Here is a 57306-nt window from a genome sequence, read left to right on the forward strand (position 1 = left end):
GCCGAGGCGCTACGCCAAGGCCGGTATCCCGCATTTCTGGCTGGTGGAGAACAACTCCGACGAGCCGGTGGTCTACGTCTACGAACTCGATCCGGTCGGCCACGCCTATGCTCTCACCGGCATCCATCACGGCCGCCTCAAGCTCACCGAGCCGTTCCCCGTCGACATCGACCTCACCGACCTGCCCGACTGAGGGGGAGGACACGCCCCGGCCACACGGTAGCGTCGGACGGTGTGGACCTTGACGCGTTCCGGCGGCTGCTGACTCCCCGTGGCCAGGAGGCCCTGAAGGCGGCGGCCGAGGTCGTGGGCGACGATCCGGTGGCCGCGGTGACGCGGCTCAGGAGGAGCCACGACGCCGGCCTGACCTCGGCGGCGCTCACCCAGGCCATGCTCAGGGCGCGCGCGGCCGGCAAGTTCGGCGCCGACGCCGAGCTGATGTACTTCACCCGGGCCGGTCTGGAACAGGCCACCCGCCGCGAGGTGGCCGACCACCGGGCCCGGCGCATGGCACCGGGCTCACTGGTCGCCGACGTCTGCTGCGGCGTCGGCGGGGACCTCCTCGCACTGGCCAGGGCCGGTTGCGCGGTGGAGGCGGTGGACGCCGACCCGCTCACCGCCGCGATCGCCCGCGCCAACGCCGACGCCCTGGGGCTGGGCGACCGGGTCTCGGTCCGCACGGCCGACGCCGCCACGGTCGACCCGTCGGCCTTCGACGTCCTGTTCGCCGACCCGGCCCGCCGCACCGCGCGGGGCAGGACCTTCGACCCGATGGCCTACTCGCCTCCCTGGCCCGAGGTGCTGGAGATGGTGGCCAGGTCCCGGGCCGCCTGCCTGAAGGTCGCCCCGGGCATCCCCCACGGGTTCGTCCCCGACGGCGCGGAGGCCGAGTGGGTCTCCTACCGGGGCGAGGTCAAGGAGGCGGTGATCTGGTGCGGCGGCCTGGCGGGCGGGGGCGGACACCGGGCCACGATGCTGCCGTCCGGCGCGACGCTGACGCCCGACCCCGCGCTCGGCCGGGCGGAGCACGGCCCCGTGGGCCGCTACGTCTACGAGCCGGACGGCGCGGCGATCCGGGCCCACCTGGTCGCGGAGGTCGCCGCGCTGGTCGGCGGACGGCTGATCGACCCGCAGGTCGCCTACATCACCGGGGACGTCGCGGCGCGGACCCCGTGGGCGTCCGGGTACGAGGTCCACGAGGTGCTGCCGTTCTCGCTCAAGCGGCTGCGGGCGGCGCTGCGAGAGCGCGGAGTGGGCAACGCGACGATTAAGAAGCGCGCCTCGGCGGTCGATGTGGATCGCCTCAGAAAGGACCTGAGGCTCTCCGGCGACCAATCGGCCACGGTCATTCTCACCCGGATCGGGGAAAAGCCGTTTGCCCTCATCTGCACCCCTTTCTGAGCTGGCAAAACAGTAGATCAGGGCAATTCACCGGCAATCATCGCCTTTCACCTTCGACGCAGAAAAACCTTGATCAAAAAGCTAAGGTGACCGCGCGGGAGTTTTCCCCGCCCGCGGTTCGACCGCGCCCGTCAGCATGCCGTACCGACCCCACCGCGCGGCCGATCGTCGGCGAGTGAAGGAGCTTTCTGTGGATCACTCCGACCACACCCTGCTCCAGGCAGGCGGTCAGACCGCCATCTCCGACCGGATGCGCGAACTCCTCGCCCGCGCCGCCCAGGACCACGTCTACGAGCAGCGGACCCAGGGCGCGGTGCTGGATGAGATCCGCCGGCGCCTGGAGGGCATGGAGTGGCTGCTGCGGGAGGTCAGGGAGCGCGAGCTCGGCGGCCTGAGCGGCACTCTGGAGTCCGTCCACGGCCGCCTGGCCGACATCTCCGCCCGGCCTCCCGAGTGGGCCGAGGGCCTCGCCCAGCACGTCGAGGCGGTCCGCGACCACGTGGACGCCGTCGGCGAGCGGGTCGGCGCCCTCGGCCGGAGCGTCGAGTCGGTGCGCGAGCGGGTCGTGCCCGTCGGCGAGCTGCCGAGCCTGTGGGCCGACGTCGGCGCCGTGGGGGAGAACGTGGACGAGGCGCTCGTCCAGCTGCGGTCGATCGCCGACGGCGCCCGGGGCGCCGATGACCGGCTGGACGAGCTCGCCCGGCTTCTCGGCCACGTCCAGACGAGCATGGAGGCCGCCGCCGTCCGGTTCACCCGCCTGGACAGGGCGCTGGGCGAGCTCGTCCAGCGCACCGGCCGCCTTGAGTCGGAGCTGCTCGGCCTGCCGGCGGGCGTCCGGGAGACCGTCGACGCCGCGACCGGCCGCCTGCTCACCGCCCTCGGCGAGCTCACCGTCCGCCACGAGAGCCGCTCTGAGGCGCTCGACGAGCGCCTCGACGACATCGAGGGCCGGGTCACCGGCAGGATCGACGCCGTCGACGCCCGCCTGTGCATGCTGGACGGCCACGCGGAGCGGGCCGCCGGGCGGCTGGAGAGTGTGGACGAGCGTGTCGAGGCCGTCGACCGGCGTCTCGGGCGGCTGTCGGCCACCCTCGACATCGGCGACGTCCACCCGAGCCTCGGCACGCTCCTCGGCACCCAGGCCGACGACCGGACCAAGCGCTTCGACTCCCTGGACGAGCGCATCGACCAGGCTCAGGCGGCGCTCGCCCCGCTGGCCGGCATGCTCCGCGCCCAGCCCGACCGCGAGCAGCTCGGCGCGGCCCTCACCCGGAGCATGGAGCCCGCCCGCGCCGACCTCAACCGCCGCCTGGGCGCGCTGGAGGAGACCATGCTGGCCCTCGCCGAGGCCCTCCTCCGCCCCACCCGAGGCGACGACGACAAGGACTGATCACACGCGGACGGTGGTGATCGGCATCGAGGAGTCCGCGGGGATGTCCAGCGGGGACGGCTCGGCACCGGCCGCCACCAGGTCGGAGCCGAGCGTGGCCACCATCGCCCCGTTGTCCGTGCACAGCCCCGGGCGGGGAACGCGCAGCCTCACCCCGGCGGCGTCGCACCGCTCCCTGGCCAGGGTCCGCAGGCGGGAGTTGGCCGCCACACCGCCGCCGATCAGCAGGTCCCGGACGCCGTGCTCCCGGCAGGCCCGCAGGGCCTTGCGGGTGAGCACGTCCACCACGGCCTCCTGGAACGAGGCCGCCACGTCCGGCACGTGGATCCGCTCGCCGGCCCGCTCCCTGGCCTCCACCCAGCGGGCCACTGCGGTCTTCAGCCCGGAGAAGGAGAAGTCCAGCGTCCCGTCGTCCTGCTTGCCGCGCGGGAAGGCGATGGCCGTGCCCGAGCCGTCGCGGGCCACCCGGTCGATGTGCGGGCCGCCGGGGAAGGGCAGGCCGAGCACCCGGGCCACCTTGTCGAACGCCTCACCGGCGGCGTCGTCCACGGTCGACCCCAGCGAGACGACCTCCTTGGCGACGTCCGGCACCAGCAGCAGGGAGGAGTGCCCGCCGGAGACCAGCATCGCGACGCACGGCTTGGGCAGGGCTCCGTGTTCGAGCTGGTCCACGGCCACATGGGCGGCCAGGTGGTTCACACCGTACAGCGGCACGCCGAGCCCCAGCGAGTACGCCTTGGCGGCGGCGACGCCGACGAGCAGGGCGCCCGCCAGCCCCGGGCCCGCGGTCACCGCGATCGCGTCGATGTCGGTGAAGCGCAGACCCGCCTGTGCGAGCGCCCGCTCGACGGTCGGGGTCATGGCCTCCAGATGCGCCCGTGAGGCCACCTCGGGCACCACCCCGCCGAAGCGGGCGTGCTGCTCGACGCTGGAGGCGATCGTGTTGGCCAGCAGGGTGTGCCCGGCGACGATGCCCACCCCTGTCTCGTCGCAGGAGGTCTCGATGCCCAGCACCAGGGGTTCGTCACGCATTGAGGTCCTTCTTCATCATGATCGCGTCGGTGCCGTCCTCGTAGTAGTGGCGGCGCACACCGATCCGCTCGAACCCGAACCGGTCGTAGACCGCCTGGGCGTCCGGGTTGTCGGCACGCACCTCAAGAAAGACCGACCGCGCCTTCCGCCGTACGGCCTCCGCCAGCAGCTCGGTCAGCATGGCGCCGCCGATCCCCGCCCGGCGACGGCCGGCCAGGACGGCGATGGTCTGCACGTCCGCCTGATCCCCCGCGGCGAGAAGCCCGGCGTAACCGACGATCTCGTCGTCCATCAGGGCCACCACGTAGTGCCGGGTCCTGGGCTGGTCGTCCAGCTCGCCGCGGAGCATGCCCTCGCTCCAGGCGTCGTGGGGGAAGGTCTCCCGCTCGACCCTCATCACCGCGGGCAGATCGTCCAGGGTCATCGGGCGCAGCACGAAGGTCATGTGGAGACCTTCTTGGGCGGCGAGGGCAGCCGGGCGTCGGGGCGGCGCAGGTAGATGGGGTGGGGCGGGCTCAGCACGGGGTGGGTGCCGCTCTCCACGACCTCGCGGACGTCCGGCCCGCCGAGCTGCTCGGCGGCCAGCGCGGCCAGCGCCCCCGCGAAGGGGTACTCCGGGGCGTCCGCCAGCCGGGACTCGCCCAGGACCTCGGCGTACATCCGCGCGCCCGAGCCCACGAGCGGGAGCTCCCCGGGCAGGTCCTGCGGCCTGTCCACCGACGGCCCGGACAGCCGGGTGCGCGGGTCGGCGTAGCCGCCCCAGAACACCTCCTTGCGCCGCGCGTCGGTGGCCACCAGGAACGGTCCGGTGAGCCCGCTGCCGTAGGCGACGGCGTCGAGGGTGCACACGCCGTAGGCCGGGACGTCCAGGGAGGCCGCCAGGGCCTGGGCGGTCATCAGCCCGACTCTCAGCCCGGTGTAGGGGCCGGGGCCGGCGCCCGCGACGACGGCGGTGACGTCGCCGAGTGAGGCACCCGCCTCCCGCAGGACCTTCTCGATCGTGGGCACGAGCAGTTCGCCGTGGCGACGGGCGTCGACCGTCGTCGACTCGGCGAGGACCCTCGAACCGTCGTGCAGCGCTGCGGTGACGGCGGGGGTAGCGGTATCAAAGGCCAGGACCAGCACGAACAGTTAGCCTAGTCCGTCGCGCGAGGCCCCCGGGTCCGTCCCCGCATGGCGGGCCGGGCGCGCGGGGGGTCGGGGCGCGACGGCGTGCCCTTGGCCGAGACCGGCACCGGCGAGCCCGGCGCGCGAGGGTCAGGTCTTGACGAGGGTGGCGTAGACGATGACGTTGTCGTGGTACTCGTGCCTGTTCCAGTCGAAGTCGCCGCCGCAGGTGATGAGCCGGAGACCGTCCTCAAGATAGACCTTGTCCGCCGGGAACCGGTCCTTGCTCACCTGCTCGATGGAGTCCACCCGGTACTGGGCGACCTTGCCGTCGCTCCGCGTGACCTTGATGGCCTGCCCCGCCCGCATCTGCTTGAGCCTGTAGAAGACCGCGGGGTCGGTCTTGGTGTCGACGTGCCCGAGGATCACCGCGGAACCGGGGTCGCCGGGGACCGCGCTCTCCTTGACCCACCCCGCCGTGTCCGGCTTCTCGAACGGCGGAAGCTCGATCTGGCCGTCTGTCACGCCGAGCTTCATCAGCGGCGCCTTGACGCCCAGCGAGGGGATGTCGAGGCGGCTGGGCACGACCTGCCTGCGGGCCGGCGCCGTGTCCACGCCGCCGCCCTTGTCGAGCGCGACCATGACGACGCCGGTGACGACTCCGGCCACGACGATTCGTGACCAGCGGGGGGACTCTGCCATCGGCCGGCTACGAGCGGCGGCGACGCGCGACCGCGACCCCCACGCCTCCGGCGAGGGCGACCCCCAGCAGGACCCCGGTCACCCCGAACGGCATGCCCGAGTCGCCGTGCGGGCCGTCGGCGGCGGTACCGCCGCCGCCCGTGCCTGGTCCGTGGGTGCTGATGACGGTGCGGGTCGCCTTGGGAGTGGAGCTCGGCCCGCCGGTCGGCTTCTCGCTCGGCTTCTCGCTCGGTCCGTCCGTCGGCCTGTCGCTCGGCTTGCCGTCGCCCACGACCCTGAGGCTGGCCTTGCCGGTGTCGTTGGTCCCCTCACATCTGGCGTTGACGTCGTAGACGCCGGCGTCGGTGCCGGGTGCGACGACGGCCTGGCCGCGGACCCAGGGCCGCGCCGCGGGCGTGGCCCCGGCGGGGGCCGAGGGGCTGGGCGTGGCCATGATGGGGTCGAGGGTGACCGGCGCGCGGAAGGCCAGTGAGGAGGAGGTGCCCCGATGCTCGGGACCACCCTCGGGAATCGGGCAGTTGGCCAGGACCCACACCTTCTGCCCCGCCTTGGCGCGGGCCGGCTGGAGCTGGACCTCGATGTTCTCCCTGCTGATCGCCGTCTGCCTGGCGACCGGCGAAACGGCCTCCCCCGGGCTGCCCGAGCTCGCCCCCGCCGCGCATCCGGCCACCCCGAACAGGGCGATGGCCCCTAGAACCGCGACACCTCTGACTCTTGGCACCGTCGCACTCCACTCCGCAGTCCGGTCGACGACCCTCGCCCGGCACAACTTCCCGCCTGTTTCCCATTAAACATGGGCATACCCGCAAGAATCGATCTTCGACCCCGATGATTGATATCAAGTGGGACGTAGTGCCAGCCTGCCAGGATTCCCACGCCTACGGGGGTGAATCAGGCAGCGAATCGGATGACCGGGGAGTCAGACGACGCCCTGCCAGCGGGCGCCGACCCCGCGCAGCCGTACCGTCCGGTCCTCACCGGACTCACCGCGCTCGATGAGGATCTCCAGGCGGTCGTCGGCGAGCCCCTCGACCAGGCCCTCGCCCCACTCCACGACCGTCACCGACTCCTCCAGCGAGGCGTCCAGGTCCAGATCGTCGACCTCCAGGTCCCCGCCGAGCCGGTAGGCGTCGACGTGGACCAGCGCGGGACCGCCCGACAGCGAGGGGTGCACCCGGGCGATGACGAAGGTCGGGGAGGTGATCGGCCCGCGCACCTTGAGCCCGTCGGCGATCCCCTGGACCAGGGTCGTCTTGCCCGCGCCGAGCGGCCCGGAGAGCACCGCCAGGTCTCCCGCGCGCAACAGCCCGGCCAACTCGGCGCCCAGCTCCCGCATGCTCTCCGCGGTCGGTACGGCCCTCACTGCCCACTCTCCTCCGCCGCCGGTCCAGCCGGTCCAGCCTGATCAGCCTGTTCAATCGGTCCAGTCTGCTCAGCCGGTCCAGCCGGCTTGGCCGGTCCCGGCAGCCCGGTCGGTCTCGGCGGCCCCGCGCCCTCGGTGGCCGCCCGCTTGAGCAGGTCGCGCAGCGCGTCGTTGACCACGGTCGGGCGCTCCAGCTGGACCAGGTGCGAGGTGCCGGAGACCTCGGTGAACCGGGCGCGCGGCAGCGCCGCCGCCATGGCCTTGCTGTGCTCCACCGGCGTCAGCCAGTCCTTGTCGCCGACCATGATGGAGGTCGGCACCGCGTCCAGCACGTCCAGGGCGCTCAGCTTGTCGTGCGACATCAGCGCCGGATAGAAGTCGGCGATCACCTCGAACGGGGTGGAGCGGATCATCGACTCGGCGAAGTCCACCACCGTGGGGCTGACGTTCCTGGAGTCGCCGAAGCCCAGGTGACGCAGGGCCAGGAAGGCCACGTCGCTGCCCACCTGGCGCCCCCTGTCCACCAGCGTGCCACCGCGGCTCAGGAAGGACACCGTGCCGGGCGTGGCCTTGTGCACCGCCTTGGCCAGCAGCGCGGGCAGCCCCAGGGAGATCTCGGCCAGCTTGCCCGCCGAGGTGGAGATCAGCGCCACGCCCTTGATCTTCTCGCCGAACAGCTCCGGGCGCCGGTCGGCCAGCGCCATGACCGTCATGCCGCCCATGGAGTGGCCGACCACCACGCACGGGCCCGGCACCAGCGCCTCGATCACCTCGGCCAGGTCGTCGCCGAGACGGTCGATCGTGGAGTCGTCGACGTCGGTGCGCGGCGAGCGCCCGTGCGAACGCTGATCCCACAGGACCAGCCGGTAGGAGTCGCGCAGGTCACTCCGCTGGTAGTGCCAGGAGTCCAGGTTGAGCGTGTAACCGTGACAGAACACCACGGTCAGCGGGGCCTCCTCGGGGCCGTCCACCTCGGCGTAGAGGCACACGCCGTCGGAGGTGGTGACCGCGGTGGGCCGGCCGCGCAACTCGCCCAGCGGCTCGCTCGCCTCCAGGTCGGGCCGGAGCCTGATGCGCCCGACGGCGTACCGTTTGGCGAGGGCCGCGGCGGCCACCCCGGCGGAGGCGGCGCCGACGACGACACCCGCGATACCGACCTTGCGCCGTGTGGTAGTGCTCATGCGCCCCCCTGACCTGACTCTCACCGGTAAACGCGCGGAACTCGCGAACCGATCCCGGTCACAATCTCATGCGTAATCGTGCCAAGGGAATCCGCCCACTCCTGCACAGTTGGCTCACCCTGCGAACCGTCACCGAACAGAACGACCTCGTCACCCTCGGTCAGCGACTCGTCCTCCATGTCGATCATGAACTGGTCCATGCAGACGCGGCCGACGATCGGCCGCCGCCCGCCGCCCACCAGCACCTCCGCCCGGCCGGTGGCGTGACGGGGGACACCGTCCGCGTACCCGAGGGGGACGAGGCCAAGCGTGGTCTCACGATCGGTGACGTACAGGTGCCCGTAGGACACGCCGGAGCCCGCCGGCACCCTCTTGGCCAGCGCGATCCGCGCCACCAGGGTCATCGCCGGGCGCAGCCCGAAGTCTCCCAGTTCGGGCACGGGGCTCAGGCCGAAGGCCGCCAGGCCCGGCCTGATCATGTCGTAGCGCGCCTGCGGCAGGGTCAGCGTCGCCGCCGAGTTGGCGATGTGCCGGATCACCTGGGATCCCCCGGCACCCGCCTTCTCGGCGAAGGCCACCGCCTCGTCGAACGCGGTCAGCTGGGCCTCGATGGACGGGTGCCCCGGGATGTCGGCGCAGGCGAAGTGCGACCAGAGCCCGACGATCTCGATCGTCCCCTCGGCCTGCCCGGCCAAGGCGCGGTCCACCAGCGCGGGCCAGGCGGCGAGCACCGCGCCACCCCGCGAGAGGCCGGTGTCCGCCTCCAGATGCAGCCGGGCGACCCGGCCGGTACGGCGCGCCGCCCCGGCGATCGCGTCCACCATGCCCACGGCCCCGGCCGACAGCTCCACGCCCTGGACGATCGCCTCCTCCAGCGGCTCACCCGGTGTGATGATCCACGACAGAACCGGCGCGGTGACCCCCGCGGCCCGCAGTTCGAGGGCCTCCCGGAGATAGGCGGTGCCGAGCCTGGTGGCGCCGCCCTCCAGGCAGGCCCCGGCGACGGCCACCAGGCCGTGCCCGTAGCCGTCGGCCTTGATCGCGACCATGATCTCGGCCCCCGGGGCGTGCTCGCCGAGCAGCGCGACGTTGGCCCGGATCGCGGAGAGGTCCACCCGCGCCTCGGCAGGGGTCATCGGGAAACTCATCTTTCCAGTCTGGCAGGTCAGGGGCCGTGTCCGTGCCGGTCGGCGACCGACCCGACGACCCCGGGAAGGGCTTTCAGGACGTCCCCGGCGGCGAGCGGGCCGTGCCGCCCGGCGAGTCCGTGCAGATAGGCGGCGCAGGACGCCGCGTCGTATCCGCCGAGCCCCGCGGCCAGCAGCGCGCCGACCAGCCCGGCCAGCACGTCCCCGGTGCCGGCGGTGGCCAGCCAGGGGCTACCGGTGAGATTGACCCTGACCGGCAGCCCCTCCTCGGCGACCAGCGTGGTCGAGCCCTTGAGCAGCACGGTCACGCCGAGGTCCTCGGCGGCCCGCCGTACGTGCTCAAGCCTGCCGGCCTCGATCCGCGCCCGGGGCACTCCCAGCAGACGGGACAGCTCTCCGGCGTGCGGGGTGATCAGCACCGGCGCGGTACGGCGGAGCAGCGCGCCGTCCCGGGCCGCCAGCGTCAGCGCGTCGGCGTCCACCAGCACCGGGACGTCGCTCGCCAGCACCGAACGGGCCAGGGCCAGCGCCTCGGGGCCGGTGCCGAGGCCGGGCCCGAGCACCCACGCCTGCACCCGGTCCACCCTGTCGACCCCCTCGCCGGGCTCCAGCTCCGTGATCACGGCCTCGGGCCAGCGGGCGCGCACCTGCGCCACCGGCTCGGCGACCCCGGCGTAGCGGACCATGCCGGCCCCCGCCCGGATCGCCCCGCCCACGGCCAGCACCGCGGCCCCGGTGTAGGACCGGCTGCCGGCCGCGACGCCGACCACCCCCCTGCTGTACTTGTCGGAGCCCGCGCCCGGCCTGGGCAGCAGCGCCGCCACATCGGCGCCGGTCGGCGCGGACACCCCGGGATCCGGCAGGTAGGGCCCGAGCCCGATGTCGACGAACTCCACCCGCCCCGCGTGCTCGGCGCCGGGATCGACGAGCAGCCCGACCTTGCGGGCGCCGAAGGTGACCGTGACGTCCGCGCGGACCGCGGCCCCCTCGACCCGCCCGCTGGAGGCGTCCACCCCGCTCGGCACGTCCACCGCGACCACCGCGCCGGGCGCTTCACCGGTCAGGCCGGCGAGGGTGGCGTACGGCTCGCGCAACGCCCCCGTCCCGCCGATGCCGACCAGCCCGTCCATCACCAGGTCCGCCCCCCGGACAAGATCGCGAACCGTCGCGGGCGCGGCGCCGCGAACGTCCGTCACCCGGCCCCCCGCCTCTCGCAGGGCCGCCAGTCCGGCCTCGTGGACCCGCGCCCCGGCGAGGACCGCGTCCACCCTGGCCCCCCTGGCCGCGAGCCGCGCTCCGGCGTAGAGGGCGTCGCCTCCGTTGTCGCCCGCGCCGACCAGGATCACCACGCGCGAGCCGTACACGTCGCCGAGCATCCCCGCGCAGGTCACGGCAAGCGCGAAGGCCGCCCGTCGCATGAGCGTGCCCTCGGGCAGCCTCGCCATGAGCGCCGCCTCGGCCGCCCTGATCTGATCGGAGGTGTACGCGGTCAGCATGGTTGCGACGCTATCGGGCGCCGATCACCGGCGCGTGCTCCGGCACGGCCGACGGGCGGGGCGGGTGACTCAGCCCTCGGCGATGACGTAGGCCACGGCCACGCCGCCGTCGTGGGTCAGCGACACGTGCCAGCGGATCACGCCGAGCGTGGCCGCGACCTCGGCGACCCGGCCGCTCACGTGCAGCTCCGGCCTGCCGTACGGGCCCCTGCGCACCTCGGCGTCCAGATGGGCCAGGCCGGGAGGCGCGCCGAGCGCCTTGGCGACCGCCTCCTTGGCCGCGAACCTGGCGGCCAGGGACCGCACGGCCAGCACCTGCTCCGCCTCGGTGAAGAGCCGCGCCCGCAACTCGGGCGTCCGGACGAGCGACGCCTCGAACCGCGCGACGTCCACGACGTCCACCCCGATGCCCACGATCACGCTTCCAGGCTAGCGAAGGCCCGCCCGATCAGGGCGAAGAGCCGACCAGATCCGGATTTCGCCCCCCCTTTCCCCGTTTTACTCACCGGCAATCCATAGCCGTTGTCCACAGCCTGTGGACAACGGCTCGCCACGGCGGCACCGACGGGGGCCGCGCCTACTCCACCGTGACGGACTTGGCCAGGTTGCGGGGCTGGTCCACGTCGTGCCCCTTGGCCGCGGCCAGCTCGCAGGCGAACACCTGGAGCGGCACGGTGGCCACCAGCGGCTGGAGCAGGGTCGGCACGGCGGGGATGTGGATCAGCGTGTCGGCGTAGGGCTCGACGGCGGTGTCGCCCTCCTCGGCGATGACAATGGTCTTGGCCCCCCTGGCCCGGATCTCCTGGATGTTGGAGACGATCTTCTCATGCGTCACGTGCTGACCCGTGGGGGACGGCACCACGACCACCACGGGGAGCCCCTCCTCGATCAACGCGATCGGCCCGTGCTTGAGCTCCCCCGCCGCGAAGCCCTCGGCGTGCATGTAGGCCAGCTCCTTGAGCTTGAGCGCCCCCTCCAGCGCGACCGGGAAGCCCACGTGGCGGCCGAGGAAGAGCACGCACCGCTCGTCGGCCAGCGACCTGGCCAGCTTGCGGACCTTCTCCGACGTCCCGAGCACCTCCTCCACCTTGGACGGCATCTCGGTCAGCCGCTCGATGATCTGGGTGATCTCGTCACCGAACTTGGTCCCCCGGACCTGGGCGAGGTAGAGCGCCACGAGATAGCAGGCCACCAGCTGGGTGAGGAACGCCTTGGTGGAGGCGACGGCGATCTCCGGGCCCGCGTGGGTGTAGAGGACGGCGTCGGACTCGCGCGAGATCGTGGAACCGTTCACGTTGCAGATGGCCAGCACCCGGGACCGCTGCTCGCGGGCGTGCCGTACGGCCATCAGCGTGTCCATGGTCTCGCCGGACTGGGTGATCACGATGATCAGCGTGTCGCGGTTGAGGATCGGGTCGCGGTAGCGGAACTCGCTGGCCAGCTCGACCTCGCACGGTATGCCCGCCCAGTGCTCGATGGCGTACTTCGCGATGAGCCCGGCGTGGTAGGAGGTGCCGCACGCGACCACAATGATCTTGTTGACGTCCCGCAGCTCCTGGTCCGACAGCCGCATCTCGTCCAGCACCAGCATGCCGTCGGGGCCGACCCTGCCGAGCAGCGTGTCCGCCACCGCCCGGGGCTGCTCGGCGATCTCCTTGAGCATGAAGTAGTCGTAGCCGCCCTTCTCGGCGGCCGAGGCGTCCCAGTCCACGTGATAGTCGCGCGTCTCGGCGGGGGCCCCGTGAAAGTCGGTGACCGTCACCCCCGACGCCCGCAACTCGACCACCTGGTCCTGGCCGAGCTCGACCGCCTCACGCGTGTAGGCGATGAACGCCGCCACGTCCGAGCCGAGGAAGTTCTCCCCCTCCCCCCGCCCGACGACCAGCGGCGAGTTCCGCCGCGCGCCCACCACCACGTCCGGCTCGTCCACCGAGACCGCCAGCAGCGTGAAGGCCCCCCGCAGCCGCCGGCACACCCGGCGCATCGCCTCGGCCAGCCCCTCCTCGGCGAACTCCTCCAGCAGGTGCGCCACCACCTCGGTGTCCGTCTCCGAGGCGAGCTTGTGCCCGTCGTTCTCCAGCTCGGCCCGGAGGTCGGCGAAGTTCTCGATGATGCCGTTGTGAATGACCGCGATCCGCTCGTCACAGTCGGTGTGCGGGTGGGCGTTGCGGTCGGTCGGCGCGCCGTGGGTGGCCCACCGGGTGTGCCCGATCCCGACCGTGGCCGGCGCCACGGGCCGCTCGGTCAGCACGGAGCGCAGGTTGACCAGCTTGCCCGCCCGCTTCTCCACGGTGAGCTGCCCGTCGGTCCCGACCAGGGCGATTCCCGATGAGTCGTACCCCCGGTACTCCAGCCGCCCCAGTCCCTCGACCACGACCTCAACGGCCTGGCGCTGACCGACATATCCCACAATTCCGCACATGGCGACCCCCTCTTCTCTCTGAAAGATCGACCATTGAGCCTATGGAGAACCCCCCCGGGAACCCAAGAATCCTGCCCGCCATCAGGCAAAGCCGTCCCCCCGGAGAGTCGTTTCCGACCGCTCAGTAGGCTTCGTGACTATGGCCAACGGGTGGGACGCGACGCCGTACGTGGAGCTGAGCCGGGCGCAGTGGGGCGAACTCCGCAAGAACACGCCTCTGACGCTCACCGAGGACGAACTGGAGGAACTGCGCGGCGTCGACGACCCGATCGACCTCGCGGAGGTCACCGACATCTACCTGCCGCTCACCCGGCTGCTCAACCTGCACTTCACCGGCGCCAGGCAGCGCAGCGCGGCGGTCAACACCTTCCTCGGCGCCGGCCAGGGACCCGCCCCCTACATCCTGGGCATCGCCGGCAGCGTCGCGGTCGGCAAGTCCACCACCGCCCGGCTGCTGCACACCCTGCTGGCCCGGTGGCCCGAGCACTCCCGGGTGGACCTCGTCACCACCGACAGCTTCCTCTACCCCAACAAGATCCTCACCGACCGGGACATCATGCACCGGAAGGGCTTCCCGGAGAGCTACGACCGGCGGGCCCTGGTCAGGTTCGTCGCCGACGTCAAGGCCGGCGTGCCCAAGGTGAGCGCCCCGGTCTACAGCCACCTCGAATACGACATCGTGCCCGGCGCGACACAGACGGTGCGCCGCCCCGACATCCTCATCGTCGAGGGCCTCAACGTCCTGCAGTCCGCCCCGCCCACCGCGCTCGCCGTCAACGACTACTTCGACTTCTCCATCTACGTGGACGCCAAGGCCGAACACATCCGCGACTGGTACGTCGACCGCTTCCACAAACTGCGCCGTACGGCCTTCGAGGACCCCAAGTCCTACTTCAAGCACCTCGCCGAGCTGTCGCACGAGGAGGCGACCACGTTCGCCGAGAACGTGTGGAGTGACATCAACGAACGCAACCTCCTGGAGAACATCGCCCCCACCCGGGGCCGGGCGGGCCTGGTCCTCCGCAAGGGCCCCGACCACTCAATCCGCCGCGTCCGTCTCCGCCGCATCTAACCCCCCACCGGGAAACCCCTTTCGAAGCCTCGTCACGCCCCCCGCAGGGGCGATGAGAACTCCAGAACCCCGACCCACGGTGCAGCACAATCGCTCTGCTGCGACCCCTCGTAGGGGAAATGAGGACGCGAACAGCGCATCCGGCCCCGCCGTCCACAACGGACAAAACCCTATCGCCGGAATGGGACATGAATACTACCCTTCCCGGTTGACCTATAAATGATCATGCGACCGCTGGATAATGGCGCCATGTCACGAGGGGCGCTTATGTGGGTGGGTGGCGTTGTCTCGGCCGGAACGGCGACGGGCCTGGCCGTCTACTTCGCTGTGGTTGGCCTCGAACAGGCCGAGAAGATTGCAACCGTGCTGGCATTATTCGTTGCCCTGGCCGGTCTGGCACTGGCCATTCCAGGGATTATTGAGATACGCCGGGCCAAGCGTTCCCCGCTCCCCCGTGAAAGCGACCGGCCCTCACCGCCCAGGTCGGCGCCCACGACGCCCCCGGATGGGCAGGGCGTAACCGAAAAGCGTTCGGTGAACCAATACGGAACGAACAACATCTACAGCGAGGGCTCGTCTCAGATTCATATCGGAAACAAGAACACCTAAGCCTGAAGCAGGATACGAGAAAGCTTGCGGTGAGGGCCGTGTCCAATAGCGACGACATCATTCTTGCCATCCTCCAAAAGATCGCCGGCGGAAGATATGACGATCGGGACATCGACTACCTGAAGAAGTCGATGCGCTCACACGACAGGAATGTCATCCAGTTCGCGGATACGAATGTGTACTTGGAGCAGGGCGGGGTGGTGTATGTAAACTCAACGGCAATCCACGGCGCGGACGCCGAAGCCATCCGTGGCGCGATGCAAGACCTACTGGACGAATATGACGGCGACATTCCTCGCGGCTCTTTGCGCAGCCTCGGCGGCTTCATCTACGGCATTGGTCTACTGGTCTGCATGGGGAGCGTTGCGCTGGGCATGATCAGCGGGGCTCTGGGGGGAAACGGCTCATCCCGGCACAGTTTTCCCAACATATTTGTCGGGTTCTTTATAGGAGCAATTCTCACCGTAATAGGTCAGTTCCTGAAAGAGCGACAGAAACAGCACGGCCATCCGACAGCCAGAGACATCACCGCCAAGATGCACTCGCGCACAAGCAGGACTTCGAGGTCGCTCGGGGGAGGATTGTCCAAGCTGGTGGAGATAGCGGGAATAGCGATCTCCTTCGTTGGCTTCTACATGTTCGCCTCCCCGGCCTTCCCTTTATCCAGAGGAGAGATGACCATAACCGAGTTGGCCGCGAAAGGATGGCCACCGCGTACGGCCATGGAGGGTTTCGCCCTTCTTGCCATAGGGATGGTGGTGATTGCCTTGGGCAAGGTCATCGGCGGCTGGAGCAAGAAATAACCGAAGCGGTCAGCTCAGTCGATCTCGCAAGCATGGCCATCGCCTAGGCGAGCCGGTTGAGTGCGCCTGCCCAGATGGATTCGGTCCCGTCCTGCCACAGCGCGCCTGGGATCTCGACGACGGCCGTGAGCCGCGCGGTCGTGGCCCAGGTGTTGATATCCGGCATGGACCGCCCAGCCCACTATCCCTCGGAGGGGCAGACGGCTCTCACCTTCGCCCCACTTACATCTCCCACTCGACGCGCTCGAAGATGTCGGCGTCCGTCTCCCGCTGCCACTCCGGCAGATCATCCCAATCGGCGACATAACCCGGCTTCGGGTCCGGGATGTGCTTATAGATCTGGGCGATCCAGCACACCGCCACGAACCGCCCCTTCTGCTCACGGCTAAGCCTGGCTGTATTACCGTCGCTCACCGCGACGAAGTCGCGCACCTGGCCGTACACGGCACTCGCGGCCCGCCGTTCCCAGTCCGGCGTCTCCTCCCAGGGCGTGACGTACCCCGGCTTCGGCTCCCCCGGATAATGCCTCCTGACCCCGGCGATCCACGCCTCACGAAAAACACGCCCCGACTCATCCGACACAGCTCAATTCCTCTCTCATTACACGAGACCACGGACAAGCATTGCGATACAGTCGCTCAGCTCGGAAATACGGCCGTCCATGAAAAACGGTGGCAGTTTTTTATGTAGCTCTTGAAGCCTACGACCAATATAACCGGATCCGGTTTGTCTGGCCAATTCCAGCGCATTATTGCCATACTCAAGCACTTGGTCAACATCTCGACGCTGGAAACCCAGCAGAGCAAGATCTGTCAGCACACCCCCCCTACGGCGGAGAGAAAGTTTTTGACTCAGTGCATGCGTGAGCGCCACATCAGCAAGATCCGGCCGCCCAAGTTCTACATAGCAGGTCCCTCGCTCTTCAGCGAGACGCGAACCGTCAAAGCGCAGCCAACCACCGTTATGCACATCTCCACTTAGGGCGCGCACTTCATCCGCCGAGTCCAACGCCCGCTTACAGCCCTCTACATCGCCGAGCCCAGCGAATGTTTGCGCCTGGACAGCGGCAGCCCAATACCGCGTCGAAAGTTGACTGTCTCCATGCTGCGCCACCCGTGAAGCAACAGAAAGCATTGGAATCGTCTCAGTAAAGTTTCGCTCACATATTCCAATAAAAGCATGCCGAATCAGCGCACAAGCCCAAAGATCATAAGCGTTGGCCTCTTTACTGGAACTGGCCGCAAGCATGTAGCAATAGGCGGCATCGGTATAGCGGTTACCGTCGAAATATATTTCTCCAGCGAGCTGAAAGAGGTCGCCGATCAAAATACATAGGCGCCGATGCTTCCCCGCCGAATGTGACTGCCCCAAACCAGCGGTAAGTAACCCTATTTGCTGGCGCACCAGCGGGTAAACCGCCTGCTTGGATTTGGATAACGAAAAAACCTGCCAGAGGTGAGCGTTCAGAAGTTCATACTCATCAAGATCAGCGGGGCCACTTAGACTCGGAAGATTACTGTCCATACCGGCGCCCGTAGACGGTAGGGCGATGTAGGTACCTGCTATGGACAGGGCACAGAGCAGCTCTCGACGGTTCATATCGTCCAACCCATCTGCATCAAGATCACCCTCCTGCGCCGCGCGAACCAATGCGACAGTAGGCCGTAGCGGTGGAGTGACCACAGACGGAGTCTGTTCTGCTGACGGTGGGGGTGCAAGCAACCCGTCAAGCTCGGAAGGAGTCACCGCCAACAACTTGGCAAGCTTCGGCCGGATATAGGGCTGGGGTTCGGTGCAGCCGCCCTCCCAACGGACAACCGTCGAACGGTCAACGCCAAGGCGAGCAGCGAGTGATTCCTGGCTATAGCCGACCGCTTTCCGGCGATCTGTGAAGTGCTGCCGCTTGTGCGCCATACCGTGCCTCCGGGGGAAGCTCAGAGAACATTCACCGAGGTCAGAGTATGAGATGCCACGTAGATGCATCAGGAGATGCCACAAGGATGCGCCAATTCCGCTCTGGACCGGTTGCCCCCAGCCATGTTCCCTCGGAGCACACACAGCAACCAACAAATCGGGGCCGCCCAGCGCTTGGGACGACCGGACGGCCCTTGATCAGAATGGAGGTCCCGAACCATGCAACACCCCGAACCCCCACCGACCGGACCGGCGATCCCCGGATGGCGGGTGATCCGCAGTGACGCCGGGCGGTTCTGGGCCAGCCGTGTGGAGCCCTTTCCCTGCGAAACCGAGTGGTACGCCCCGCCGTTTCGCACGGTGGACGGCGACACCTTCGAGCAGTTGCGGGCCGAGGTCGAGCGGCAGGAGGAGGCGGCCGGACGGGTCCCCGCCCAGGAGACCGCGTGGGCCGAGGGGGTGACGTCGTGATGTGGCGCCGCGACTCCCGCACCCCCGGACGCCACCGCACCGGCCAGGCCCGCGCCACCGTCTCCCGTCGCCTCTGGGACGTGCGCGCCCGCGCCGAGGCCGAGCGCCTGGAACGTTCCCTGCCGGGCTGGATCGTGCTGTACGGCCCCGGCAGCCGCCGCTTCTACGCCCTGGCCGCCTGGCCCGCCCCCACCCCCGTCATGCTCGAAGACCGCACCCCCGAGGGCCTGGAGGAGCGGATGCGCCAGGCGGAGACGGACGCGCTGATCGGCCACCGCCCCACCCCCACCCGGGGCGGCACCCCCTACCCCCGCCGCCCCCGCTGAACAGGCGCGGCGGCCTCCTTCCCCCATCGCCGCCGCGCCGTACCACCCGCGCGGGCTCCGGCATTGAGGGGTGACCGGACCCGCGCGTGACGCGGGCGGAGTCGTCACCCGACCCGCCCGCGTCGTCCCCCTCCGTCACCACCTGCGCCGCATGGAGTGGTCTCAAAATTCGGTCAGCCGTGGAGCACGAGGATGACGGACCGGATCTCGGGCTCCGGGAGGCGTGGGGCAGGGCCTAGGGTGAGCCCGTGCTGCATCTACGTGTGATCAGCCCGGCAGAGCGGACCGAGGCCGTGCTGGGGTTGCTCGATGTCGCCGTGGGCGTGACCAACCTCGTCGTGCTGCCCGCTGCCGCCCGCTCTCCCAAGGGCGACCTGGTCCAGTTCGACGTCGCGAGGGAGGCGGCGAACGAGGTGATCGAGCGGCTCCGGCACCTCGGGCTGTGCGCGGACGGTTCCATCGCGGTCGAGCGGGTGGACCTGTCGCTCTCGGACGTGGCCGACCGGGCGGAGGAGGAGGCGCCGGGCGAGGGGGACGACGCCGTGGTCTGGGCGGAGCTCGCCCAGCGGGTCTCCGACGACACCCGGATCACCTGGGCGTTCCTCGCCTTCCTGACGATCGCCACGCAGCTCGCGGCGGTCGGGGTGATCGTGAACTCGCCGATCCTCATCGTCGGCGCGATGGTCCTGGGGCCGGAGTTCGGGGCGATCGTGGCCGTCTGCTTCGGCCTGCTGCGCCGCGACGGACCGCTGATCGGCCACGCCCTGCGCACCCTGGCCGTGGGCTTCGCCGCGGCGATCGCCGTGACCACCGTCTGCGTCGTGGCCACCCGGCTGTCCGGCTGGATCGGCCCGGCCACGCTGTTCGACCACCAGGAGATCGAGTTCATCGTCAAACCCGACAGGTGGTCGTTCGTCGTGGCGCTGCTCGCGGGCGCGGCCGGGGTGCTCTCGGTGACGGCGGGCAAGTCCTCGGCCCTGGTCGGCGTCTTCATCTCGGTCACCACCGTGCCCGCCGCCGGTTACTTCGCGGTCGCCGCCGCACTGGCCCGCTGGGACGACGTGACGGCCTCGGTCACCCAGCTCGCGGTGAACATCGCGGGCATGATCATCTCCGGCACGGTCACGCTCCTCCTTCAGCGGGCCTACTGGTCCAGGTTCGGCCTGCGGCTCCCGGGCGGCCCGCCACAGGGTCCCGGCCGCGTCTAGAAACGACGCACCCGGATCGGCCCGGAGCCCGGGGTCGGTCCCGGCCGCGTCTGAGAACGACGTACGGGGACCGGCGGCGGGACACGGGGAACGCCTACCGGACTTTCGGACGAGGCGACCATCGTCCGTGTGGTGGAGGAATTCACGCCGAACGGTAGGTAGTGTCCGACCATGACTATCCTCGCCACCGAGGGACTGACAAGACGCTTCCCCCGGGTAACGGCGCTCGACCGGCTCACCGTGACCGTCGGACCCGGTGTCACCGGCCTGGTCGGCGCCAACGGCGCGGGCAAGTCCACGCTCATCAAGATCCTGCTGGGCCTGCTCGAACCCTCCGGCGGAAGCGCCCAGGTGCTCGGCATGGACGTGACCACCCAAGGCGCGGAGATCCGGCGGATCGTGGGATACATGCCCGAGCACGACTGCCTGCCCCCCGACCTGTCCGCCACCGAGTTCACCGTGCACATGGGCCAGATGTCGGGCCTGCCCCGTACGGCCGCCCGGGAGCGCGCCGCCGACGTGCTGCGCCACGTGGGCCTCTACGAGGAGCGCTACCGCGCGATGGGCGGTTACTCCACCGGCATGAAACAGCGGGTCAAGCTGGCTCAGGCCCTGGTGCACGACCCGCGCCTGGTCTTCCTGGACGAGCCGACCAACGGCCTGGACCCGCAGGGCCGCGACGAGATGCTGGCGCTGATCCGCAGGATCGGCACCGAGTTCGGCATCAGCGTGCTGGTCACCTCTCACCTGCTGGGCGAGCTGGAGCGGGTCTGCGACCACGTCATCGTGATCGACGGCGGCACGCTGCTGCGCTCCTCGTCCATCTCCGAGTTCACCCAGACCACCCAGACCGTCACGGTGGAGGTGGAGGAGGGGCAGGCCGCCCTGGCCGCCCGCCTCACCGAGCTGGGCGAGACCGTCACCCCGCACGGCCGGATGCTGCTGGTCCACGTCCGCGCGCCGGAGACCTTCGACGCGCTCCGCGACGCCGTCTGCGAGCTCGACCTCTGCCTGATCCGGATGGAACAGGGCCGCCAGCGCATCGAGGACGTCTTCCGGGAGCCCGCCCATGTCTGAGCCCACGGGTGTCATCCACGACATCGGATACCGCCACTACGACGGGGTACGGCTCGGCCGGGGCCACGCCACCGTGGCGCTGGCCGTGCACAGCCTGCGCGGGGTGTTCGGGCTGGGCCGTACGGCCCGAGCGAAGATCATCCCGTTCCTGCTCGTGGGCGTCATGCTGCTGCCCGCGGTCGTCTCCATCGCGGTCATGGCGATGCTCAAGCAGGAGGCGATCACCTACACCTCCTACGCGGTCACCATGCAGGCCGTACTGGCGATCTTCCTGGCCTCCCAGTCTCCCTACACGGTCGCCCCCGACCTGCGTTTCCGGGTGCTGCCGCTCTATCTGTCGCGGCCGGTGACGCTCTGGGACTACGTCGGAGCCAAACTCACGGCGATGATCACGGCGATGTTCCTGCTGCTGGCCGTGCCCCTCACCGTGCTCTACATCGGCGAGCTGGTCATCGACCTGCCCGGCCCGCCCCACACCTCCGACTATCTGACGAGCATGGCCGGAGCCGTCGTCTACGCGGCGCTGCTCTCCTGTATCGGTGTGGCGATCGCCTCCTTCACCCCCCGGCGCGGCCTGGGCGTGGCCTCGGTCATCGCGTTCTACCTGCTTACCTCGGCCGTCTCGACCGTCATCGCCGCGACGATGGAGTCGGTGAACAACTACACCGTCGCCGCGTGGGCCTGGATGATCAACCCGTTCTTCCTGGTGGACGCCGCGGTGCAGGTCGGGCTGTTCTCCGCGAAACCCTCGGCACCCACCGTCTACCCCACGGGAGCGGGCGTCACGGCGGCGATCCTGCTGGTGGTCGGGTTGATCGCCCTGTCGGTGACCGCCCTGATCGCGCGCTACCGGAAGGCGGCCTCACGATGAACCTCGAACTGGCCCAGGTGTCCCGCTGGTACGGCAACGTGGTCGCCGTCAACGACGTCACCATGACCATCGGGCCCGGTGTCACCGGCCTGCTCGGCCCCAACGGCGCCGGCAAGTCCACGCTGCTGCACATGATGGCCGGGTTCCTCGCCCCGTCGGGCGGCACGGTCACCCTGGACGGCACGGGCATCTGGCGCAACCACGAGATCTACCGCTCGATCGGCCTGGTCCCCGAGCGCGAGGCCGTCTACGGCTTCCTCACCGGCTGGCAGTTCGTGCTGTCCAGCGCCCGGCTCCACCAGCTGCCCAACCCCGACGACGCCGCGCGCAAGGCACTCGCCACGGTCGAGATGGAACCCGCCAAGGACCGCAGGATCGAGACCTACTCCAAGGGCATGCGTCAGCGGATCAAGGTCGCCGCCGCGCTCGTGCACGATCCGCAGGTGCTCCTGCTCGACGAGCCGTTCAACGGCATGGACCCCCGCCAGCGCATGCACCTGATGGACCTGGTCGGCAACATGGGCGCCGCGGGCAAGACCATTCTGTTCAGCTCGCACATCCTGGAGGAGGTGGAGCGCGTCGCCCAGCACATCGAGGTCCTGGTCGCCGGCCGCCACGCCGCCTCCGGCGACTTCCGCGAGATCCGCCGCAGGATGACCGACCGGCCCCACGTGTTCCGGGTCCGCTCCAGCGACGACCGCCGCCTGGCGTCGGCCCTCATCGGCGACGCCTCCTCCAGCTCGGTCTCGCTCACCGAGACGGGCCTGGAGGTGCAGGCCGTCGACTTCCGGCGGTTCACCTGGCTGCTGCCCAGGGTCGCCAAGGACGCGGGTGTGCGGATCTGGCAGATCTCCCCCGCCGACGAAGACCTGGAGAGCGTCTTCTCCTACCTGATCAACAGGAGCAGCTGACCTATGAACGGTGTCATCGCCGGAATCTCCTACCGCTCACTGCTCGGCCGGAGAAGGATCTGGTTGCTGATCCTGTTGCCGCTGGTGCTGATCGGCCTGGCCGTACTGCTGCGCGCCGTCGGCAACGGGAGCGAGGCGACCACGGTCACGCTCATGGAGAAGTTCGCCCTCGGCACCATGCTGCCGCTGCTCGGTCTGATCGCGGGGACCGGTGTGATCGCCCCCGAGATCGACGACGGCACGATCGTCCACCTGCTGGCCAAGCCGATCTCCCGCCCGGTCATCGCGCGGACCAAGTTCCTGGTCGCCGCCTCGATGCTCGCGCTGTTCGCCGCCGTGCCGACCTTCGTCGCGGCCTACCTGCTGGTCAACCTCGAATCAGACATCGCGTACGGCTTCGCCCTCGGCGCCGGAGTCGGCGGGGTCGCGTACGCGGCGGTGTTCATGCTGCTGGGCATCCTGACCCGGCACGCGGTCACGATCGGTATCGCCTACGCGCTCATCTGGGAGGGGGTGGTCGGCAACTTCGTGCCCGGCGCCCGCAGGTTCTCCATCCAGCAGTGGGCCCAGACCGTCGCCGACCAGGTCTCCTCCTCGCCGTTCCTGTCCACCGAGATCACCATCGGCTTCGCCGCCACCGCCCTGCTGCTCGTCACCGTCGGCGCCGTCCTCTGGGCGGGCAGGCGCCTGCGGAGCTTCTCCCTCACCGGCGACGAGTAGCCCTCCCCTCGTGTGCGCCCCCCTCCCGGAGGGGGGCGCACATGTACGGTTCATATATGAAGTCTCGCCTGGCCGAGCTACGCCTCACCGAGTTCAAGACCTTCCACGACGCGGCTCTTCCCCTGGGCGGCATGACAACGCTCATCGGCCGCAACAGCAGCGGAAAGTCCAACGCCCTGGACGGACTTGAGGTGCTGTCCCGTCTGGCGTCCGGGGCGGATCTCGTTGACGCGCTGGACAGCAGGCGAGGCGACGAAGGGCCGCTGCGCGGCGGCATAGAAGGGTGTCCTCCCCATGGGGCGGACCGATTCAAGCTGGGATGTACGGTCTTCTCCCCCGATCGATTTGGCGAGGGTTATTTCCATATAAGGCTTGATGTCACCGTCCAGGTCCGCCCGGAGCCGGAGATCATCAGCGAGAGCCTGGTCGGCGTGTCAGGAAGGCAACGCCCGACACGGGACCCGTCGCGTCAGACCTTTCACGATCTTCTTAGGACGTCAGGCGCGAGTCCGGGATCCGGCACCATAGACGCCACCTGGTACAGCGGCCGCCGAGGACGAGACCCCCGAGCCACGTTCCGCTCCACCCGGCTGCTCACCAGCCAACTCCCCCTCCGGCTTGGCAGAAAGACCGAGGCTGAGCACCGTGTCGCCATAGCTGCGGAGGACGTCTTGGAGACGCTCCGCGGAGTCTTCCATCTGGACCCCGTTCCTCACCTCATGCGGCAGTACGTTCCCAGCCGGGACACGCGGCTACGCAGAACGGCCGAGAACCTGTCCGCTGTGATCGACCACATGGAACAGCACGACCCCGAGCGGTTCCGGCAACTGGTCACCCACGTGCGGGACCTCGTCGAACACGAGGTGACGGGGATCGAGGTCATCCGTTCGCAGCTCAACGACGTGATGCTGGCCCTCCGGGAGGACGGCGCCGTCACTCCCGCCAGAGAGATGAGCGACGGGCTGCTGAGGTTCGCGGCCATCGCCACAAGCCTGCTCCGCCAGGGACAGGATCTCGATCTCGGCGGGCGCGGCACGGAGGACGACGTGCGATCTCCCACTCTGGTCATCGAGGAGTTGGAGAACGGCCTGCATCCCTCCCAAGCCACCCAGATACTCGATCTGGTCAAGCAGGCCACGCAGGAGGACGCCGCACAAGTGATCTTCACGACGCACAGCCCCGCTCTGCTCTCGGCTCTGGAGGCGGAAGACCACGAGCACGTCGTCGTCTGCTCTCGTGATCGCGGGACCGGCCTCTCCCGTCTTCAGAAACTTCCGGAGATAGGCGGATACCCCAGCCTGATGGCTCAGGGTGATCTCGGCACGGTCGTCACATCCGGTCTTCTGGAGCAGACACCCACCCGGACCCGTGACTTCACCGAGTTCGACCGGCTCATGGGGATCGGCTAGGGATGGCGCGCAGGGTGGAGTTCGTCGACACCTCGGTGCTCTGCAACATCCTCGACGTTCCCGGTAAGAATCAGGATCGGGAGAGTGTGCTGCGGCAGTTGCGGGAGGAAAAGCGAGAGTGCAGTCTCATCCTGCCTGTCACCACGGTGATCGAGACCGGCAATCACATCGCCCAGCTCTCCGACGGCCGGGTCCGCAGGAATCGCGCCGAGAGGCTGGGCGATCTCCTGGAGCTCGTCATCACCGGCCGGGCGCCCTGGGTGCTCCACACCGTCGAGTGGGGTGAGGGCTTCCTGCGCTCGCTTCTGACGGGAGCGGGCACGGGGACGCCGTTCTCCGACCACGTGATGGCCAAGCTGGGTCTGGGAGACCTCTGCATCCTGACCGAACGGGAGCTCTACCGCACCAGGGTCGTCAATGTGGAGGTCGGCATCTGGACCCTGGACACGCAACTCCGGTCCCACTGCTGAATGACCCGTCTGGGGCCCGCGCCGGAGCGCGGACCCCGGACGGGATGGACACCGGACGGGGTCAGGGGGATCGCCGGAGGCGGGCGGGGAGGTTCGCGCGGCGGCCCGCTCGGACGCCGAGGACCATCAGGATCAGCAACCCCACCCCCGCGGGGACGTACCACAGGCGGCCGGCCAGGGGGGATGCGTCCCGCCGGGTGGCCTCGGCCGCCGCGGCGCCGGCCGGCAGCTGGTCGGAGTGTGCGGCGCAGACGATGGGCTTTCCCTCGCTTCCGGCGGCGGCGCAGGCGACGGTGGCCAGGCGCAGGAGATCCTCCGGCGTGGCCTGCACCTGAGCCGTGGTGTGGAAGGTGACGTCCTTGCCCGCCGGCACGTCCACGGTCCACACGACCTGCCCGTCCCGGACCGAGCCGTGACCGTCGGCCGAGACGAACCGGAGGCCGGGGGGCATGCTCTGGGTGAGATGGAGTTTCCGGGCGTCGGTCGTGCCGATGTTACGGACGGCGACGGTGTAGGTCAGCCGGTCGCCCTCCTTGGTGGTCGTACGGCCGTTGTCGACGCTGATGCTCAGCTTGGGGGTGGCGCCGGCCACCTCCTTGCCGCCGTTGGTCTCCGGAGGCGGCTTGAGCGCGGACGCCGCCGCCGCGGATGTGGCGAGGGCCGCGACGAGGACCGCGCCGAGCCCGCACAGCGCGGCGGCACGCCTCACGGCGCCGGACGTGGTGACGCCGGTCGAGGTGGTGGCGCCGCTGGAAGCGGTGCTGCTGGAAGGGGTTCCTGCCATGGCTTCTCCTTCGCGTGGTTCGTTTCGAGTTCCGGTGAGGTGCGAGGGACGGTGAGATGTGAGGAACAGTGACGTTCGCGAGGACGCGTCCGGGGGCCCGGGGGCACGGACATCGGCCGGACGCCGGGCGACCCGTGCGGAGGGAAAACGCCCGTGCGGAAGGAGCGCCCGTGCGGAGGGAAAAGGCCCGTACCGGGCGAAGCGCCCGTGTAGCCCGTGTAGCCCGTGTAGAGGGAAAGCGTCCGTGTGGGGTGAAGCGCCCGTGGGGTCCTGTCCGGGAACGGCGGCATGTCAGTTGGCCGTCGCGATGTAGTCGAGCGTGGCCGAGTAGCCGCCGGAGGGGACGAACGGAATGTCGACCTCGTAGTCGTTGCTGATCGCGTCCCCGCCGGGGACGGACGCGCCGGACTGCTGGTGGACGAGGAGCGGGGTGGTGGAGGAAAGGGGGGAGAACGTCTGCGTGCCGTTCTCGCGCACCCGCAGGCTGCCGATCGGGATGCTGAACGTCTCGCCGGACATCACCGCGGTGAGCTGGGGGGAGTTGGCCCGCACGGTGACGCTGTAGCCGTCGGAGCTGTTCGTGGTGACCGTCATCGTCACGGCCCCGTCGCGCCGCGCGGTCGTCCCCGGGGCGCCGGACAGGGTGAAGTCGTCGGTCAGGTCGGTGAGGGTGATGGTCTCGTCCGTCACGGCGGTCGAGACGGCGCAGCCGGGGTCGGTGCCGCCGGCCGGGCAGGTGCTCCCGGTGATCGCCGAGGTGACCCGGTTGTCGAGGACCCTGTCTCCGGTGACGGGGCCGTCCCGGAGTGTGACGGTGAAGGCGACGACCGTGCTCGCGCCCACGGGCAGTGCCCCGACCCAGGTCAGACTGTCACCGGCGTAGGTGACGGTGCCGGTGGTGGCGGTCGCGTCCCCGTTGTAGACGGCGTCGTCCAGCACCCCGGCCAGCAGGCCGACGAACGTGGCCGCGGTGTAGGGGACCTCACCGGTGTTGGTGGCCGTGATCGTGTATCCGACCCGGCCGTCCTCGACGATGGTCCCGCTGTTGTCCGCGGTCACGGTGATGGTGAGAGCGGGAACGAGGACGGTGACGGTCGTGGTGCACCGGATGTCGGTCCCTCCGGCGGGGCAGGTGCTCCCCTGCGCGGATGAGGTCACGGTGTCGGTCAGGGTCTTGTTCCCCGGCGGGGGGTAGGAGGCGGTGACCGAGTAGGTGACCGTCGCGGTCGCGCCGACCGCCAGGTCACCGGTCCAGGTCAGGGTCGCGGCGGCGTAGGTGACGGTGCCGGTGGTGGCGGTCGCGTCCCCGTTGTAGACGGCGTCGTCCAGCACGTCGGCCAGCGGGTCGGTGAACGCCGCCCCGGCATACGGGGTCTCACCGGTGTTGGCGAGCGTCACCGTGTAGTGGACGGCGTCGCCCGCGGTGACGGTGCCGGTGTCGGCGGTCTTCGTGATCGTCAACTGCGGGACCAGCACCCGTACGAGCGTGGTGCACGCGGGGGCGGTGCCGCCCGCCGGGCAGGTGCTGCCCGGTGAGGACGAGGTCACGGCGTTGGAGATGGCCTTGTCCCCGGTGTCCGGGTCCTTCACTGTGATGGAGTAGGTGATCGTGGCGCTCGCGCCGACCGCGAGGGCACCGGTCCAGGTCAGGGTGGGTTCCGTGTAGCCGACGACACCGGTGGAGGCGCTTACGTCACCGTTGTAGAGAGCATCGGTGAGTACCCCGTCGAGGCTGTCGGTGACCGAGGCGTTGGAGTAGGCCGTCTGCCCGGAGTTGGTGACCGTGATCGTGTATCCGACCGTGCCGCCGGGGGTCGTGGTCGCCACATCGGCGGTCTTGACGATGCTCAGGGCGGGAATGAGGACGGTGACGGCCGCGGCACAGGTCGGGTTGCCGCTCCCGGTGGGGCAGGTGCTCCCCTGGGCGGACGAGGTGACCACACTCCTCATGACCTTGTCGCCCGGGTCGGGGTCGAGCACGGTGACCGAGTAGGTGACCGTCGCGGTCGCGCCGACCGCCAGATCCCCACTCCAGGTCAGGGTGGAACCGGTGACCGTCACGCCGCCGGAGTCGGCGATCACGTTCCCGTCGTAGGCCGCGTCGTCCAGCACCCCGGCCAGCGCGGCGGAGACCTGCACCTCCGTATACGGGGTCTGCCCGGTGTTCGCGATCGTGACCGTGAACCGTACGGTGCCGCCGGGGGTGGTGGTCACCGCGTCCGCGGTGGTGGAGACGGCCAGCCCGGGGATGAGGACGGTCACCGTGGAGGAGCAGGCGGAGGCGGAGCCGCCCGGCGGGCAGGTGCTGCCCGGCGCGCTCGACGAGGCGACGCCGAGCAGGGTCCTGTCGCCCGGGTCGGGGTCGAGCACGGTGACCGAGTAGGTGACCGTCGCGGTCGCGCCGACCGCCAGATCCCCACTCCAGGTCAGGGTGGAACCGGCGAAACCGACCGAACCCGCGCTCGCGGTCGCGTCGGCGTTGTAGACCGCGTCGTCCAGCACCCCGGCCAGCGCGTCGGCGACCTGCGCCCCCGCGTACGGGGTCTGCCCGGTGTTCGCGATCGTGACCGTGTAGCCGACCGTGCCGCCGGGCGTGGTGCTGACGGTGTCGGCGGTCTTGGCGATGTCCAGGACGGGAAGGAGCACGGTGACCAGCGCCCAGCACTCCGGGGCGGTCGCGCCCGCCGGGCAGGTGCTGCCCAGCGTGCCGGAGACCACCGCGTTGACCATCTGCTTGTCGCCCGGATCGGGGTCGCGCACGGTGACCGAGTAGGTGACCGTGGCGGACTCGCCGACCGCCAGATCCCCGGTCCAGGTCAGGTGGGAGCCGGTGAGGGTGACCGTACCCCTCGTCGTGGCGGCGTCCGCGTTGTAGACGGCGTCCGTGAGCACCCCGGCCAGGGTGTCGGTGAACGTCGCCCCGGCATACGGACTCTCCCCGGAGTTGGTGACCGTGATCGTGTAGCCGACCGTGCCGCCGGGCGTGGTGGTGGCCCGGTCCGCGGCCTTGACGATGGCCAGGACGGGGGTCAGCACGGTGACCGCGGTGACGCAGGCGGGGTCGGTGCCGCCGACGGGACAGCTGCTCCCGGAGGCGGAGGAGGTCGCGGCGGTGGTCATGAGGTTGTCGCCGGTCCGCGGGTTGTTCACCCTCATCGACACGGTGACGGTCACCACCTCGCCGACGGCGAGGCCACCGCGCCAGGTCAGCCTGCCCTCCTCGGGGATCAGGTCGACGCTGCCCGCCGAGGCCGCCGCGTCACCGTTGTAGGTGGCGTTGTCGAGTGCCCCGGTGAGGAGGGTGTCCACGCTGAGATCGGGGTACGGCGTCTGCCCGCTGTTGGTGATCGTGATCGTGTAGTGCACCGCCCCGCCGGGCAGGGCGGTGACGACATCGGCGGAGTTCACGATCGTCACCCGTGAGACGAGGACCGTCTCGGCGCAGCGCGGGTCCGTGCCGCCTGCCGGGCATGTGCTGCCGGGAGTGACCGAGGTGACGGTGCCGGTCAGCCTCTCGTCGCCGGTGTCGGGGACGTTCACCGTAACGCTGTAGGCGATGGTGGCCGCCTGGCCCGGGTTGAGGTTCCCGCTCCAGGTCAGGGTGGAACCGGCGAAGCCGACCGTGCCGACGGTCGCGGTCGCGTCGGCGTTGTAGACCGCGTCGTCCAGCACCCCGGCCAGCGCGTCGGTGAACGTCGCCCCGGCATACGGAACCTGCCCGGAGTTGGTGACCGTGATCGTGTAGGGAACCGTCCCCCCGGGCGCGACCGAGGCGACGCCCGCCGTCTTGGCGATGGTCAGGGCGCGGGTGAGGACGACGACCTTCGCGCTGCAGGCCGCGTTCCCGCTGGCGGGCGGGCAGGTGCTTCCCACGACGGTGGAGACGACCGAGTTGACCAGCAGCTTGTCGCCGGTGTCGGGATCGTTCGCCGTGACCGAGTAGGTGACGGTCGCGGTCGCGCCGACGGCGAGGTTCCCGGTCCAGGTCAGGTCCGAGCCGGCGAAGCCGACCGTGCCGACGGTCGCGGTCGCGTCGGCGTTGTAGGTCGCGTCGTCCAGCACCCCGGCCAGCGGGTCGGTGACCGTCGCCCCGGTGTAGGGGACCTGCCCACTGTTGGTGACGGTGACCGTGTAGGCCACCGTGCCGCCCGGGACCGTCGCGTTCACGTTGGCGCTCTTGGTGACCGTCAGTCCCGGGGTCAGGACCGTGACGGTGGTCGTGCAGTCGGGGTCGGTGCTCCCGGTGGGGCAGTTGCCTCCCGGCGCGGAGGAGGAGACGGAAGTGGTGATCACCTGGTCGCCGGGGTCCGGGTTCTTCACGGTCAGGGTGCCGGTCACCGTGACGCTTCCGCCCACGGGGATGTTGCCGGTCCACTCCAGCGCGGTGGCGCCGACGGACAGCGATCCCGAGGTGGCGCTCTGGTCCCCGTTGGGGACGGCGTCGTCGAGGGCGTCGGCGGCGTGGAAGAGAACGGTGATCCCGAGATACGGGGTCCTGCCCACGTTGGTCATCACCCCGGTGAACCGGATCACGCCTCCGGGCTGCACGGTGGTCACATCGGCGGTGCTGACGATCTCCAGTCCGGAGACGGTCACCGTGGCCGTGCAGCGGGGGTCGGTGCCGAGCAGCGGGCAGTTGCCGCCCAGTGAGGCCGACGTCAGGGGGTTGGTGAGGATGCCGTCGCCGGGGTTGGGGCTGCGGACGGTCACCGAGTAGGTGACCGTGGCCGACCCCCTCGCTGGAACCGTGCCGGTCCAGGTCAGCGCGGAGCCGATGACGGTGACGAGACCGGTGCTCGCTACCGCGTCCCCGTTGTAGGTCGCGTCGTCCAGCACCCCGCCCAGCGCGTCGGTGAACGTCGCCCCGATGTAGGGGATCAACCCGGTGTTGGTGACCGTGACCGTGTAGGTGACCGTTCCCGCCTCGACGGTCGAGGTCACGCCGGCCGACTTGACGAAGGTCAGCGTGGAGGCTTGGACAACCGCGACGGTGGCCGTGCAGCGAGAGTCGGTTCCGCCGGCCGGGCAGGTGTTGCCGGGGGCGGCCGAGGAGACGGTACCGACGAGGGTCCGGTTACCGGTGTCGGGGTTGTTGACGGTGACCGAGTAGGTGACGGTCGCGGTCGCGCCGACCGCGAGATTCCCGGTCCAGGTCAGGTTCGGGCTGGTGAACGAGACGCTGCCGGTTGTCGCGCTGCCGTCGGCGTTGTAGACCGCGTCGTCCAGCACCCCCGCCAGCGCGTCGGTGAACGAGGCTCCGACATACGGCGTCTGGCCGGTGTTCGTGGCCGTGACCGTGTAGGTGACCGTGGCGCCCGGTGTCGCCGTCGCCGAGGCCGCGGTCTTCGTGATGGTCAGTGCCGGGGTCAGCACGGTGACGGTCACCGAGCACCGCGAATCGCCACTCGCCGGGGTGCAGTTGGCCCCGACACTGGTCGAGGTGACGGTGTCGACCAGCGTCCGGTCACCGGTGTCGGGGTTGTTGACGGTGACCGAGTAGGTGACGGTCACGGTCGCGCCGACCGCCAGATCCCCACTCCAGGTCAGGGTGGAACCGGCGAAGCCGACCGAACCCGCGCTCGCGGCCACGTCCCCGTTGTAGACCGCGTCGTCCAGCACCCCCGCCAGCGCGTCGGTGAACGCCGCCCCCGCGTAGGGCGTCTGGCCGGAGTTGGTGACCGTGACCGTGTAGCCGACCGTGCCACCGGGGGTGGTGACCGAGGTGTCCGCGGTCTTGGTGATCGTCAGGCCGGGGACCAGCACGGTGAGCAGGGCCGTGCAGCGGGGGTCGGTGCCGCCGGAGGGGCAGTTGTTGCCGGGCGCGGCGGAGACCAGGGTGCCGGTGAGGGTCCTGTCGCCGACGGGCGGGTTCTTCACGGTCAGGGTGCCGGTGACCGTGACGACGCCGCCGACGGGGATGTTCCCCGTCCAGGTGATCGTGCTGGCGCCGAGCACCAGGGTTCCCGAGGACGCGGTCTGGTCCCCGTTGGGGATGGCGTCGTCGAGGGTGCCCGCGGTGGGGCTGGAGACGGTGATCCCCGTGTAGGGGGTCTGCCCGGTGTTGGTGAACGTGGCGTTGAGGCGTACCACGGAGCCGGGGGTCGCGGTGGATCCGACATAGCTCTGGGAGAGGACCAGCCGGGCCACCGGCACGGGGGCCGAGCACCGGGTGTCGACGCTCCCGCTCCCGCAGTCGCTGCCCGGCGTGGCCGAGACGACGGTACCGGTGAGCAGGGCGTCTCCGGGGTCGGGGTCGCGGACGGTGACCGAGTAGGTGACGGTCGCGGTCGCGCCGACCGCGAGATTCCCGGTCCAGGTCAGGTTCGGGCTGGTGAAGGAGACGCCGCCGGTCGTCGCGCTGCCGTCGGCGTTGTAGACCGCGTCGTCCAGCACTCCCGCCAGCGGATCGGTGAACGTGGCCCCGGCGTAGGGCGTCTGCCCCGAGTTGGTGACCGAGACCGTGTAGCGCACGGTCGATCCGGGCGCGGTGGTGGCGGTGTCCGCGGTCTTGACGATGGTCAGGGCCGGCACGAGGACGGCCACCGTCGTGGTGCACCGGGGGTCGGTGCCACCGGCCGGGCATATGCTGCCGGGGGCGCTCGACACCACCGTGTTGACCATCTGCTTGTCGCCGGGGTCGGGGTCGCGGACGGTGACCGAGTAGGTGACGGTCGCGGTCGCGCCGACCGCCAGATCCCCGCTCCAGGTCAGGGTGGAACCGGCGAAGCCGACCGAACCCGCGCTCGCGGTCGCGTCGGCGTTGTAGACCGCGTCGTCCAGCACCTCGGCCAGCCGGTCGGTGACGACGGCGCCGGTGTACGGCGTCTGCCCCGAGTTGGCGATGGTGAGCGAGTAGCCGACGGTGCCACCCGGCGTGGTCGTCTGGGTGTCCGCCGTCTTGGTGATGACCAGGGCGGGGACGAGCACGGTGACCCTGGTGTTGCAGGCGGAGGCCGTACCGGCCGGCGGGCAGGTGCTGCCGGGGGCGGTGGAGGTGACGGAGGTGGTCAGGATCCTGTCACCGGTGTCGGGGTCGTGCACCGTGATCGAACCGATCACGGTGACCGACTGGCCGATCGCCAGATAGCCGGTCCACACCCCCCTGCCGTCCTCGGTCAGGGCGAGGTTGCCCGCGCTGGCCGTGAGGTTGCCGTTGTAGTTCGCGTCGTCGTTCACCCCGGCGCCGTCGATCGTGAAGTCGACCCCGGTGTAGGGGGTCTGCCCGGTGTTGGTCAGCGTGATCGTGTACGACACGACCCCGCCCGGCGTGGTGGTGGTCACGCCCGCGGTGTTGGTGATCGTCAGCTGGGGGATCAGGACGGTCACGGCACTGGCGCAGCGCGGGTCCGTGCCTCCGGCCGGGCAGGTGCTGCCGGGGGTGGCCGAGGAGACGGTACCGACGAGCGTCCGGTCACCGGTGTCGGGGTCCTTCACCGTGACCGAGTAGGTGACGGTCGCGGTCGCGCCGACCGCCAGGTTCCCGATCCAGTTCAGCGCGGATCCGGTGAAGGACACGCTGCCGCTGGTCGCGCCGCCGTCGGCGTTGTAGACCGCGTCGTCCAGCACCCCCGCCAGCGCGTCGGTGAACGCCGCCCCGACATACGGCGTCTGCCCCGAGTTGGTGACCGAGACCGTGTAGCGCACGGTCGATCCGGGCGTGGTGGTCGAGGTGTCGGCCGTCTTGGAGATCGTCAGCCCGGGGATCAGGACCGGGACGGTGGTGGTGCAGGCGGGGGCCGTACCGGTGGTCCGGCAGGTGCTCCCCGCCGCGGTGGAGGTGGCGGTGGCCGCCAGGAGCCTGTCACCGGGATCGGGACTGTTGACCGTGACCGAACCCGTCACGGTGACCACCGCACCCAGGGCCAGGTCGCCGGTCCAGGTCAGGATGCCGTTGGCGAAGGTGACGCCGCCCGATGTCGCGACCGCGTCGCCGTTGTAGGTCGCGTCGTCCAGCACGCCCGCGAGGGAGAGGGCGAAGCCGGTCCCCGCATACGCCGTCTGGCCGGTGTTGGCCGCGGTGACCGTGTAGTGCACGGTCGATCCGGGGGTCGCGGTGGTGACGTCCGTACCGGTGGTGATCGTGAGCGCCGGGACCAGAACCGCGACGGAGGCGGTGCACGACGTACCGGGGTTCCCCACCGGGCAGGTGCTGCCGGGGGTGGCCGAGGAGACGGTGCTCGCGAGCGTCCGGTCACCGGTGTCGGGGTCCTTCACCGTGACCGAGTAGGTGACGGTCGCGGTCGCGCCGACCGCCAGGTTCCCGATCCAGTTCAGCGCGGATCCGGTGAAGGACACGCTGCCGCTGGTCGCGCCGCCGTCGGCGTTGTAGACCGCGTCGTCCAGCACCCCCGCCAGCGCGTCGGTGAACGCCGCCCCGACATACGGCGTCTGGCCGGTGTTGGTGACCGTGACGGTGAAGGAGACCGTCGACCCCGGGGTCGTCGTCGAGGCGCCGGCGGTCTTGACGATGGAGAGCCCGGAGACGGTGACCGTGGCGGTGCAGCGGGGGTCGGCGCCGCCGGGCGGGCAGATGCTGCCGAGGGTCGAGGAGGTCACCGTGTTGGCCAGCGTCTTGTTACCGGTGCCGGAGCCGGCCACCGTGACGGAGTAGGTGACGGTGACGGTGGCGCCGGCCGCGAGGTTCCCGCTCCAGGTCAGGATGGGGGTGGTGAACGAGACCGTGCCCGCGGTCGCGGTGGCGTCCGCGTTGTAGGCGGCGTCGTCCAGCACGTCGGAGAGCGGGTCGGTCACCGTCACGCCGGTGAGCGCGCTCGACCCGGTGTTGCCGACGGTGACGGTGTAGGTGACCTTGCCGCCCGGCGTCGCGGCCGAGAGGTCGGCCGTTTTGACGATGACCAGGGGTCCCGCGGTGACGGCGAGCGTCACCGCCCTGGTGGCCGTCTGGCCGACCGCGTCGATCACCTGAACCGTGAACGGGTAACCCCCCACGGTGGTGGGCGTGCCGGACAGCACCCCGGTGGCGGTGTTGAGGGTCAGACCCGGCGGCAGACTACCGGCCGTCACAGACCACGCGAACGGCCCCGTCCCCCCGGTCACGGTCAGCGGAACGCTGTAGGCCACCCCCACCTGGGCCGCCGCGAGCGCGGGGAACGTCAGCGTCGGCTGCGCCGCGATCGACAGGGCGACCGCCTTGACGGCGCTCTGGTTCTGGGCGTCGAGCACCTTCACCGTGAAGGTGTAGGCGCCCGCCGTGGTCGGCGTGCCGGACAGCACCCCGGTGGCGGCGTTGACGGTCAGACCCGGCGGCAGGCTGCCCGCGGTGACCGACCAGGTGAACGGCCCCGTCCCCCCGGTCACGGTCAGCGGAACGCTGTAGGCCACCCCCACCTCCCCTGCCGGGGGCGCGGGAAAGGTCAGCGTCGGCTGCGGGGCGATCGTCAGGGTGACCGCCTGGGTCGCGCTCTGGCCGACAGCGTCGAGCACCTTCACGGTGAAGGTGTAGGCGCCCGCCGTGGTGGGCGTGCCGGACAGCACGCCCGTGGAGGCGTTGAGGGTCACTCCCGGAGGGAGCGTGCCGGCGCTGACCGACCAGGTGAACGGCGACGTGCCACCCGTGACGGTCAGCGGGACGCTGTAGGCGGCTCCCACCTCCCCGGACGGCGGCGCGGGGAAGGACAGGCTCGGCGAGGGGTTGGGGACGACGCTCGCGGAGAGGGCGGACGGTGGGCCGGATCCCGCCGCGTTCTGGGCGGTGACGGTGAACCGGTAGGTGGCTCCGGGGGTGAGACCGGTGGCGGTCTGGGTGGTCCCGGTGCCGGTGAACGTCTGGGGCGCCTGCGCCACACCGTTGATGTACGGCGTCACGACGTAGCCGGTGATGGTGCTGCCGCCGTTGCCGGGGGCGGTCCAGGTGAGCGTCGCGGCGGAGTCGCCGGCACTGACCGCGGTGATGACGGGCTGGCCGGGGACGGTGTAGGGGACGACCGCCGCGGACGCCGGACTCGCCGATCCGGTGCCGAAGGCGTTCACCGCCGCCACGGTGAAGGTGTACGACACGGCGGGGGTGAGGCCGGTCAGCGTCCTGGTGGTGGCCGAGGCGTCATAGGACACGGGGGTCTGGGCCACGCCGCCGATGTACGGGGTCACCACGTAGCCGGTGATGGTGCCGCCGTTGCCGCTCGGCGCCGTCCAGGTCACCGTGGCGCTGGTCACCCCGGCCGCGGCCGTGGGGGCGGCCGGGGCCGCGGGCGCGGCGGCGTAGACGTAGGTGGCGGCCGAGGCGAGCCCCTGGGTGACGACGGTGACCTTCACCGTCGCGGCGGTGGAGCGGGAGGGCATGGAGGAGATGCCGAGCGTGCCGTCGCCGTTGACGGTGAAGCAACCGGCGGCGGGACCGGACGCGCAGGGCAGCAGGACCACGGGGGTGCTGGCCTGCTGCTCGGCGGTGGTGCCGATCTCGATGGCGGTCGCGCCTGCGATGTTCGCCCCGCTCACGACCACGGCGTTGCCGCCGGCGGTCGAGCCCAGGGTCGAGCTCAGCGTGATGCCGCTGGGCGCGGTGGGCAGCGTTCCCACGGTCGTCGACGACGAGTAGCCGGGGTTGGCGTCGACCGACGACGCCGTGGCCACGGTGGTGCTCTGCACCAGCGCCGGTGTGACGGAGCCTCCGGTGACGATGCCCACCACGGTGAGCGAGGGTAACGTCGCCCCGGCCGCGAAAGGGGTGTTGCCGTTGGTGCACGTTATGGACCGCCCGGACGGCGCCGCGCAGACCCATCCCGTGCCGTACGCCCCCACGGGCACCGTCCCGGCCGGCAGGGTCTGGGTGATGGAGACCGGGGAGGTCTCCGGCAGGCCCGCCGCGACACCGGCGACGACGCTGTAGGTCACGGGGTCACCCTGCTGCAGCGTCGCGGCGTTGTAGCTGGTCTGCGCGACGGTCAGCTGGGGGACCGCGCTGATGGTGGCCACCTCGGCCTCGTCGACCTCGTGGAAGTCGGTTACGGCTCCGGTGGAGCCCACCCAGCCGAACGCCAGCTGCCGGGGGATCCCGTTGCTGTTCAGCCAGCTCGACGGGTAGAGGCCGGCGGGGACCGTGGGCAGCGTACCGGTCAGCGTCTTGGTCGTGCCGCCCACCAGGGTGACCACCACCTTGTAGCCGCCCGCCGGGATCGTCATGCCGGCGGCGGTGGTGAGGACCGCGTTGGTGGGGTTGACGCCGACCTGGACCGGGACGGCCGTGCGGGTGGTCGCCCGCAGGGCGAGGGCGGTGGCGCTCGTCGAGGAGGCCGTGCTGTTGATCGCGCAGTATCCGACCGTGCCGTTGCCGGGGCCGCGCACCACGATCTGGCCGGGCACCCGGACGCTACCCGTCCCGATGTAGGCCGGGTTGGTGCAGCCGCTCCCCTGGTAGGTGGAGTTGCTGAAGTTTCCGTACACGTCGAGGCCGATGCCGAGATAGCCGTAGGCCATGCCGGAGAGGTTGCTGGTCGAGGTGTAACCGAGCCCGCCGCCCAGCTGACCGATGTTGGCCGGCGACTGGGGGTTGGCCGGGTCGACCGCCGCCAGCACGAAGCCCAGGCCGTCGGCGGCGGTCCCGCCGTACTGGTAGGTGTTGAACGTCACGTCGAGGCCCTGCGAGGTGGGCACGCTGGTGGCGCCGAAGACGCCGCCCGCCTTGCTGGTCGCCGTGTTCGTCAGGCGCAGTTTGCCCGAGCCCTGACTGTCCAGGGTGCCGGTGCAACTGCGCAGCACGCCGGTGGTGATGTTTCCGGAGGCGGTCAGGCACGCGAAGTTCGTCGTGCTCGAACCGCTCGGCATCGCCGGCAGCACCACGCTGCCGGTGCCGTTCGCCGTGTTGTTGTGGAACGGCTGGTCGAAGAGGACGGTGCCGGCCGCCGAGGCGGGCGTGGGTGTCACCGTGACCGAGGTGCCGGTCAGCGCCGAGGCGGACAGGGCCAGCGCGAGAGTCCTGGCGATCCCCCGCCCGCACCGGGGCATCGGCCCCCGGCGGCCGGGCGTGCGGCGGCGCGGCGGCGCGGATCGCGTTCCCCGGCGGGCGTCGTCAGTCATCGCCGCCCCCGTGGGCGGCGCTCATCGCGCCGACCACGGCGACGACACGGGCCCGATGGCCCCGGCGCAGGAGCCGGACGAGCAGGAGCACCAGGGTGAGCGCGGTGAGCAGGACGGCGAGGAGGTGGGCGGGGAACACCACGATCGTCACCGTCAGGGCCCGGACCAGGCCGCCGGGGAGCGGCACCGAGACCGTCGCCCGGCAGACGCACATGGTCGGCGGATCCCATCGGGTGGTGACCTCGCGGGTCGCGCCGCGCATCACGGTGAAGCCCGGGAACGGGACGTCGGCCCCGTTCACCCGGACGCTCAACCGGCCGGCGCCGAGAAAGTCCCGGTGCGCCGTCCCGGTGCTGCGGATCCCGGCGGTGATGGGCACGGGCCCGCCCATAACGAACCCGGGCGCCCGCAGCGCCGTCACCTCCGCCGCGTCGTGGGCGTACCCGGGAACGCCGATGAACAGCGGTACGCCGACCCCCCGGTTGATCCTGATGTCGCCGCCCCGCGCGTCCGCGTCCACCGTGAAGACCAGGGCGACCTGGTGGTCGCCGGGCTCCGGGGCGTCCGGCACGGCGATCCGGACCCTGACCCGCCGGGTCGCCCCGGGCGCCAGCCGGAACTCCCCCGGGACCGCCGCGACCCAGGTGGACGCCGAGTAGGGCGCCCTCTCCCTGAGGACCACGGCGCCGTTCCTGTCCGCGGTGAAATCCGACTTCTCGACGTGGACGTCGATCGGGGCGTCACCGCCGTTGGTGACCCGGAACACCTGGTCGGCGCCGAGCTCTCCGGGGGGGACGACGAGCCGGGCCGGGGTCACCGACAGTGAGAAGCCCGGTCCGGGGCCGAAGTCGGAGTCGGAGTCAGCCGGAACCCCCTGGACCACCGGAGCCGCCGAGGCCGCCGGAGCGGCCGGGACCGCCGGAGCCGTCGCCCAGAGCGGACCCACGGCGACCAGGCCGGATGCGGTCGCGAGCGTGAACCGGCTGTACTGGATCACCGTGAACGCCACGATATGGGGTCACGCCCTACGGGGGGACCACGTGGTGTCCGAGCGGCCGGACGGACGCCCCTCGTGACGGACGGGCACGGGCGTCCGGCCGTCACCGACCCCGGCCTGGGAGGGGTACGGCTCCGCACGGGAGGAGATCACGGCACCCGCCGTCATCGTGACGCCCGCCGCGACCACGGGTCCGACCCCGGGCACGGGCCGCCTGAAGCGTGGCCACCGAATCTCGAAGGATCCCAGCATTCGTTCCTCATTCACTCGCCGGTGGCATTCCTCCCGACAGGAGGGATCACTACAACCACTGAGAGTTTCTGATCAACTACTGAGAGTGTCAACGAATGCGGGGGTTCGGCGTGGCGCCGGACAGGATGTTCCAGCTGTCCCGTCTTCTCCCCCGGCGCGCGGAACACGCCGGGGGAGAGAACGGCCGTCGTCTCAGACGCAGGCCGTACGGACGACGTCGGCCAGCCGGCCGGCCATCTGCTCGGCCTGCTCCGCGGAGGAGGCCTCGACCATGACGCGGATCATGGGCTCGGTGCCGCTCGGCCGGATCAGCACCCGGCCGGTCTCCCCGAGCTCCGACTCCACCACGGCGACCGCCGCGGACAGCTCCGGAGCCGAGGCCTTCGCCCGGTCCACGTCCTTGACGTTGACCAGGACCTGCGGAAGCCGGGTCATCACCGAGGCGAGCTCCGCCAGCGGCCTGCCCTCCCGGGCGACGACCGCCAGCAGGTGGAGCGAGGTCAGCAGGCCGTCTCCGGTGGTGGCGTGGTCGAGCATGAGGACGTGACCGGACTGCTCACCGCCGAGGTTGTGGCCGCCGGCCCTCATGGCCTCCAGCACGTAGCGGTCGCCCACGGCGGTCTCGATCACGTCGATGCCGGCGTTCCTCATCGCGATCTTGAAGCCCAGGTTGGACATGACCGTGGCGACCACGGTGTCGCCCGCCAGCTTCCCCTCGGCGTGCATGGCGGTGGCGAGCACAGCCATGATCTGGTCGCCGTCGATCACCTCGCCGGTGTGCGAGACCGCCAGGCAGCGGTCGGCGTCTCCGTCGTAGGCGATCCCGACGTCCGCGCCGCGGGAGATCACGATCTGCTGGAGCCTGTCCAGATGGGTGGAGCCGCATCCGGCGTTGATGTTGAGTCCGTCGGGACGTGCCCCGACGGTCTCCACCCTGGCTCCGGCCCTCATCAACGCCTCGGGAGCCACCATGTGGGCGGCGCCGTTGGCGCAGTCGAGGACGATGTTCAGGCCCTCCAGGCGGCCGGAGACCGTGGACAGCACGTGGGACACGTAACGGTCGGCCTCGCCGTACGCCTCGCGCACGCGGCCGACCGAGGCGCCGACCGGGCGGTCCCACTTCTCGCCGAGCCGCCGCTCGATCTCGCCCTCCACCGTGTCGGGCAGCTTGTAGCCACCTCGGGTGAGGAACTTGATCCCGTTGTCCGGGGCGGGGTTGTGGGAGGCGGAGATCATCACGCCCATGTCGGCTCCGAGAGCCGTGGTCAGGTAAGCGACCGCCGGGGTGGGCAGCACGCCGAGCCGGAGAACGTCCACGCCGGACGACGCGAGGCCGGCGACCACGGCGGCCTCCAGGAATTCTCCTGAAGCCCGCGGGTCCCGGCCCACGACGGCGATCGGGCGGCCTCGCCGCCCGACGCTGGCGTTGAACGCCCCGGCGTCGCCGAGGACATGAGCCGCGGCCACGGACAGGTCCATGGCGAGCTCGGCCGTGAGGTCGCGACCGGCGACCCCACGTACCCCGTCGGTGCCGAACAGGCGCCCCAACTTAACGCTTGCTGTACTGCGGAGCCTTGCGGGCCTTCTTGAGGCCGTACTTCTTGCGCTCGGTGGCGCGGGCGTCACGGGTCAGGAAGCCGGCCTTCTTCAGCGGAGCGCGGTTGACCTCGACGTCCAGGGCGGTGAGCGCACGGGCGAGGCCCATCCGCAGAGCACCGGCCTGGCCGGTCACGCCGCCGCCGTCGATCCGGGCGATGACGTCGAACTGGTCCTCGGCGCCGAGCGTCACGAAGGGCTCGTTGACGATCTGCTGGTGGACCTTGTTCGGGAAGTAGACGTCCAGCGGACGGCCGTTGATCGTCCACTTGCCGGTGCCCGGCACGATGCGCACGCGGGCCACGGCCTCCTTGCGGCGGCCGGTGCCGTAGGAGTTGCCCGTCGTGATGGGCTTACGGACGGCGGCCTCGCCGCCGGCGGTGGTGGACTCGGAGGTGTACTCGGAGGGGAACTCCTCCGCGGAATAGGCTTCCTGCTCGCCCTCGACGGGCGTCTCGACACCGGTGGGCTCAGCCACGGTTCTCCTCTTACTTTCCTACTTGGCGCCGGCCGTCGGCCAACGCTACTGGCGATAAGCAGCTAGCGACTACTGGGCGATCTGGGTGAGCTGGAAGGGCACCGGCTGCTGGGCCTGGTGCGGGTGCTCGGAACCCGCGTAGACCTTGAGCTTCTTGATCATCTTCCGGCCGAGGGCGTTCTTGGGCAGCATGCCCTTGATCGCCTTCTCAACGGCGCGGTCGGGACGCTTGTCCATGAGCTCGCCGTAGGTCACCGAACGCAGACCACCGGGGTAGCCCGAGTGACGGTACGCCTTCTTCTGCTGGAGCTTGTTACCGGTCAGTGCGACCTTGTCGGCGTTGATGACGATGACGAAGTCACCGGTGTCGACGTGGTTGGCGAAGGTCGGCTTGTGCTTACCGCGAAGCAGGATCGCGACGTGGCTGGCAAGCCGGCCGAGCACGATGTCGGTGGCGTCGATGATGTGCCACTGACGCTCGACTTCGGCAGGCTTAGGTGTGTACGTGCGCACGGTCGTATGCCTTCTTTGCTCGCGTCTTCGGGGCCGTCGGAGATGACGGCAACGTGGTCGGTAGGTGCGGGCACACGACAGCCCGGACCTTCCGTCTCCCACGGTTCAGGAGATGACGCCGGACGCGCCGCGTATCGGTCTACGGAGGAGACCAATTCGCACACAACGAACTAGCAGGATACCGGCGGGGATGAGCACGGGTCAAAAAGACGGCACACTTCACCGGTGTCCCCGGACAGTCTACCCACGTCCGGGGAGTGCCCGGGGCCCGCCACACCCCGGCCCGCCCCCCGCCTTCACAGAACGGTTCCGACACGTTCTCGACATTCTCTTCTTCCTCGCCACAAACATCTCTATCTTTGGCAGCGGTATGTGGCAGTCCCCCAATCCTTGGCATACCCAGCGGACCAGCCTGCGCCGCATGGGGCTGTTCACGTGCCTGATGACGGTGCTGCTGCTCGGGTTCCTGATCGGCCGGGGGAGCCGCGACGAGGCGACACCCGACCAGATCTACCTGAACAACACCGGGCCCGCCAAACCCACCGCCACCCCCGGGGCCGAGTACGGCGGCGCCGACCGCCGCGCCCCGCTCGGCCGGGTCCTGCGTCCCACCGCGTCCCCCGTGGCACCGCGGGAGCAGCCCAGCCCGCACGCCAGCCGGTCCCCCCGCACCTCGATCGAGGGCTACCAGGGCGACGACGAGTCCCGCCCCATCATCGGCGGCGGGCAGCGGGAGAACGCCGCCCCCTCCTATCCGCTCAGCGCGCTGGAGAACGAGGTCGTCCGGCTGGTCAACATCGAGCGCCGGCGGTCCGGGTGCGCGCCGTTCCGGATCGACCGGCGGCTGACCCGGTCGGCCAGGGAGCACTCCGCCGAGATGGCGGAGGAGGGTGTCTTCTCCCACAGCTCCCCCGACGGCGCGTCCCCCTGGGAGCGGATGGAGGCCGCCGGCTACCGCGACGGGGGCGCGGAGAACATCGGCCGGGGCTACACCTCGGCCACCGAGGCGGTGCGGAACTGGATGACCACCGGCAGCAATCGGAGCAATCTCCTCAACTGCCGGCTGACCACCACCGGCGTCGGGGTCGTGGACGGTCCCGGCGGTCCCTGGTGGACACAGGACTTCGGGTACTCCTGATTGAATCGGCCGTGATCAGGGTTAGTCTCTGCGCATGGGTTTTCCGGGGGAGCCGCCGCGCCGCCAGCCGTACGTCCAGCCCGAGGGACAGGTTCCGCCCGCGCAGGGCGAGCGCTGGTTCGAGTCGCCGCAGCCGGGCCACACCCCCGGACGCGCGCCCGAATCCGCGGCCACCCCCGGACCGTCCACGCCGCCGAGGCGCCCCCAGCCGCCGGAACAGCCGCAGCAGGCGATGTGGAGCCCCTACGACGACGGGCCGCGCTCCCGGCGGCCGATCCTCATCGCGGTCGGAGCGCTCGGCGTGCTGGTCGCCGCAGGCGTCGGCCTGGCCATGCTCGCCGGCTCCGAGGAGCCTCCGGCGTCCGGTACGGCCAGCCCCCCGGCCAGCGCGTCCAGCGCCCCCGCCCCGCACACCCCCGGCGGCAAGTTCGGCTTCGCCGCCGCCCGTGCCACCGACCCCCACCCGCTCACGCTGAGCGAGCTGTTCAAACACAGGAAGGCGTCGTACGGCGGGCAGACCTACCTGATGACCACTCGCAGAACCGACAAGAAGTGCAAGGACGCCGTGGTGGGCGACAAGCTCCAGAAGGCGCTCACCGACGGCAAGTGCACCCAGATCCTGCGGGCCAGCTTCCGCGACGCCTCGGGGAAGATCATCGGCACCGTGGGCGTCGCCAACCTCAGGACGTCCGCGGCGGCGGCCAAGGTCGTCTCGGTCGGGGCCGGCAAGTCTCGGGAGGAGTACCTCAAGGCGCTCCCCGGTAAGGACACCGTCACCAAATTTCTCGGCACGGGTGAGGCGTTCGCGGGCGGGTGGCGGCACGGGCACTACGCGGTGATGGTCTGGTTCCAGTACAAGGACGGCCACCTGCCGAAGAAAGCCGAGGTCAAGCCGCTGAACCGGGCCGCCTTCGGTGCCACCGACGCGACCGTCACGCCCGCTCTGGAGTCTCGATCGCTGACCGGCAAGCGCCCCTGACCAAAGGTTCAAGCAGTCGTTTTTCCCAATAAAACTGGCGGGCGATACGGCCAGGAACGCCCATACCCGCGTGCCGATCTCCGGCTGTCGCTACGCTTCCCCGTATGCGTGGCCAGGAATCCGGGTCCGAGCACGAGCGTGCAGCCGACGGTTCGGCCGTACCGGCGACGCCTCCGCCGAGTTTCGGCCAGCCACCGCCACACGTGCCACGGGCCGATCTCGCGGGTGACGACACCCCCTCCTACGCCCCTCCGGCATGGCCGGAACAGGCATCGGGGACGGCCAGTGCCTGGACGGCCCCCGGTGACGACGGCTCCTCCTACGACTGGTTCTCCGACCCCGAGGACGACCTGCCCGCTCCATGGCCGGGCACCCCGTACCACGGCCCGCGGTCGGACACCCGGCCCGGCGGGCATTCGGACCCGCGTTCAGGCGCGCCCGAGGAACCTTCGGACCCGCGTTCACGCGCTCAACCCGAGGAACGTTCAGACCCGCGTTCAGGCACTCAACCCGGAGTGCGGCCCGTCCCGCGATCAACCCCTCGGCCGGAAGTGCCGTCCGGCCCGCGACCACCGCAGCCCCCTCCGCCCGGCCTCCCGGCTCCCGCCCCGGCCCCGGGGTGGTCGGATGTCCCGCCCCCGTGGAACGGCGCACCGGGCGGGACGCCGCTGTCCACCGCGCCGATCGTGCCCGGAGCCCCGCCGTGGCAGCCGCCCCCCGCCTTCACGGCCGCGGCGGCGGGCATGCAGGTGTGGCCCTCCCCCGTCCCGGACGCGCACGGCACTCCGCGCTGGCCCGCGGCCACCGGGGAACCGATCTGGTCCGACCCCGAGGAGACGACGGGCCGACCGGCCGAGCCAGGCGACGTTCCCGTCTGGCCGCCCTCCGCGATTCCCCCTCACGACCCCGGCACGGACACCGTCGGCGTCCGCACGGCCGGGCCCGCCGTACCCGGCCACCGGGAACCGGTGGATCCCGCGCCGCCGCCCGGCCCCGCGGCCCAGGCCGCCGGAGCCACGCGAGACCCCTCACCCACACCTGAGCCGTCGCCACAACCCCCCGCCCCTCTCCCCGTCCCCACTTCGGCCCCCGCCTTCGGGCCGTCGCTCCAACCGCCCATCCACCCCCCCGTTCCGGCCGCGCACGCCACCGAGCCGGGCGACCCCACGTCGCCCGCGGAGCCCGTGGAGTCCGTGGAGTCCGTGGACCAGCCAACCCCTCCGGGAGGCATACCGGTGATCTCGCCGTCGTTCCCCCCCACCCCGACACCGCCGGCCTCGCCGCCCCCCACCTCCGGTGAGGTGGTGCTCCGCGGCCCGTTCACCCCGCCGTCGGCGGTCGTGGTCAAACCCCCCGCCGAACCGCCACCCCCGGTTCGCAGCCGGGGCGACATCATGCTGATCGCCACCGTGGTGACGCTGGTGATCAGTGGCATCGGCACCGGCGCCTTCTTCGCCTACGAGTCGTTCAGCGCCAAGAAGTCGGTCAGCGCGGCCGATCCGCTCTCCGGCTCCACCCCCTTCGACTCCGAGGGGGGTGTGACAAGCCCGATCGAGCCGGATCCGATCAACACCGAGGTACTCAACTCGGAGAAGACCGATCCGGGCAGGCTGACCGTGGCCGACGCCTTCGCCAAGAGGGTGACCCTGGCCGGGACCGTGTTCGTCCGGGTCAAGGCCGAGACCACCCAGAGATGCCAGGAGACCGCGGTCGGCCAGTTCGCCGACACGTTGCGCAGCCAGGACTGCCGCCAGGTGCTGCGGGCCACATACGTGGACGGCAGGAAGAAGTACGCCGTGACCACGGGGATCGCGGTGCTGCCCACCCGGGAGTCGGCGGTCGAGGTCGACCAGGCCAAGAACCTGAACAGCAACCTGTGGTTCCGCGGCCTGCCCGGGGCCTCGAACAGCGGAGCCGAGCGCGTTCACATGGCGGGCGGCTACGCGGCCGGGCTGCTCTGGGGCCGCTACATCGTGTTCAGCTACGCCACCTTCAGCGACGGCCACACCCCGACGGCGAAGGAGAAGGCGCTCGGAAGGGTCAGCGGCGCGTTCCGGGACGAGACCGCCAAGGTGGTGGAGCACCGCCTGACAGGCTGAGCGGGCGCCCGCCGGGCACACCCCTCGGGGTTTCCCCGGGCACGGCCCCCTCGGGACGGAGGGCGGTCTCAGGCGCCGAGGGTACGGACCCGTCGGGTCTCGGCGGCCCGCCGGGCCAGCTCCCCCGCGTCCGGGTAGCGCACCTCCTCCAGGCAGAGGCCGTGCGCCGGTGCCACGTGCACCCCGGAGTCCCGTACGGCCCGCGTCAGCACCTGGCCGGGCCAGGCGGCCGGCAGGCGTCCCTCTCCCACCGGGAGCAGCGACCCGACGAGCGCCCGGACCATCGAGTGGCAGAAGGCGTCGGCCACCACCGTCGCGACCAGGAGGCCGTCCCGCCGGACCCAGTCGAGCCGCTGGAGCTCGCGGATCGTGGTCGCGCCCTCGCGTTTCCTGCAGAAGGCGGCGAAGTCGTGCTCGCCCAGCAGGGCGGCGGCCGCCGCGTTCAGCCGGTCGGCGTCGAGGGGGCGGGGGTGCCAGACGACCTCGTGGCGGCGGAGCGGGTCGCCGCCGCCGGGGGCGTCGCAGATCCGGTAGGCGTAACGCCGTGACATCGCGGAGAACCGGGCGTCGAAGCCCTCGGGGGCCCTGGTGACACCGTGGACCCGGACATCGGACGGCAGAAGACCCGACAGTCTCCTGACGAGCAGGGGAAGGCGCTCGTCGACGCCCTCGGGGGTGGTGGGGTCGGCGAGGCCCTCGCCGGCGGGCGCCCCCCGCCGCTGCCGCCACTCCAGCGCGCCCAGCGCGCCGGTCTCCAGGTCGACGTGGGCCACCTGGCCTCGGGCGTGGACCCCGGCGTCGGTCCGCCCGGCCACGGTCAACGTCGGCGGCTCGGGAAACCTGAGGATCCTGCCGAACGCCTCCTCGATCTCGCCCTGGACCGTCCGCCGGCCCGGCTGCTTGGCCCAGCCGGAGAAGCCGGTGCCGTCATAGGCGAGATCCAGGCGCAGCCGTACCACGATGTTCCTCCCGGAGAACGTAAAACGGGTCCGGCGTCTCCCCCTAGGGGGTGCCGGACCCGTTCACAGAACCTGAAAAATCAGGCGTTGTCCTTCTTGGCCTCGGTCTCCTCGGCCGGAGCCTCGACGGCCTCGGCGGCCTCCGGCTCCTCGACGGCCTCGGCCTTGGTCTCCTCGACGGGAGCCTCGGTGACCTTCGGCTCCTTCTTCGCCGCGGCCGGGGCCTGGCTGCCGACGCGGACCGTGTTCAGCGGCTCGGCCACCAGCTCGATGACGGCCATGGGGGCGGCGTCGCCCTTACGGAGGCCGATCTTCGTGATGCGGGTGTAGCCACCGGGGCGCTCGGCGAAGGTCGGCGCGATCTCGGTGAAGAGGTGGTGGACGACGCCCTTGTCACGGACGACCCTCAGCACCTGGCGACGGTTGTGCATGTCGCCCTTCTTCGCCTTGGTGATCAGCCTCTCCGCCAGCGGACGGAGGCGCTTGGCCTTCGTCTCGGTGGTCTTGATCCGGCCGTGCTGGAACAGCTGGGTGGCGAGGTTCGCCAGGATCAGCCGCTCGTGAGCCGGGCTGCCGCCGAGACGGGCACCCTTGGTAGGCCTGGGCATTTCATTCTCCTTGAGAGTTAACCCGCCGCGGCCGTACGAGGTACCGCGGTCGGGCCGGGGATCCGCGGACCCCCGTCAGTAGTGAAAATCAGTACTGCTCGGTCTCGGCGTACGCGCTGTCGTCGTCGTCGTAGCCGCCGCCGGCCACCGCGCTGGGGTCGAACCCGGGCGGGGAGTCCTTCAGCGCGAGCGTCATCTCGTGCAGCTTCTGCTTGACCTCTTCTATGGACTTCGCGCCGAAGTTCCTTATGTCGAGGAGGTCCTGCTCGCTGCGGGCGACGAGTTCACCCACGGTGTGGATGCCCTCGCGCTTGAGGCAGTTGTAGGAGCGGACGGTGAGGTTCAGCTCCTCGATCGGCAGCGCCAGGTCGGCGGCCAGGGCCGCGTCCGTCGGCGACGGGCCGATGTCGATGCCCTCGGCCTCGACGTTGAGCTCGCGGGCGAGACCGAACAGCTCGACCAGGGTCTTACCGGCCGAGGCCACCGCGTCGCGGGGCTTCATGCACGGCTTGGTCTCGACGTCCAGGATCAGACGGTCGAAGTCGGTGCGCTGCTCGACACGGGTCGCCTCGACCTTGTAGGTGACCTTGAGGACCGGCGAGTAGATGGAGTCGATCGGGATGCGGCCGATCTCCTGGCCGGGCTGCTTGTTCTGCGCGGCGGAGACGTAACCGCGACCGCGCTCGACGGTCAGCTCCATCTCCAGCTTCGCCTTGCCGTTCAGCGTGGCGATGCGCAGCTCGGGGTTGTGCACCTCGACGCCGGCCGGGGGCGCGATGTCGGCGGCGGTGACGTCACCGGGGCCCTGCTTGCGCAGGTACATGACCACCGGCTCGTCGTGCTCCGAGGAGACGACCAGTTCCTTGAGGTTCAGGATGATGTCGGTGACATCCTCCTTGACGCCCGGCACGGTGGAGAACTCGTGCAGCACGCCCTCGATGCGGATGCTGGTCACGGCCGCACCCGGGATGGACGACAGCAGGGTGCGCCGGAGCGAGTTGCCGATGGTGTAGCCGAAACCCGGCTCCAGCGGCTCGATGATGAACTTGGACCTGGTCTCCTCAAGGGATTCCTCAAGAAGGGTCGGTCGCTGAGCGATCAGCATGTGGGATCTCCCCCTGAATGGCGACGCCCGCTATTTGACGTCGCTCGTACAACAGCATAGGTGCCGTACGGCGAACCGCACGGCACCTGGCAGGAGCCGCTACTTGGAGTAGAGCTCGACGATCAGCTGTTCCTGGACCTGGGTGTCAATCTGCTGACGGACCGGGAGCTGGTGCACCAGGACGCGGAGCGCGTCCGGGACGACGCCCAGCCACGCCGGGTACGTCTTGTCACCGGCGGTGGCGCGGGCGACCTCGTAGGGCAGAAGGTTGCGCGACTTCTCGCGGACCTCGACGATGTCGTGCTCACGCACGCGGTACGACGGGATGTCGACCTTCTTGCCGTTCACCAGGATGTGGCCGTGCCGGACCTGCTGACGGGCCGCGTCGCGGGACTCGGCGAAACCGGCGCGGTAGACCACGTTGTCGAGACGGCTCTCCAGGATCTGGAGAAGGTTCTCGCCGGTCTTGCCGGTCTTGCGGTTGGCTTCCTCGTAGTAGTTGTGGAACTGCTTCTCAAGGACGCCGTAGATGCGACGGGTCTTCTGCTTCTCGCGGAGCTGGAGCTGGTACTCAGACTCCTTGGGCCGGCCGCGGCCGTGCTCACCCGGCGGGTAAGGACGGATCTCGATGGGGCATTTCGCGGACTCGCACTTCTTGCCCTTGAGGAAGAGCTTGGTCTTCTCCCTACGGCAGAGCTTGCAGTCCGCACCCGTGTAACGAGCCATTTTCTATCTTCTCCTGGGCGTCAGACGCGACGGCGCTTGGGCGGACGGCAACCGTTGTGCGGAACGGGGGTGACGTCTTGGATGGAACCGACCTCAAGGCCGGTCGCCTGCAGCGAACGGATCGCGGTCTCACGGCCGGAACCGGGGCCCTTGACGAAGACGTCGACCTTGCGCATGCCGTGCTCCATGGCCCGGCGCGCGGCGTTCTCGGCGGCCATCTGCGCGGCGAACGGGGTGGACTTACGGGAGCCCTTGAACCCGACGTGGCCGGCGCTGGCCCAGGAGATCACGTTCCCGCTCGGGTCGGTGATCGAAACGATGGTGTTGTTGAACGTGCTCTTGATGTGGGCGTGCCCGTGAGCGACGTTCTTCTTTTCCTTGCGGCGCACCTTCTTCGGGGCACCCTGACGGCTCTTAGGAGGCATTCTTTGCCTTCACTCCTGAGGTCTTCGGTCCTGCGGCTACGCGGACTACTTCTTACCGGGCTTCTTCTTGCCGGCCACGGTCTTCTTCTTGCCCTTACGGGTGCGTGCGTTGGTCTGCGTGCGCTGACCGTGCACCGGAAGGCCACGGCGGTGCCGGATGCCCTGGTAGCACTGAATCTCGATCTTGCGACGGATGTCGGCCTGAACTTCGCGACGGAGGTCACCCTCGATCTTGTAGTTCGCCTCGATGTAGTCGCGCAGCGGCACGAGCTCTTCGTCGGTGAGCTGGTGGACCCGGAGGTCCCCGCTCACGCCGGTGGCCTTGAGGGTTTCGAGCGCGCGAGTGCGACCGATCCCGAAAATGTAGGTGAGAGCGATCTCCAGCCGCTTGTCGCGGGGGAGGTCGACGCCAACCAGGCGAGCCATGGTCGGGCATTCTCCTTCGTTGTGGCGGAGGTCCTACGCCTCACCTCCCCTCCCCATGCCCGGGGTGAGGGCCCCGGCCTCCGACCGGGGGTCTCCTGCGGGGTACGGCCGTGGCCGCCTGCGCAGGTGTGAAACGCGATTACTTTGTGGCCCCACATGGGTCGAGTCCGCCACTGATGAGCGGACTCCATGGGGACCTGTTGGCTGCGACTAGCCCTGACGCTGCTTGTGGCGCAGGTTGTCGCAGATCACCATGACACGACCGTGCCGGCGGATCACCTTGCACTTGTCGCAGATCTTCTTGACGCTCGGCTTGACCTTCATAGTCCCTTGTTCGTCCCTCAGACGCTTACTTGTATCGGTAGACGATCCGCCCACGACTGAGGTCGTAGGGGCTCAGTTCGACGACAACCCTGTCGTCAGGAAGGATCCGGATGTAGTGCATCCGCATCCGCCCGCTGATGTGGGCCAGGACCTTATGGCCGTTGTCGAGCTGCACCCGGAACATCGCGTTCGGGAGCGACTCAACCACAGTGCCCTCGATCTCGATGGCGCCGTCCTTCTTGGCCATGTCCCTCGCGTTTCACTGATCGGTCGTCTGAGGCTTCGGAACACTAAGCAGCCGCGACCCAGCGCTTCGATGAGAGCGGCGGTTGCGACACCGCCGACGCGCAATGGGCCATAGTGAACCGAAGAAGGAGTGTACGGCACCAGGCAAGGAAATGCGAAACAGACGGCCGGTGCCTTGACACAACCGCTATTCAGGATACCGCAGATCTGAGGTGAGATATGCCGCACGGTACACCGCGTGGACGATCACATTGTCGGCATAGGAGCGTCTTGCCTGGTCGAAGGCGCCGCCGCAGGTGACAAGCCTGAGCCGCCTGCCCCCCGTCGACCCGTACACCCGGTCGGCGGGAAACCGGCTCTTGGGGGCCTGCTCCAGCCGTTCCACCGCGAAGACCGCCACGGTGCCGTCCCCGCGCGCCACCCCGATCGAGTCCCCTGACCTCAGCTCGCCGAGCCGGGCGAACACCGCGGGCCCGGTCCTGGTGTCGAGGTGGCCGACGATGACCGCGGAGCCGGGCTCTCCGGGCGTCGGGCCCTCGCCGTACCAGCCCGCGGCGTCGGCGTGGTCGAGCGGCGGCACGGCCAGCCGGCCGCCGTCGTCCACTCCGAGCACCACCAGCGGGGCGTTCACCCCGATCCTCGGGATCATGACGCGGGTCGGCTCGGCGCGGCCCGGCGGCCGGGTGAGCGGCGTCGGCCAGCCGGGGCCGCCGAACCCGGTCCACCCCGGTGACGCGTCCACCCGGGCGCCCACCGGCCACCGCGCCCCGTCGCCGGGCACGGCTCCGCCACACCCGGTCATCAGGGTGAGGCCCGCCAGCGCGCAGGCGAGGCGGATGGATCCGTGCCCGCCCGGAGCGCGGTCCCGCCGATGACCCGCGCAAGCAGTCCCGGACGGGCACGGAAGTCTAGTGATCGCTCCTTCTGCGGTGCCCGCGCGCCAGCGCGAGACCCGCCCCCAGAACCGTCACGACCATGGCGAGCGCCCCGAAGAGCCAGGCCGTGCGCGCGGGGCTATCGGAGACCGTCATGGCGAGGCCGCCCCCGCCGGTGTCGGGGGCGGCGGTGGGGTGGAGGTCGTCCACGACGAAGGTGCCGTTGTACGGGCCGCCCCTGACGCAGCGGACGGTGATGGCGTAGGTTCCGGGCGCGGCGTGCGAGCTGATGCGGGCGGTGCCCCGCATCGTCTCGGCGCCCTCCCTGAGCCGTGCCGAGGTGGCGTGGAACGCCGCCGAGTAGGCGGTCGCCGGAGCGACACACGAATTCGCCGAGATGCTCACAAGCTGCCCGGGACGGACCGTGGACGGTGTGACCCGCACATCGCCGGCCACGCCACCGGTCCCGGCGGCGCCGGCGACCCCGGCCGTGCCGCCCACGAACACGGAGAACACGACGACCCCCGCCGCCGCGCCCATCACGGTCCTGCCCGACGCCACCGGGTCTCGCCTGAGGCCCATCCCCCACCTCCACCTCACGGCGTGCCCCGACAACGATCACCTACCCCGCCCCACCTGCCCCAACTGCCCCTGGCGGTAAAGTTCTGACAGAATGCGAAAAGCCCTCCGATGACCTGATCATCGAAGGGCTTGTCAGCGTTGTCACTGCCGTCGGCCCGGCCGGCGCCGGTGGGCGGCGCGCGCCCCGGTGAAGATCCGTGATCACCGCATCAGAAGGCGTCACCCCAGCCGCCGCAGTCGTCGAAGCGGTTGTCACCCTCGCAGACCCGGACCTTGAAGTCGTCGAAGCCGTCGTCCTTGCTGAAACCGCCGAACCTGTCGAAGTGCCGGCCGCCGGAGGTCTTGTAGTACTTGACGTGGCTGCCGGAGTCGTCATGCCACTTGAACCACACGTAGCTGGACTCGCGGTCGTGGTCCCGGTCGGACAGGTCGCCGAAGAACCAGTAGTGGCCGCTCTCCTTGTACCAGTACCCCTTGAACAGGGACCGGTGACCGGAGTCCTCGCCACCGCCGAAGCGCGAGTAGTAAGGGCCGAAGAAGTGTTTACCCGGAGCCTGCGCCGACCGGGCGGCGGCCGTGCCGGCGGTCGCGGCCTGGGCGGGCGCCGCGGCCAGGCCCGCGGCGAGGAAACCGACGAGGGCGGTGCCGACGACAAGGGTGGGGATCTTTCGCATGTCTTCCTCCGGTGAGGGGTGCCGCTCTTCCGAACACCGCTCACACTAGGAAGCCCTCTCGCCCCGGTCTGCGGAGGAATACGCACTCACCCCGCAGAGTGGACTATTACCGCTTCGCCTTGTCGTCCGGGTCGGCGAAGAACGTGCTGAGCAGCAGCACCACCCCCCACGGCCCCATCACCCAGAGCGGCCACGGATAGGGGAAGTCGAGGCCGTTGGTCACGCCGAGGATGAACCAGATCGTCCAGTTGACACCGCTGGCCACCGCCCAGGTGGCCCAGAGCGCCTTGACACCCTTGTGCCGCGCCTCACTCCGCCGCTCCGGGTGGTTCTGGGAGGTCGCGGGGAGTCGTTGCAGGTCGACGTCGGGAAGGTCGGAGGTGAGCGTGGCGAGCTCGCCGTACGTCTTGCTGGTGTAGAGCCGCTCCAGCCGCTCGTCGAACTCCTCGCCGGTGAGCCGGCCCTGGGCATAGTGCTCGCGCAGCACGGTGGCGACCTTGTCCCGGTCTCCATCCGAGGCTCGCATCTCCGGACCAGACACCATCGTCGACCACATCCACTCGTGAACGGGTAGGTCAGCTACCCGTATCTCCCAACAGTCCGGTAAGCCGCTCTTTACCTCCGTCAAGGGCGGTCAGTACCCAAGGTCCATTATGTGTCACGGCGACGCTGTGCTCGAAGTGCGCGGACGCTTTGCCGTCCACGGTGACAACGGTCCAGTCGTCGGCCAGCACCCTGGTCCGGTCGGTGCCGAGGTTGACCATCGGCTCGACCGCGAAGCACATGCCCGGCTCGAAGCGCGGCCCCCTGCCCGGCTTGCCGTGGTTGGCGACCCAGGGGTCCATGTGCATCTCGGTGCCGATGCCGTGCCCGCCGTACTCCTGGGGGATGCCGTAGCGGCCCTGGGATCGGACGTATCTCTCCACCTCGTGGCCGATGTCGGACAGGTGGCGGCCCACGGTGAGCGCGGCGATCCCCCGCCACATGGCCTCCTCGGTGACCCGCATCAGCTCGGTCAGCCCGGGGCTCACCTCGCCGACCGGGACGGTGATGGCCGAGTCGCCGTGCCAGCCGTCCAGGATGGCGCCGCAGTCGATGGAGATGACGTCGCCCTCCCGCAGCGCACGCCGGCTGCTCGGAATGCCGTGAACGACCTCGTGGTTCACCGACGCGCAGATCGTGGCCGGGAAACCCTGGTAACCCTTGAAGGAGGGAACGGCGCCCTCACCGCGGATGGCCTTCTCCGCGATCCCGTCGAGATCCAGGGGCGTCATCCCCGGCTGGACGCTCTCGCGGAGCAGCTGCAGGGTCCGGCCGACCACCAGGCCCGCCGCCCGCATCCTCTCCAGTTGCTCGGGCGTCTTTATCTGGATTCCGTGCCTGTTCTTTTTGAACACGTGCTCCCCCCCTGGGGTGATTCAACGGACAATTCGGGAGCCCAATTCCCCCAATTGTGCCCTAAACGACAGCACGCCATCCATGAGACGTCATGGATGGCGTGCTAGAGAGACGCAGCTAACCCGCGAAGGGACTCAGAGCCTCCATCGCGCGCTGGGTGACCTCTTCCACCGGACCGGTCGCGTCCACCCCGACCAGGATGCCCTCGTCGGCGTAGAAGGAGACGAGCGGGGCGGTCTGCTCCTGGTAGACCTCCAGCCGGTGCCGGACGGTCCGTTCCTTGTCGTCGTCGCGCTGGTAGAGCCGCCCGCCGCAGGCGTCGCAGACGTCGTCCTTCTTGTCGTCGAAGTCGACGTGCCAGATACGCCCGCACTGGCTGCAGGTCCGGCGCCCGGCCAGCCGGCGCACGACCTCCTCGTCGTCCACCACGAGCTCCAGGACGAGGTCCAGGCCGACTTCGAACTCGGCGAGCATCTTCTTCAGGATCTCGGCCTGGGGCACGTTCCTGGGAAAGCCGTCGAGCAGGAAGCCGTCCAGCGCGTCACACTCGGAGAGGCGGTCTCGGACCATCGCGATGGTCACCTTGTCGGGTACAAGGTCGCCACGGTCCATGTACTCCTTGGCAAGTCTGCCGAGTTCCGTGCCACCCGAGACATTGGCGCGGAAGATGTCACCTGTCGAAATCTTCGGGATGGACAGGTTCGATGCGATGAACTGGGCCTGCGTCCCCTTACCCGCTCCGGGGGGCCCGACCAGGACAAGGCGCACTATTTCAGGAAACCTTCATAGTTACGCTGCTGGAGCTGGCTCTCGATCTGCTTCACGGTGTCCAGGCCGACACCAACCATGATCAGAATGCTCGTCCCTCCGAACGGGAAGTTCTGGCTCGCACCGACGAGGGCTAGAGCGACGATCGGCACCATGGAGATCAGGCCCAGATAGAGCGCCCCAGGAGCGGTGAGTCGCGTGAGCACGTAGTTCAGGTACTCAGCCGTCGGCCGGCCCGGGCGGATACCCGGGATGAACCCACCGTACTTCTTCATGTTGTCGGCGACTTCAACGGGGTTGAAGGTAATGGACACATAGAAGTAGGTGAAGAAGACGATCAGCAGGAAGAAGGTCAGCATGTAGGCCGGGGTGTCGCCCGAGACCAGGTTCTGGTTGATCCACTGGACGACGGCGTTCGGCTCCTCCTGGGAGTTGGTGAAGAGCGTGGTGACCAACTGCGGGAGGTAGAGCAGCGAGGAGGCGAAGATGACGGGGATGATGCCCGCCTGGTTCACCTTCAGCGGGATGTAGGTCGAGGTCCCGCCGTACATCCGGCGCCCCACCAGGCGCTTGGCGTACTGCACCGGAATCCGGCGCTGGGCCTGCTCGACCATGACCACCAGGCCGATCATCGCGATGCCTGTGACGATCACCACGCTGAAGACGAAGAGACCCTTGGTGCGGGCGATGGTCATCAGTTCGACCGGGAAGACCGCGATGACCTGGGTGAAGATCAGAATGGACATGCCGTTGCCGACGCCTCGGTCGGTGACGAGCTCACCCAGCCACATGATGACCGCGGTACCGGCGGTCATGGTGAGCACCATCGTGAGGATGGCGAAGATGTTGTTCTTGTCCAGCAGGATGTCCTCGCGGCACTGCGGGAACAGCTGCCCGCTACGCGCGAGGGCGATAAAGGCGGTTGATTGGAGAACCGCAAGGCCGATGGTCAGATAACGCGTATACTGTGTGATCTTGGTCTGGCCGGCCTGGCCCTCCTTTTTGAGGGCCTCCAGACGGGGGATCACCACGACCAGAAGCTGAAGGATGATGCTTGCGGTGATGTACGGCATGATGCCGAGGGCGAACACCGACAGCTTCAGCAGCGCGCCACCGCTGAACAACTGCACCATTCCATAGATGTTGCCCGCGTCTCCGGCCTTCGCCTGGTTGAGACAGCGGCTGATGTTCTCCGTATGCACGCCCGGAGTCGGAAGAACCGAACCGAGTCGGAACAGCGCGATGATGCCCAGGGTGAAGAGCAACTTCTTGCGCAGGTCCGGCGTACGGAACGCTCGGGTAAACGCGGTCAGCACGGTCCCTCCTGCGCGCCTAAAAGGCGAGGTCGGTCAGCGATGGTGCGGGGGTGTTCCATCTTTGCCACATCAAGTCAACGAGCTCGTGGAAACGAGTTGAGTCTTGCTGTCCAGCGAACTCTAACGCACTACGGGCGCGGGGGCCCATAATGAGCCCCCGCGCCGCGTATTCATGCCTACAGCTTCATCTACAGCTCGGAGGCGGAGCCCCCGGCAGCGGCGATCTTCTCCTTGGCACTGGCGGAGAAGGCGTGCGCCCGCACGTTCAACGCCACGGAGATCTCACCGGTTCCCAGGACCTTCACCAGCTGATTCTTACGGACCGCGCCCTTGGCGACCAGCGCCTCGACGGTGACGTCGCCACCCTCGGGGAACAGCTCGCCGAGCCTGTCCAGGTTGACAACCTGATAGGTCGTCTTGAAAAGGGCGTTGGAGAAGCCCTTCATCTTGGGCAGGCGGCGCTGGAGCGGAACCTGGCCACCCTCGAAACCGAGGGGAACCTTGTTCCTGGCCCTCGTGCCCTTGGTACCGCGACCGGAACTCTTGCCCTTGGACGCCTCGCCACGGCCCTTGCGGACCTTGGACTTGTTGGCGCCGGGGGCCGGACGCAGGTGGTGGATACGGAGCGGAGTGTTCTCTGCCATGTCAGTCGACCTCTTCCACGGTGACGAGGTGCGTCACCACGGAGACCATGCCGCGGATCTCCGGGCGGTCCTCCTTGACGACGACGTCGCCGATTCGCTTCAGACCGAGCGAACGCAGCGAGTCACGCTGGTTCTGCTTGCCGCCGATCTTGGAGCGGACCTGCGTGATCTTCAGGCGTGCCATCGGTTCAGCTCACCGCCTTGGCTGCCGCGGCCTCGGCGAGACCCTCGGCGCGAGCCTTGAGCATCGCCTTGGGG

55 protein-coding genes (2 of these 55 running past the window's edge) are annotated in these 57306 nt (G+C 69.9%); 18 read left to right on the forward strand and 37 right to left on the reverse strand.

The features are described from left to right. From ACWEF2_RS05855 to ACWEF2_RS05865, 3 genes are all read left to right on the forward strand, one after another. A protein-coding gene (locus tag ACWEF2_RS05855) for a Uma2 family endonuclease (protein WP_453812299.1) crosses the window boundary here: on the forward strand, positions 1-193 show its end. 488 nt of this gene lie to the left of the window's left edge; the window shows 193 of its 681 coding nt (coding positions 489-681); the start codon falls outside the window, past its left edge; its stop codon occupies positions 191-193. A gap of 41 nt (positions 194-234) precedes the next feature. Beyond that, positions 235-1401 carry a class I SAM-dependent methyltransferase gene (locus ACWEF2_RS05860; RefSeq protein WP_453812301.1) on the forward strand — a complete coding sequence of 389 codons (1167 nt, stop codon included), beginning with the start codon at positions 235-237 and terminating at the stop codon, positions 1399-1401. A gap of 190 nt (positions 1402-1591) precedes the next feature. Further along, a complete protein-coding gene (locus ACWEF2_RS05865) occupies positions 1592-2791 on the forward strand; it encodes a hypothetical protein (protein ID WP_453812303.1) in 1200 nt (399 codons plus the stop codon). Here ACWEF2_RS05865 and tsaD read toward each other — a convergent pair whose 3' ends face one another. The 11 genes from tsaD to glmS form a co-directional block, all read right to left on the reverse strand. Then, positions 2792-3823, reverse strand: coding sequence for a tRNA (adenosine(37)-N6)-threonylcarbamoyltransferase complex transferase subunit TsaD (tsaD, locus tag ACWEF2_RS05870; RefSeq protein ID WP_355594099.1), 1032 nt, complete (start codon positions 3821-3823; stop codon positions 2792-2794). It lies immediately after the preceding gene. Continuing rightward, positions 3816-4268, reverse strand: a complete 453-nt coding sequence (gene rimI / locus ACWEF2_RS05875; RefSeq protein ID WP_453812305.1) for a ribosomal protein S18-alanine N-acetyltransferase — start codon at positions 4266-4268, stop codon at positions 3816-3818. The genes tsaD and rimI overlap by 8 nt, the downstream gene beginning before the upstream one ends. Continuing rightward, positions 4265-4948 (reverse strand): tRNA (adenosine(37)-N6)-threonylcarbamoyltransferase complex dimerization subunit type 1 TsaB, encoded by a 684-nt coding sequence (tsaB, locus tag ACWEF2_RS05880; RefSeq protein ID WP_453812307.1) that lies wholly within the window; start codon positions 4946-4948, stop codon positions 4265-4267. The genes rimI and tsaB overlap by 4 nt, the downstream gene beginning before the upstream one ends. Before the next feature lie 132 nt (positions 4949-5080). Beyond that, a complete protein-coding gene (locus ACWEF2_RS05885) occupies positions 5081-5632 on the reverse strand; it encodes a class F sortase (RefSeq protein WP_453812309.1) in 552 nt (183 codons plus the stop codon). Between the two features lie 7 nt (positions 5633-5639). Next, complete coding sequence (locus tag ACWEF2_RS05890; protein WP_453812311.1) at positions 5640-6353, reverse strand: hypothetical protein; 714 nt, start codon at positions 6351-6353, stop codon at positions 5640-5642. Between the two features lie 198 nt (positions 6354-6551). After that, entirely contained in the window at positions 6552-6995 is a 444-nt protein-coding gene (tsaE, locus tag ACWEF2_RS05895) for a tRNA (adenosine(37)-N6)-threonylcarbamoyltransferase complex ATPase subunit type 1 TsaE (RefSeq protein ID WP_355594109.1), read from the reverse strand. After that, entirely contained in the window at positions 6992-8176 is a 1185-nt protein-coding gene (locus ACWEF2_RS05900; protein ID WP_453812313.1) for an alpha/beta fold hydrolase, read from the reverse strand. Before ACWEF2_RS05900 ends, tsaE begins: the two co-directional genes overlap by 4 nt. A gap of 20 nt (positions 8177-8196) precedes the next feature. After that, entirely contained in the window at positions 8197-9312 is a 1116-nt protein-coding gene (alr, locus tag ACWEF2_RS05905; protein WP_453812315.1) for an alanine racemase, read from the reverse strand. 29 nt (positions 9313-9341) lie between these two features. Further along, complete coding sequence (locus ACWEF2_RS05910; RefSeq protein ID WP_453812317.1) at positions 9342-10820, reverse strand: NAD(P)H-hydrate dehydratase; 1479 nt, start codon at positions 10818-10820, stop codon at positions 9342-9344. Between the two features lie 69 nt (positions 10821-10889). Further along, positions 10890-11240: a holo-ACP synthase gene (locus ACWEF2_RS05915; protein ID WP_355594117.1), complete on the reverse strand. Its 351-nt coding sequence runs from the start codon at positions 11238-11240 to the stop codon at positions 10890-10892. 157 nt (positions 11241-11397) lie between these two features. Further along, positions 11398-13242: a glutamine--fructose-6-phosphate transaminase (isomerizing) gene (gene glmS, locus ACWEF2_RS05920; RefSeq protein ID WP_453812319.1), complete on the reverse strand. Its 1845-nt coding sequence runs from the start codon at positions 13240-13242 to the stop codon at positions 11398-11400. 139 nt (positions 13243-13381) lie between these two features. Here glmS and coaA point away from each other — a divergent pair, with 139 nt between their 5' ends. From coaA to ACWEF2_RS05935, 3 genes are all read left to right on the forward strand, one after another. Further along, positions 13382-14314, forward strand: a complete 933-nt coding sequence (gene coaA, locus ACWEF2_RS05925) for a type I pantothenate kinase (protein WP_453812437.1) — start codon at positions 13382-13384, stop codon at positions 14312-14314. A 219-nt stretch (positions 14315-14533) separates the two neighbouring features. After that, positions 14534-14923, forward strand: a complete 390-nt coding sequence (locus tag ACWEF2_RS05930) for a hypothetical protein (protein WP_453812321.1) — start codon at positions 14534-14536, stop codon at positions 14921-14923. 38 nt (positions 14924-14961) lie between these two features. Next, a complete protein-coding gene (locus ACWEF2_RS05935) occupies positions 14962-15726 on the forward strand; it encodes a hypothetical protein (RefSeq protein WP_453812323.1) in 765 nt (254 codons plus the stop codon). A gap of 222 nt (positions 15727-15948) precedes the next feature. On the opposite strand, the gene ACWEF2_RS05940 is transcribed toward ACWEF2_RS05935, so the two are convergent. Beyond that, a complete protein-coding gene (locus tag ACWEF2_RS05940) occupies positions 15949-16308 on the reverse strand; it encodes a hypothetical protein (RefSeq protein WP_453812325.1) in 360 nt (119 codons plus the stop codon). Between the two features lie 18 nt (positions 16309-16326). Next, on the reverse strand, positions 16327-17640 hold the full coding sequence (locus tag ACWEF2_RS05945) for a helix-turn-helix domain-containing protein (protein WP_453812327.1): 1314 nt from the start codon (positions 17638-17640) through the stop codon (positions 16327-16329). Between the two features lie 219 nt (positions 17641-17859). Between ACWEF2_RS05945 and ACWEF2_RS05950 the strand changes: the two genes are divergently transcribed. The 9 genes from ACWEF2_RS05950 (at position 17860) to ACWEF2_RS05990 (ending at position 25103) form a co-directional block, all read left to right on the forward strand. Then, positions 17860-18111: a hypothetical protein gene (locus ACWEF2_RS05950; RefSeq protein ID WP_453812329.1), complete on the forward strand. Its 252-nt coding sequence runs from the start codon at positions 17860-17862 to the stop codon at positions 18109-18111. Continuing rightward, positions 18087-18437 carry a hypothetical protein gene (locus ACWEF2_RS05955; protein ID WP_453812331.1) on the forward strand — a complete coding sequence of 117 codons (351 nt, stop codon included), beginning with the start codon at positions 18087-18089 and terminating at the stop codon, positions 18435-18437. Before ACWEF2_RS05950 ends, ACWEF2_RS05955 begins: the two co-directional genes overlap by 25 nt. A gap of 248 nt (positions 18438-18685) precedes the next feature. After that, positions 18686-19645, forward strand: a complete 960-nt coding sequence (locus tag ACWEF2_RS05960; RefSeq protein WP_453812333.1) for a DUF389 domain-containing protein — start codon at positions 18686-18688, stop codon at positions 19643-19645. 171 nt (positions 19646-19816) lie between these two features. After that, positions 19817-20722, forward strand: coding sequence for an ABC transporter ATP-binding protein (locus ACWEF2_RS05965; protein ID WP_453812335.1), 906 nt, complete (start codon positions 19817-19819; stop codon positions 20720-20722). Then, positions 20715-21593, forward strand: a complete 879-nt coding sequence (locus tag ACWEF2_RS05970) for an ABC transporter permease (RefSeq protein ID WP_453812337.1) — start codon at positions 20715-20717, stop codon at positions 21591-21593. The genes ACWEF2_RS05965 and ACWEF2_RS05970 overlap by 8 nt, the downstream gene beginning before the upstream one ends. Further along, complete coding sequence (locus ACWEF2_RS05975; RefSeq protein ID WP_453812339.1) at positions 21590-22504, forward strand: ABC transporter ATP-binding protein; 915 nt, start codon at positions 21590-21592, stop codon at positions 22502-22504. Before ACWEF2_RS05970 ends, ACWEF2_RS05975 begins: the two co-directional genes overlap by 4 nt. A 3-nt stretch (positions 22505-22507) precedes the next feature. Next, complete coding sequence (locus tag ACWEF2_RS05980) at positions 22508-23224, forward strand: ABC transporter permease subunit (protein ID WP_453812341.1); 717 nt, start codon at positions 22508-22510, stop codon at positions 23222-23224. A gap of 56 nt (positions 23225-23280) precedes the next feature. Next, positions 23281-24633 (forward strand): AAA family ATPase, encoded by a 1353-nt coding sequence (locus ACWEF2_RS05985; protein ID WP_453812343.1) that lies wholly within the window; start codon positions 23281-23283, stop codon positions 24631-24633. Between the two features lie 2 nt (positions 24634-24635). Next, entirely contained in the window at positions 24636-25103 is a 468-nt protein-coding gene (locus ACWEF2_RS05990) for a hypothetical protein (protein ID WP_453812345.1), read from the forward strand. Between the two features lie 61 nt (positions 25104-25164). Here the strand turns inward: ACWEF2_RS05990 and ACWEF2_RS05995 are convergent, their stop codons facing one another. The 6 genes from ACWEF2_RS05995 to rplM form a co-directional block, all read right to left on the reverse strand. Continuing rightward, positions 25165-25887 carry a hypothetical protein gene (locus ACWEF2_RS05995; RefSeq protein ID WP_453812346.1) on the reverse strand — a complete coding sequence of 241 codons (723 nt, stop codon included), beginning with the start codon at positions 25885-25887 and terminating at the stop codon, positions 25165-25167. A 291-nt stretch (positions 25888-26178) separates the two neighbouring features. After that, positions 26179-37920 (reverse strand): beta strand repeat-containing protein, encoded by an 11742-nt coding sequence (locus ACWEF2_RS06000; protein ID WP_453812348.1) that lies wholly within the window; start codon positions 37918-37920, stop codon positions 26179-26181. Then, on the reverse strand, positions 37913-38917 hold the full coding sequence (locus tag ACWEF2_RS06005) for a hypothetical protein (RefSeq protein WP_453812350.1): 1005 nt from the start codon (positions 38915-38917) through the stop codon (positions 37913-37915). Before ACWEF2_RS06005 ends, ACWEF2_RS06000 begins: the two co-directional genes overlap by 8 nt. Positions 38918-39361: 444 nt before the next feature. Continuing rightward, a complete protein-coding gene (gene glmM / locus ACWEF2_RS06010; RefSeq protein ID WP_453812352.1) occupies positions 39362-40717 on the reverse strand; it encodes a phosphoglucosamine mutase in 1356 nt (451 codons plus the stop codon). Between the two features lies 1 nt (position 40718). Continuing rightward, complete coding sequence (gene rpsI / locus ACWEF2_RS06015) at positions 40719-41243, reverse strand: 30S ribosomal protein S9 (RefSeq protein ID WP_355594153.1); 525 nt, start codon at positions 41241-41243, stop codon at positions 40719-40721. Positions 41244-41312: 69 nt separating this feature from the next. Then, the gene (rplM, locus tag ACWEF2_RS06020) at positions 41313-41756 is read right to left on the reverse strand and encodes a 50S ribosomal protein L13 (protein WP_355594155.1); all 444 of its coding nucleotides are present in this window, start codon (positions 41754-41756) and stop codon (positions 41313-41315) included. 421 nt (positions 41757-42177) lie between these two features. Between rplM and ACWEF2_RS06025 the strand changes: the two genes are divergently transcribed. The 3 genes from ACWEF2_RS06025 (at position 42178) to ACWEF2_RS06035 (ending at position 45972) form a co-directional block, all read left to right on the forward strand. After that, complete coding sequence (locus tag ACWEF2_RS06025; RefSeq protein WP_453812355.1) at positions 42178-42894, forward strand: CAP domain-containing protein; 717 nt, start codon at positions 42178-42180, stop codon at positions 42892-42894. A gap of 34 nt (positions 42895-42928) precedes the next feature. Continuing rightward, complete coding sequence (locus ACWEF2_RS06030; RefSeq protein ID WP_453812357.1) at positions 42929-43873, forward strand: hypothetical protein; 945 nt, start codon at positions 42929-42931, stop codon at positions 43871-43873. A gap of 686 nt (positions 43874-44559) precedes the next feature. Further along, positions 44560-45972, forward strand: coding sequence for a hypothetical protein (locus ACWEF2_RS06035; RefSeq protein ID WP_453812359.1), 1413 nt, complete (start codon positions 44560-44562; stop codon positions 45970-45972). A 68-nt stretch (positions 45973-46040) separates the two neighbouring features. Here ACWEF2_RS06035 and truA read toward each other — a convergent pair whose 3' ends face one another. From truA to rpsE, 18 genes are all read right to left on the reverse strand, one after another. Next, positions 46041-46931 (reverse strand): tRNA pseudouridine(38-40) synthase TruA, encoded by an 891-nt coding sequence (gene truA / locus ACWEF2_RS06040; RefSeq protein WP_453812361.1) that lies wholly within the window; start codon positions 46929-46931, stop codon positions 46041-46043. Between the two features lie 80 nt (positions 46932-47011). Then, the gene (rplQ, locus tag ACWEF2_RS06045; protein ID WP_453812363.1) at positions 47012-47539 is read right to left on the reverse strand and encodes a 50S ribosomal protein L17; all 528 of its coding nucleotides are present in this window, start codon (positions 47537-47539) and stop codon (positions 47012-47014) included. A gap of 88 nt (positions 47540-47627) precedes the next feature. After that, complete coding sequence (locus tag ACWEF2_RS06050; RefSeq protein WP_453812365.1) at positions 47628-48644, reverse strand: DNA-directed RNA polymerase subunit alpha; 1017 nt, start codon at positions 48642-48644, stop codon at positions 47628-47630. A 99-nt stretch (positions 48645-48743) separates the two neighbouring features. Continuing rightward, the gene (gene rpsD / locus ACWEF2_RS06055; protein ID WP_030912875.1) at positions 48744-49370 is read right to left on the reverse strand and encodes a 30S ribosomal protein S4; all 627 of its coding nucleotides are present in this window, start codon (positions 49368-49370) and stop codon (positions 48744-48746) included. Between the two features lie 20 nt (positions 49371-49390). Next, positions 49391-49795: a 30S ribosomal protein S11 gene (gene rpsK, locus ACWEF2_RS06060; protein WP_012887860.1), complete on the reverse strand. Its 405-nt coding sequence runs from the start codon at positions 49793-49795 to the stop codon at positions 49391-49393. Between the two features lie 45 nt (positions 49796-49840). Then, positions 49841-50221: a 30S ribosomal protein S13 gene (gene rpsM / locus ACWEF2_RS06065; RefSeq protein WP_344913759.1), complete on the reverse strand. Its 381-nt coding sequence runs from the start codon at positions 50219-50221 to the stop codon at positions 49841-49843. Between the two features lie 210 nt (positions 50222-50431). After that, positions 50432-50545, reverse strand: a complete 114-nt coding sequence (gene rpmJ / locus ACWEF2_RS06070) for a 50S ribosomal protein L36 (protein WP_003956441.1) — start codon at positions 50543-50545, stop codon at positions 50432-50434. Positions 50546-50570: 25 nt separating this feature from the next. Next, positions 50571-50792, reverse strand: a complete 222-nt coding sequence (gene infA / locus ACWEF2_RS06075) for a translation initiation factor IF-1 (protein ID WP_012887858.1) — start codon at positions 50790-50792, stop codon at positions 50571-50573. Positions 50793-50978: 186 nt separating this feature from the next. Beyond that, positions 50979-51593 carry a class F sortase gene (locus ACWEF2_RS06080; RefSeq protein WP_453812368.1) on the reverse strand — a complete coding sequence of 205 codons (615 nt, stop codon included), beginning with the start codon at positions 51591-51593 and terminating at the stop codon, positions 50979-50981. Positions 51594-51699: 106 nt separating this feature from the next. Next, positions 51700-52248 carry a hypothetical protein gene (locus tag ACWEF2_RS06085; protein WP_453812370.1) on the reverse strand — a complete coding sequence of 183 codons (549 nt, stop codon included), beginning with the start codon at positions 52246-52248 and terminating at the stop codon, positions 51700-51702. Positions 52249-52457: 209 nt separating this feature from the next. Next, entirely contained in the window at positions 52458-52922 is a 465-nt protein-coding gene (locus tag ACWEF2_RS06090; protein ID WP_453812372.1) for a hypothetical protein, read from the reverse strand. Positions 52923-53028: 106 nt separating this feature from the next. Continuing rightward, a complete protein-coding gene (locus ACWEF2_RS06095) occupies positions 53029-53448 on the reverse strand; it encodes a DUF1707 SHOCT-like domain-containing protein (RefSeq protein WP_453812374.1) in 420 nt (139 codons plus the stop codon). A 49-nt stretch (positions 53449-53497) separates the two neighbouring features. Next, entirely contained in the window at positions 53498-54319 is an 822-nt protein-coding gene (gene map / locus ACWEF2_RS06100) for a type I methionyl aminopeptidase (protein ID WP_453812376.1), read from the reverse strand. Between the two features lie 118 nt (positions 54320-54437). Beyond that, the gene (locus ACWEF2_RS06105) at positions 54438-55088 is read right to left on the reverse strand and encodes an adenylate kinase (RefSeq protein WP_453812377.1); all 651 of its coding nucleotides are present in this window, start codon (positions 55086-55088) and stop codon (positions 54438-54440) included. Further along, the gene (gene secY, locus ACWEF2_RS06110; RefSeq protein ID WP_453812379.1) at positions 55088-56404 is read right to left on the reverse strand and encodes a preprotein translocase subunit SecY; all 1317 of its coding nucleotides are present in this window, start codon (positions 56402-56404) and stop codon (positions 55088-55090) included. Before secY ends, ACWEF2_RS06105 begins: the two co-directional genes overlap by 1 nt. A gap of 188 nt (positions 56405-56592) precedes the next feature. After that, complete coding sequence (rplO, locus tag ACWEF2_RS06115; RefSeq protein ID WP_453812381.1) at positions 56593-57048, reverse strand: 50S ribosomal protein L15; 456 nt, start codon at positions 57046-57048, stop codon at positions 56593-56595. Position 57049: 1 nt separating this feature from the next. Next, the gene (gene rpmD / locus ACWEF2_RS06120) at positions 57050-57232 is read right to left on the reverse strand and encodes a 50S ribosomal protein L30 (RefSeq protein ID WP_068896549.1); all 183 of its coding nucleotides are present in this window, start codon (positions 57230-57232) and stop codon (positions 57050-57052) included. 4 nt (positions 57233-57236) lie between these two features. Next, positions 57237-57306, reverse strand: partial view of a 30S ribosomal protein S5 gene (gene rpsE / locus ACWEF2_RS06125; protein ID WP_271220150.1) — the 3' portion only. Its footprint extends 563 nt past the window's final position; only the last 70 of its 633 coding nucleotides appear in the window; the start codon falls outside the window, past its right edge; its stop codon occupies positions 57237-57239.

The organism is Streptosporangium sp. NPDC004631 (assembly GCF_053601935.1).

Excerpts from the sequence above, each read along its gene's own strand:
- tsaD (WP_355594099.1), bottom strand. The coding sequence starts at position 3,823 with ATGCGTGACGAACCCCTGGTGCTGGGCATCGAGACCTCCTGCGACGAG.
- rimI (WP_453812305.1), bottom strand. The coding sequence starts at position 4,268 with ATGACCTTCGTGCTGCGCCCGATGACCCTGGACGATCTGCCCGCGGTG.
- ACWEF2_RS05885 (WP_453812309.1), bottom strand. The coding sequence starts at position 5,632 with ATGGCAGAGTCCCCCCGCTGGTCACGAATCGTCGTGGCCGGAGTCGTC.
- ACWEF2_RS05900 (WP_453812313.1), bottom strand. The coding sequence starts at position 8,176 with ATGAGCACTACCACACGGCGCAAGGTCGGTATCGCGGGTGTCGTCGTC.
- alr (WP_453812315.1), bottom strand. The coding sequence starts at position 9,312 with ATGACCCCTGCCGAGGCGCGGGTGGACCTCTCCGCGATCCGGGCCAAC.
- ACWEF2_RS05910 (WP_453812317.1), bottom strand. The coding sequence starts at position 10,820 with ATGCTGACCGCGTACACCTCCGATCAGATCAGGGCGGCCGAGGCGGCG.
- glmS (WP_453812319.1), bottom strand. The coding sequence starts at position 13,242 with ATGTGCGGAATTGTGGGATATGTCGGTCAGCGCCAGGCCGTTGAGGTC.
- coaA (WP_453812437.1), top strand. The coding sequence starts at position 13,382 with ATGGCCAACGGGTGGGACGCGACGCCGTACGTGGAGCTGAGCCGGGCG.
- ACWEF2_RS05930 (WP_453812321.1), top strand. The coding sequence starts at position 14,534 with ATGATCATGCGACCGCTGGATAATGGCGCCATGTCACGAGGGGCGCTT.
- ACWEF2_RS05945 (WP_453812327.1), bottom strand. The coding sequence starts at position 17,640 with ATGGCGCACAAGCGGCAGCACTTCACAGATCGCCGGAAAGCGGTCGGC.
- ACWEF2_RS05950 (WP_453812329.1), top strand. The coding sequence starts at position 17,860 with ATGCAACACCCCGAACCCCCACCGACCGGACCGGCGATCCCCGGATGG.
- ACWEF2_RS05965 (WP_453812335.1), top strand. The coding sequence starts at position 19,817 with ATGACTATCCTCGCCACCGAGGGACTGACAAGACGCTTCCCCCGGGTA.
- ACWEF2_RS05970 (WP_453812337.1), top strand. The coding sequence starts at position 20,715 with ATGTCTGAGCCCACGGGTGTCATCCACGACATCGGATACCGCCACTAC.
- ACWEF2_RS05975 (WP_453812339.1), top strand. The coding sequence starts at position 21,590 with ATGAACCTCGAACTGGCCCAGGTGTCCCGCTGGTACGGCAACGTGGTC.
- ACWEF2_RS05980 (WP_453812341.1), top strand. The coding sequence starts at position 22,508 with ATGAACGGTGTCATCGCCGGAATCTCCTACCGCTCACTGCTCGGCCGG.
- ACWEF2_RS05985 (WP_453812343.1), top strand. The coding sequence starts at position 23,281 with ATGAAGTCTCGCCTGGCCGAGCTACGCCTCACCGAGTTCAAGACCTTC.
- ACWEF2_RS05990 (WP_453812345.1), top strand. The coding sequence starts at position 24,636 with ATGGCGCGCAGGGTGGAGTTCGTCGACACCTCGGTGCTCTGCAACATC.
- ACWEF2_RS05995 (WP_453812346.1), bottom strand. The coding sequence starts at position 25,887 with ATGGCAGGAACCCCTTCCAGCAGCACCGCTTCCAGCGGCGCCACCACC.
- ACWEF2_RS06000 (WP_453812348.1), bottom strand. The coding sequence starts at position 37,920 with ATGACTGACGACGCCCGCCGGGGAACGCGATCCGCGCCGCCGCGCCGC.
- ACWEF2_RS06025 (WP_453812355.1), top strand. The coding sequence starts at position 42,178 with ATGGGGCTGTTCACGTGCCTGATGACGGTGCTGCTGCTCGGGTTCCTG.
- ACWEF2_RS06030 (WP_453812357.1), top strand. The coding sequence starts at position 42,929 with ATGGGTTTTCCGGGGGAGCCGCCGCGCCGCCAGCCGTACGTCCAGCCC.
- rplQ (WP_453812363.1), bottom strand. The coding sequence starts at position 47,539 with ATGCCCAGGCCTACCAAGGGTGCCCGTCTCGGCGGCAGCCCGGCTCAC.
- ACWEF2_RS06050 (WP_453812365.1), bottom strand. The coding sequence starts at position 48,644 with ATGCTGATCGCTCAGCGACCGACCCTTCTTGAGGAATCCCTTGAGGAG.
- rpsD (WP_030912875.1), bottom strand. The coding sequence starts at position 49,370 with ATGGCTCGTTACACGGGTGCGGACTGCAAGCTCTGCCGTAGGGAGAAG.
- rpsK (WP_012887860.1), bottom strand. The coding sequence starts at position 49,795 with ATGCCTCCTAAGAGCCGTCAGGGTGCCCCGAAGAAGGTGCGCCGCAAG.
- rpsM (WP_344913759.1), bottom strand. The coding sequence starts at position 50,221 with ATGGCTCGCCTGGTTGGCGTCGACCTCCCCCGCGACAAGCGGCTGGAG.
- rpmJ (WP_003956441.1), bottom strand. The coding sequence starts at position 50,545 with ATGAAGGTCAAGCCGAGCGTCAAGAAGATCTGCGACAAGTGCAAGGTG.
- infA (WP_012887858.1), bottom strand. The coding sequence starts at position 50,792 with ATGGCCAAGAAGGACGGCGCCATCGAGATCGAGGGCACTGTGGTTGAG.
- ACWEF2_RS06080 (WP_453812368.1), bottom strand. The coding sequence starts at position 51,593 with ATGACCGGGTGTGGCGGAGCCGTGCCCGGCGACGGGGCGCGGTGGCCG.
- ACWEF2_RS06085 (WP_453812370.1), bottom strand. The coding sequence starts at position 52,248 with ATGGGCCTCAGGCGAGACCCGGTGGCGTCGGGCAGGACCGTGATGGGC.
- ACWEF2_RS06090 (WP_453812372.1), bottom strand. The coding sequence starts at position 52,922 with ATGCGAAAGATCCCCACCCTTGTCGTCGGCACCGCCCTCGTCGGTTTC.
- ACWEF2_RS06095 (WP_453812374.1), bottom strand. The coding sequence starts at position 53,448 with ATGCGAGCCTCGGATGGAGACCGGGACAAGGTCGCCACCGTGCTGCGC.
- rplO (WP_453812381.1), bottom strand. The coding sequence starts at position 57,048 with ATGGCAGAGAACACTCCGCTCCGTATCCACCACCTGCGTCCGGCCCCC.
- rpmD (WP_068896549.1), bottom strand. The coding sequence starts at position 57,232 with ATGGCACGCCTGAAGATCACGCAGGTCCGCTCCAAGATCGGCGGCAAG.